The sequence below is a fragment of the Lunatimonas salinarum genome, assembly GCF_017811155.1.
Taxonomy (GTDB): domain Bacteria; phylum Bacteroidota; class Bacteroidia; order Cytophagales; family Cyclobacteriaceae; genus Lunatimonas; species Lunatimonas salinarum.
The window spans coordinates 57,672-115,342 of sequence record NZ_JACVCV010000014.1 but is presented as its reverse complement, the minus strand read 5'-3'; the positions used below and the strand labels follow the sequence as shown (position 1 = coordinate 115,342).

The following is a 57,671-nucleotide window of genomic DNA, read 5'->3' as shown; positions in this document are numbered from 1 at the left end:
TTACCAACACCTCTACTTGGTTTTCTGCCACAAAATATGGCTTTACATCTACCGTATTGAACAAAAGGAGATTATAGATTTTCTTTTGGTCAGCATTGACCATTGCGACAAACTCCTCCCATTCGTACGTGATGCCCTCAGTAATGTCCATCTCCCGAGATATGATGCTCTTCCGGGTCTTTTCGTTTCCCACAAAAAATATGGCATTTACTGTCACCTGTTTAGGCACATTCACATCAGTATCTGCAGGATCAATTACAATTTGAGCGAGCGTACCGAGAGGAAAAAGTGATATTAACCCCAACAGGCAACAGCATCTGACTAACGTATGGATGACATAAAACTTCAATTGGTTCCTTTTTTTATAGCCAAGCAAGAACTAAACCGTCAAATAAAGGATTTAGTATACAAACCGCCAAAAGTTGAAGGAAGTAATAAAGAAAATCGCCATTTTCCCCATATTGGTGTACCAACACCTCATTTCTCCATTATTCCCTCCTTCCTGTAGATTCACACCTACCTGCTCACACTACATGAAGGATGCTATTTCCAAATATGGGGTTCGGAAAGGGGGCTGGCTTGGGATCAAGCGTCTCTCCAAATGCCATCCTTGGGGCGGGCACGGGCACGATCCCGTACCTTAGTGCAAGTACTCCGATATTAACCGCTACAGGGTGCCGGATGTTTTCGCATGTGGAGGGGTGCCTTTTTTAATCGAATAAATGATTAATGCAATACCCGACAGCACCAGTGGAATACTCAATGCCTGCCCCATATTGAAGGTCAATTCTTCTTCAAAATCCACCTGAACTTCTTTCAGGAATTCCCAAATAAATCGCATCCCAAAGACCGATACCAAAAATATCCCGAGATACAATCCTTCCGGAATTCGAGCCTGGTATTTTCGCCAGCCAAAATACAGGGCAAGAAATATGATGAAATAGGATAACGATTCGTAGATCTGCGTGGGATATTTGGCCACCCCAAAGGTACGTACCGTCACCAAATAATGATCCCCCTGATCCGAAACAGAAAAATCCAACGGAGAAGTAGCATCTTCCGCCAAGTATTTCTGCGAGCTTTTAAAACGTGTAAGGGCGTATTTTACATCCCTGGCTATCGCCTCGCTAAGTTCCGCCTCGTCAAATCCTCCCTTGGCGATCCGGAGGTCGAAGTTTACGGGCACAATACCCGTCCCCTGAAGTTCACCAGTACGATCCAATGGCTTATAAGCCGTCACTTCTTCCAAAGGAAGTCTTAATGTTTCCAAAATCTCCTCTGCGTCCCGGGCATACACAAATCCACTATCCGTCCCTGTTGCCTTACCACCTATCTCGGAGTTCATCAGATTCCCAACTCGAATCATCGCCCCGGTCATTGCCACTACAATCACAATGCGATCCACCACCCACAGGTAACTCTGCCCGGGGGTCTTCCTGGCATATAGCCATAGTGCAAACAATATCCCCAAGGCAGCTCCGTGGCTGGCTAATCCCCCTTCCCATACCTTCAGGATGTCTATCGGATTACTCAGGTACTTATCCGGTTCGTAAAAGAAAACGTGCCCTAACCTCGCTCCAAGTATTGTAGCCAATACCATATAGATCGTCAATCGGTCCACGAGCTTTTCGTCGTGTCCCTCCTTTCGGTAGATGTACATCATTATCTGCTGGGAAATGATAAAACCCAACGCAAATAGGAGGCTGTACCATCTTAGACGTTCAAAACCAGCAAAAACTGCGGGATGGGGACTCCACACCACATACGATAATACCGAATCCATCATGATTATTAAATTTTGGCTAAAATAACATTAATATCAATCTAATCCGTCCAATTCCTTCAATTCCTCTTCGTAGCCACCGGAGAGAATCGGGAATCGATACCAAGTCTTGGGATCCACGTTAAATTCATCCAAGTGAAAGGACGGGGCTAGCCGCTCTCTCTTCCACTGATTTCTAGACCAAAGTCGAAAAAACTTGGAAACGTAGGATTTCAAAAGTCCCGGATCAAATCCCAGCTCTTCCTTCAAAATCAGGTAAACATCCGCGGGGCTTCGTCTATCCCGAATTGCCAGGCGTTCAATAGCCACAATAACCGAATACGGCATCAGGTCCTCCTCATCGGTTTGATTATTATCCAGCGGTCGGAGTTCGGCAGAAGGCTGTAGCGCATTGACTCCCTTTAGTCCTTTGTAACCAAGGGATTTTTCCGCCCATTGAAGCCATTGCAAGATAAAATACTTGTCCACAGCAGCTATGGGAGAAATGCTACCGCTGGTATCACCGTCCATAGTGGCATACCCTACATCTCCCTCGCTTCGGTTAGACGTCGTCAAAAGCAATGCATTATGAATATTCGCAAGCATCCAAATAATGGGAGACCGAGCCCTTGCTTGTATGTTTTGAAGTGCTAGATCATCTTTTTCCCAGGTAAGTTTACGCCCAAGCGCCTGCTCTATCTTTTGAGTGTAGGAAGCGACTTCACTTGAAATACTCCATTGGTAAAAAACGGCTCCAATACTTTCTGCCAGCATCCTGGCACTTTCCAATGTGGCTTCGGAGGAGTTTTCTGTTCCCTGATAGGCAACAGTTAATAGTTCCCCCACCACCTCCCTGATGGGCCTAGCCGAATTAACGGAGGCCCCAAGCCGCAACTTACCTGAAAATCGCTTCATACCCAGCTCCTCCACTCCTCTACGGACCATTTCGGCCACTAGCACCGCTATGGACGAAGAGTCTGCCCCCCCACTGAGGGAAAGTACAAAGCCCTTGCTACGGCTCTTTCGCAAATAATCGAACAAAGCAAGTGCCGATGCCTTGGTGAATTCCTCGTTCCTGTTATGTACAATATGTAGGCCGGTCGTGGGTTTTTCGCCCTTCACCACTCGATGAGTTAACAATTGGTAATCGGCAAAAGACAAAAGCTCGTTTTTTACCAATAATTTACCCGCTTGTGCCAATAATACTTCACCATCAAAAATCATTCTCCCGGACTCATTCCCTAGCAGGTTCGTGTAAAAATAGATAGCCTCCAACGTGCGTGAGCTCTCTTTCACCAGCACTTCGCGCAGCCTGCTTTTTCCCATGGCAAAATGGCTGGCACTCGGATTAAGAATGATATCTACTCCCCGCTCCCGCAACCTGTAGCCGGGACGAAGCTTCCCACGCCAAGCATCTTCGCATATTTCAAAACCAAACTTAAAGCCATCTACCGAAAACACCATATCTCCCAAAGGAACTTCTTTCCCAAAAAAATCAAAGGAAATGACTTGTCCTGCTTCCCATGGAGTAAACCACCTGTATTCGTAGTGAACCCCATCAATTGCCAAGAACTGCTTAGCAACAAATCCTTTCAGTTGCTGATCATCGACAACGGCTACGCAGTTATAAACCTGCTGCCCTACCCTAACGGGAAGGCCTACACAAACGACGATATCTTGGGTATGGGGTAATAATTTTTGTAGGCTATTCAGGGCCTTTTTGGGATACCAATAGCTTAAAAATAGGTCTTCGCTCCCATATCCTGTAATACTTAACTCTGGCAAACATAGCAAACGAACCTGCCGCGACTTGGCCTCCTGGATTGCGGAAACCAAGTTAGTAAAGTTCCCTTCCCAATTCAAGGGTGTTTGATTGACAGTCGCACCGCCGAGAATGATAGAAGCCATAGAGGATAGAATAGGTGTTTAGGATTGGTAGAAAGCGGCTATATGGGCATTTGGAGTCTTTCACAGGCAAGCCTTGCTGCTTCTTGCTCCGCCTTTTTCTTGGTCGGGCCCTTTCCCTCGGCAAATGGCTGCCCGTCCACATGCAATTCAACAATAAACTCCTTAAATCGTTGCGCGCCGGAAACAGATATTAGCTTAAAATCAACCTCTTTGTTATCTCGCTGAGACCATTCGATCACTTTACTCTTAAAATTGGTGGTGGTATTGATAATATTATCAATGTCAAAATAGGGTAAAATCAGCCTGCGACAGACAAACGTTCGGCAAAACCGGTACCCTCGATCCAGGTAAATCGCTCCTATTAAGGCTTCCAAGGTATCGCCGTACATCGACTTAAAACCAAAGGGGTTTTTTGATGCAGCACCGGCTTCTACGAGGGTTGGCAATCCTACTTTGATCCCTACTTGGTTGAGGGATTCCCTATTTACGATCCTGGACCGCGTTTCAGTCAGAAATCCCTCGTCCCGATAGGGGAATTTCATAAAGAGGTACTCTGCAACAATTGTACCGAGAACAGCATCTCCTAGGTATTCCAACCGCTCATTGGATACCTTGACTCCATTTTTGAGCTCCTCAGCAGCAGAAGCGTGCCTAAGTGCAAGCCTATACAGAGATAAGTTTAAAGGCTTGCTACCAACTATCATTTTGATAGCTGAAGCAAGCCTTTTATCTTGTTTACCATATCCAAGCTCGTGAATCCGCAGTAAACGTAAAATCCTCAAATTTACTCGGTTAATTTTCTAAATATGATCGAGCAGTTATGCCCTCCAAATCCAAATGTATTACTCAATGCAGCATTGATGGTACGCTCTTGGGCTTTATTAAAGGTTAGATTCAATTTAGTATCCACTTCCTCATCATCGGTAAAGTGATTGATAGTGGGGGGCACCAAACTGTTTTTCATAGCGAGTATACTTGCGATTGCCTCTATTGCCCCTGCTGCACCCAATAGGTGCCCAGTCATGGACTTGGTACTACTGATATTCAGCTTGTAAGCATTTTCGCCGAATACCTGCTGAATTGCTTTTACCTCACTCAGATCACCTAACGGTGTAGAGGTTCCATGTACATTTATATAGTCTATATCCTCAGGATTCATCCCTGCATCTTCCAATGCAAATTTCATCACATTGGCTGCACCACGTCCTTCTGGGTGGGGAGCTGTCATGTGATAAGCGTCTCCTGTCATGCCGCCACCTACAAGTTCAGCATATATTTTGGCCCCACGGGCTTTGGCATGTTCGTATTCCTCCAAAATGATAGCGCCGGCACCTTCGCCCAACACGAAACCATCCCTATCCTTGTCAAAAGGCCTTGAGGCTGTCTCCGGAGAATCGTTCCGCTGGGACAGAGCCTTCAACGCATTGAATCCACCCACTCCCGCTTCTGTAACGGCTGCTTCCGACCCCCCGGTAATGAAGATATCCGCCTTACCCAGACGAATGTAGTTAAAGGCATCGATAAGCGCATTGGTAGCAGATGCACAGGCAGATACGGTAGCGAAATTTGGTCCTTGGAATCCATATTTGATCGAAATAACGCCCGCCGCTATATCGGCGATCATCTTCGGTATGAAAAAAGGATTAAATCTTGGAGTTCCATCTCCTGTGGCAAAGGACGTAACTTCGTCTTGAAACGTCTTAAGTCCACCAATTCCAGAACCCCAAATCACTCCTGCCCTTACCAGGTTAACTTTCTCCAGATCTATTGCCGCATCTTGCATGGCTTCATCCACTGCAATCATCGCATACTGTGCGTAGGGGTCAATTTTTCTGGCTTCCTTTCGATCAAGGTAGTCTTCCACGTTGAGATTCTTCACCTCACAGGCAAACTGGGTCTTGAAAAGGGTGGCGTCAAACCTGGTAATAGGTGCAGCACCACTCACGCCTGACGCCAACCCCTTCCAAAACGCTGGAACGGTATTGCCGATAGGTGTGAGGGCACCTAAACCTGTTACAACTACTCTTCTTAAATTCATGGAATGATTTTAAGTATGGATTATTTTACGTTAGCCTCCAAATAGCTAACCGCCTGACCCACAGTACCGATTTGCTCAGCTTGGTCATCGGGAATAGAAATGTTGAACTCCTTCTCGAACTCCATAATAAGTTCTACCGTGTCCAGGGAATCTGCGCCCAGATCATTGGTGAAGCTAGCCTCAGGAGTAACTTCAGACTCTTCTACGCCCAATTTATCTACGATAATGGCTTTTACTTTTTGTGCAATTTCAGACATTTTGTGATCAGTTTAGTTAAAACACTCCGCAAAGAAAATTATTTAAAACCTTAATGTCAAAAAAAAAGGCTGACTAAATTTAAGAACTTCCCCGCAAAGATAGAAGTTGAGATAAAATTTCTAACTTTGTTCGTTTAAATTCTTCCTAAATGAAGAAAAGTAAACTCCTGATAGAATCGACCTACGATTTTGATCTTTTGGGCCTTGTAGCTCCCCTTAAGGACTATAAGATGGCTTGGATGATCAATAACTGTCTAGGTTTGGAGTTAAAAAAAGGTGCTGACTATACCATGGAATTTACCAATCAGCCCACATTAATTATTTCTCAGTACCTATTGGAAAAAGAATTCGGCTTTATCCAGTTGCTGCGAAATAAGTCTTACCCTTTGGCGGGACAGGCTCGATTTCTGGTGCCGGAGCTAAAAATCATAGATTACTTCCTGTTATTTCAGGATAAGACAGACGGGCTGGATCTTACTATGTATATTGAGCGGCTGTCAAAATTAAAAGGAATTCAAAACATCGTAAAACTGGATATATCCAAACTAAAATCAAGGGATAACCTACTAACTTATTAAACACTAAAAAAAGTCAAATGAGAGTACCTATCTACAACAAGACGAAAATTTTGGCCACGGTAGGGCCTGCCAGTAATAATGAAGAGGTCCTGACCGAGCTAGCTATGGCAGGGGCGGATGTGTTTCGGCTGAATTTTTCGCACGGCAACCACGAAGGGCATAAAAATGTAGTAGATATCATTCGGAAGATCAATCGCGATTACAACTTGAATATCGGGATTCTACAGGACCTCCAAGGCCCAAAAATCCGGGTTGGGGAAGTAGAAAACAACGGTGTTGTCATCAAGCCAGGTGATCAAATCACCATTACAAACGACCCGGTAATCGGAACATCCAGTCTCGTAAGTACCGTCTACCAAAACCTACCCAATGACGTAGTTCCAGGTGATCGAATACTTATCGATGACGGCAACCTCGAGCTGGTAGTCCTTAGCACTGACGGAAAAAACGTCGTCTGCACCGTGGTACATGGAGGAATTCTGAAATCCAGAAAAGGGATCAACCTGCCGAATACCAAAGTTAGCGCCCCCTCCCTTACAGAAAAAGATTTGGAAGACCTGGAATTTGGACTGGAAAACCAAGTGGACTGGATCGCCTTATCGTTCGTACGTTCCGCAGAGGACATCGCTGACCTGAGAGAACGAATCGAGCGCGCTGGAAAAAGTTGCAAAATCGTGGCCAAAATCGAAAAGCCAGAGGCACTCGAAAATATAGATGCCATTATAGAGGCTACTGACGCCATTATGGTGGCACGCGGAGATCTTGGCGTGGAAGTCCCTATGGAAGTCGTACCGCTATGGCAAAAAACCATGGTAGAAAAGTGTAAGCTAGCCAGTAAGCCGGTGATTATCGCAACGCAAATGATGGAAAGCATGATCGTAAACCCCCGTCCTACCCGGGCCGAAACGAACGATGTGGCCACCGCCGTAATGGACGGTGCAGATGCGGTGATGCTTTCAGCTGAAACCGCCTCCGGAAAATACCCCATAGCGGCCGTAAAAGCCATGACAAGCGTAATTGGCTACATCGAGGAAAACGGAGACATCTACCACAATCTCTACAAAATACCCGAAGATACCGATAGCTACCTAAGTAACAACTTACTCCTTATGGCTAGCCGTTTGTCCAGAAACGTAAAGGCAAAAGCTATCGTAGGAATCACTACGTCCGGGTTTACCGGATTTAGATTATCTTCTCATCGACCCTCAGCCAACATCTTTATATTTACCAGCAATAAGGCATTGATTACACAGCTCAGCTTAGTATGGGGGGTACGTGCCTTTTTCTTTGACAACCAAATTTCCACCGATGCAACCTTCCAGGATATCCAGGATATTCTGAAAGAAAACAACCATGTGGTCGAAGGCGATATCATCATCAATACAGCCAGCATGCCACTAAAGGAAAAGGGTAGGACCAACATGCTAAAAATCCACCAAGTAACTTGATGGCAGGGATAAAGCAGTACAATAAAAAGGCAGCTTGAAACAGGGCTGCCTTTTTTTATGGCTCAGATTCTGGCCCCATGGGCTGAACGATCACTACTTTTTCCCGATCTACCATAACCGATCCAGGAGCGGAACCCTTGACTTTTCTAACATACTTTACGGGCGTATAAATTACCGGGCAAAGACTGTCAGTGCGACTCTTGGAATAGTACGCAGCCAAAGCCGCAGCGCGCTCTATCACTGACTTGGGAAATACGGCACCCGCACGGTGCTTCACAATCACATGGGAACCGGAAACTCCCTTTGCGTGAAGCCATAGGTCATCCTTCCATGCATACCTTCGCAGCATCTCGTCATTAGCATTGGCAGACTTACCCACCAAAACATCAAAACCCTCCGAAGAAAACCGCTTAAATGGCACAGGTTCCTGTGATTGCTTCGATTCGGCCAGCATCCCTCTATCCTTCATAAAGGTACGCAGTGCCCGGTGGTGTTCCAATTGCGCAGCTTCTTCCATATCCTTGGCCAACTTCTCCATTAATGCCTCCTTTTCCAGCAAATTCGCTTCCAGTTGGCGTAGCTCAATTTTTCGATTCTTGGCCTTTCGATATAAATTTTCGGCCTGTCGCTGCGGCGTTACCCCCCTCTTCAGGCTTACACGGATAACCTTGTCTTGGTAAAAATCAAACAAATCAACCTGATCCGCACCCACCGGAATTTGGTGCAAATTAGCCATAATAATATCCGCTAGCTGCCCCGGTGAAGTCTCGGACGCTAACTCGGCCAGTTTACCGTAAGTCTTCCGAAGGTAATTTTCAGTCTTTTGCATGTGATCGCGCAGCCCTTTCAGTAACTGCCGCTTTTCAACCTCGAATCCCTGTCGTACAACTGCCATTTTAAAATAGGCATTGCACGCCTCCAATGGATCCGCTGATGCATATGCTGCTTTAGAACAGGGCAGCAAGGTGAGCACGTATTGGTCATCCCGCCGAACTATGGAAAAAACCGGTGCATCAAGCAAATCCATCAATTCCAGCATCAGTAGATAGCGTTGCTGTATATCGCTATTCAAATACCCTTTCTCCTTGAGCCATTCTCTGGGAACCTTCCCCAACGTAGGTAAAAACTGAGAAGCATTCCCCTGCAATTCCGCAAATCGTTCGCTAGTCAACTCGAGAGAATGATCCAGGGTACGTATATCCAGGGAGAAGTCGTCACGAAGTGCCTTTCTAAAAACCGTGGTCGGTAAAAACACCCCTAATGGACAATAAAGCACATTGCTCCTGCTTCCGTGCATTTTGAACACCAATTGACTTCCCGATGAAAATCGAATGGCAAAAGAGCGTTCAAATCCAAAAAGGTAAACCGAAGAGACCTCCTCTCCCAGCAACTCCGGGAATAAGGATACGTTATTGCGCTTACTTCGCTTGTATTCCTGTGGAAAATAAACACAGGTCGCCGCAGGAAGTAGGTGTGCCACCACATTGAAAGGTGCCATCCCCTCCGCTTCAAATATCAGTACGAGTTCATCCTTATTTTGACTGAAACATGCAGCGACGTGCAACCCCTTTAGCCGGGCTTCAATCGCCGGGCAGAGGTACTTAAAAAAGTGGTAATTAAGGTGCATGGTCAAAGATCGATTTGAAGTCCATCGTATGCGAGGGAGACATGGCTGGGAAGCATTTTTTCTACTTCCCCCACTGTACCCAACCTGTGACTGATATGAGTAAAGTAGGTACGTTCTGGCTTAATCACTTCAACCATCCGAAGTGCTTCCTCCAAATTAAAGTGAGAAATATGCGGAGGAATCTGCAATGCATTGAGAACCAACACCCGACAACCACGAATTTTGTCTATCTCTGAGGGCGCAATCTGATTGGCATCGGTGATATAGACAAAATCCTGAACCCTATACCCAAAAACAGGGATTCGGTGGTGCCTCACTTCTACCGGGATGAATTGCACACCTTGGACATCAAAAGGCTCGTTGGTAATTTCGTGAACGGCTACCCCAGGTACTCCGGGATATTTTTTTTCGGCAAAAACATACGAAAACTCCGCCTTTAACTGATTTATTACCTTTGCAGTCCCAAAGATTGGTATATCCCCTTGCTGCTTAAAATTAAACGGTCGGATGTCATCCATGCCTGCGGTATGATCCTTGTGTTCATGGGTGTAAATGACTGCGTCCAGTCTATGCACAGACTCCCGTAGCATTTGTGCTCGAAAATCCGGGCCTGTGTCTATCACGATACTTTGCCCCTTCACGTCCAAATGAATGGACGAACGCAGCCTCTTGTCTCTAAAGTCCAACGATCTACATACCCCACAGTCACAACCAATCACCGGAACCCCCTGCGAAGTCCCTGTTCCAAGAAAAGTTACTTTCAAAGCTTTAGTTCTGTTTGTTGTAATTCAGACAAGAATTCTTGGGCCTTTTTGTCTTCAAATGATTTTGGATTCAATTGCAACTCCTTAATAATATCCAGCAGTGCGTTTATCTTGCCTTCCAGTGTAAAGTACTTATTTACGATTACTACTTTGGTATTCTTTAAAATACAATACCCGGATTTGAAATTTCCCTTTTCGTATCTGAGGTGATAAGCAGATTGGGCAAAAAGGTTCTCAATCTTATCCAGGTAATTTTTGGTGTATTTTACAGCCATGCGTTATTTATAGGCGTATTTTCGCACAGTTGACAACAACAAGTCGTAGTCGAGCGGCTTCTGCACATAATCATCCATTCCAACTTGGATAAAGTCATCAAGTGTAAAATTTTTATAGTTGCCCGTGATGGCAATGATTGGTATTTTCGATTTCTTCTTATCAGGAAGCGCCCTAATTGCTTGTGTGCAGGTGATGCCATCCATAACCGGCATATTGATATCCATTAAAATAACATCAAAATCTTCATTCTGAAGCTTTTCCAACACCTGCTTCCCATTTTTCACGGAAGTGATGAGGTAATTGTCAAATGCCAACACATTCTTTGTCAAATTGATAATTACCGAACTATCCTCCGCCACCAACACTCTTTTGGATTCACTCATATTTATCGAATAATTTATTGTTAAACAACTTTTCCCGAAAACTCGCTAAACCCTTCTCCAACGAAGAGCAATACCTTTCAGCGCTTTCATAACGCGCACTCTTTACATCTGATTCAAAGTTGGTCGATATCTCAAAAATATCGTTGATACCCAAAGTCCCTGAATTTCCTTTTATAATGTGTAACTTTTCACCAATCTGATTAAAATTCTTTAAAATTAGCAATTTTTTTATTTCTTGGACTAAATTTTCTGCTTCTTCTAAGAAATCAACGTACACAGAACGAATATTTTCCAAAGAATTAAATTTCAGTAACTGCCTTATAACCGAATCGTCCAATCCTTCCGTCCTACGGATTTCCAATACCCCAACCGACTGAGGGCCTTCCTTTGCTTCTAGGTGAAAGCGGATCGTCTCAAGTAAATCTTTGGGTTTCACAGGCTTTGCTATAAAATCATCAAACCCTGTAGACAAAAAATATTCCCGGTCCGCCTGATTCGAATATGCCGAAACTGCAATTACTGGCTTTTGGGTAAGGTTGTCCTCACGAATTTGCCTTAATGCTGATATCCCATCCAACCGAGGCATCTGTATATCCATCAAGACCAAATCGTAATTTCCTGCCTTTAATTTTTCGATTGCTTCTAATCCGTCTGCGGCAGAATCAAATGCGTAGTTGTGCATAAGAATGTTTTCAAAAACTTTCCTATTCAACGCATTATCATCTACAATCAGGACTGTTTTATTTTTCATGTCTAAAATTTATTAATTTAGCCGCACTTCTCCTAATCATTCCTTCCTCTTGAAGCAGCAAACAAACACACTTTTGATCATTTCGGGTCCAACAGCAGTAGGCAAAACCGATTTATGCATAAATTTAGCGAAAAAATTTAATACATTTATCATATCCGCAGACAGTAGACAATTTTTTAAGGAAATGAATATAGGCACTGCAAAACCATCTCCTGAACTTCTTCAAAAAGCAACGCATTACTTCATTAACAGCCTTTCCATACATGATTCATACGACGTTCGTCAGTATGAAAACGAAGTGCTTGATTTACTGAACCTTAAATTCCCCGATTACAATCCCATCATTCTTTCGGGAGGATCGGGACTTTACATAGATGCCGTGGTAGTTGGATTGGACGACATGCCGCAGATCGACCCCAAATGGAGGATGGAGTTAGTGTTCCGGCTCGAAAAAAATGGCCTAAGGCCTTTACAGGAACAACTCCAATCGTTGGATCCAGTATATTACGCCACTGTTGACCTCCAAAATCCACAGCGGATTATTCGGGCATTGGAAGTTTGCCTCGGAACAGGTAAGCGTTACAGCAGCTTTCGTACAAAAAAAAAATCTAAGCGCCCGTTCAAAACCATCAAACTGGCGCTTGCCAGAGACCGGGAAGAATTATACCAGCGGATAAACCAACGAATGGATCAGATGATAGCCGAAGGGTTGTTTGAGGAGGCTGAAAAGCTATATCCGTTCCGAACATGCAATGCGCTTCAGACTGTCGGATATACTGAAATATTCGGATTTATGGATGGGCTATACGATCGGGAAGAGGCCGTCAGGCTCCTGAAGAGAAACTCCAGAAGGTATGCAAAACGACAATTAACCTGGCTGCGAAAGGATCCTGAATACCACTGGTTTCATCCTGATCAGGAGGAAAAAATTGTGGATTTTATATATCGTCAAATGGGCCTATGACCGAATAACTTAGCTACAAATTCATAAGGCTTCGTCCCAATAAGCTGCAGGTACTGATGGCGGGCGCGCTTTGCATCCTGCAATAGCTTACCTAATCGCTCCAGCCCTTCCGAAGAGACACTGGTACCCTTCTTCAGTTCTTGATACCGGTATTCCAATCCCTTTAGATCGGAAGGCAACGGCTGGGAAAACCTGTGGTCTAGCTGTGTCCGTAACTCGTCTAATAGCGCCAAATAGCGCTTCCTTTTTGCCCCCATATTGTAATTTACCAGCAAGGAGAACAGCAATACAAACCCTCCCAAAGTGATGAAAATTGGTACAAATCCCATGCGCTATTGTTTGTTAAATGCTCAATATTTCCTGCAACCTCAGGTAGTCACCTTTCAGCGGTTTTTCTTTGGTAATGCAGTCTGAAAATGGCGTATAGACTACCTGGTCATTGATAACTCCGGCCATGCAATTGGACTCTCCTTTCAACAACCCCTCTACCGCAGCCAATCCCATCCTGCTACCCAATAGTCGGTCTTTGGCAGTTGGGTTGCCACCACGCTGTATGTGGCCTAGCGTAGTCACTTTAAATTCCTTTTCATCATCATCGAATCTCGCCTTGACACGATCCATTATTTGAGCGGCGTCGCCACATGGAAGGCCCTCCGCCACAATAATGATACTGGAAGTTTTTGACTTACGCAATCCCTTTAGTGACTTAACCACATCTTCTATCGTCGTGTTTGTTTCAGGGACCATCACCAGTTCGGCACCACCTCCAATACCGCATTCGATCCCGATGTATCCGCTATCCCTGCCCATTACTTCAATAAAGAAAATGCGATCATGCGCCGCAGCTGTATCGCGAATCTTATCGATCGCCTCCATTGCCGTATTTACCGCCGTATCAAATCCAATCGTATAATCTGTTCCATAGATATCGTTATCTATCGTCCCTGGGCATCCGACGGTAGGGATTCCATATTCCTCAAAAAACAACTTGGCACCGGTAAAGGTACCGTCTCCACCTATAGCTACCAAGCCCTCTATACCATGCTTGGACAACTCTTCAAAAGCCTTCTTCCTGCCTTCTTGGGTTCGGAATCCCTCACTCCGCGCTGACTTGAGGATGGTACCACCCCGTTGAACGATATTGCTGACGGAGTGAGAAGCCATCTTTTTGATGTTTCCACCAATCATCCCGTCGTATCCATATAAGATCCCATATACGTCTAAGCCGTGGTATATTCCCGTCCTAACCACTGATCGTATACAGGCATTCATCCCTGGAGAATCGCCACCTGAGGTAAAAACTGCAATCTTCTTCATTGTATTGTAGGTTTGATGTTAAAATGGGGCCTTTTAGCCACTCCAACCGTCAAAAAAAGGATGATTGTAACCAATCATCCTTTTTGCTATCAAACGGCCTGCTGCTCTTTCGATTTGCGATTTCGCTCGTTTTCATCCAGGTAGATCTTCCGCATCCGGATGCTTTTTGGCGTAATCTCCAGGTACTCGTCCTTTTGGATATATTCCATCGCCTCCTCTAGGGAAAACTTCTTTGCAGGTGCGATCTTGGTATTCTCATCTGAACCCGAAGCCCTCATGTTTGTCAGCTTCTTGCCCTTTTGCACATTTACCACGATGTCATTATCGCGCGTATGCTCACCGATTACTTGTCCACCATAAAGCTCCTCTCCCGGATCGACAAAAAAGATCCCTCGATCCTGCAATTTGTCTATGGCATAAGCGGTACAAGGTCCTCCCTCCATGGAAATTAGTGAACCATTAATCCTGCCCGGTATTGCGCCTTTATAGGGTTCGTAGGCAGTGAAACGGTGATTCATGATCGCTTCTCCTTGGGTGGCTGTGAGCACATTGTTTCTCAAACCAATCAACCCCCTGGAAGGAATCTTAAATTCCAAATGCTGTAGGTCGCCCTTCGGCTCCATGACCAACAGCTCTCCTTTACGCTGGGTAGCCAACTCGATCACTTTTCCCGCGGTAGTCTCAGGTACGTCTACGGAAAGTGTTTCGATAGGTTCGTTTCTCACCCCATCAATCGTCTTAAAAATCACTTGCGGCTGGCCTACCTGTAGTTCGTATCCCTCACGCCGCATGGTTTCTATCAAGATCGACAAGTGAAGAATGCCTCGCCCGTAGACCAAAAACTTATCCTCGGAATCGGTGGTCTCAACCTTCAAGGCCAAATTCTTCTCTGTCTCTTTAAACAATCGATCCCTCAGGTGTCTGGAAGTCACAAATTTGCCTTCCTTGCCAAAAAAAGGCGAGTTATTGATCGTGAAAAGCATGTTCATGGTAGGCTCATCGATCGAAATACGAGGAAGTGGCTCGGGGTTTTCCAAATCGGCTAAGGTGTCTCCAATCTCAAAGTCTTCGATGCCGGTGACCGCACATATATCCCCTGCTAATACCTCAGAAACCTTTACCTTACCCAATCCTTCAAAAACGTGCAACTCCTTCACCTTTACCTTTTTCAGGCTTCCGTCAGATTTACAGAGTGTTAGTTGGGCATTTTCCTTGATGGATCCTCTTTTTACCCGGCCAATGGCGATTCTGCCTACAAAGTTGGAGAAATCCAGGGAAGTGATCTGCATCTGCAGGGTACCTTCCTCGATTTTTGGTTCTGGGATGCATTCCACGATGGCATCCAGTAAGGGGAGGATAGAATCGGTAGGATTTTGCCAATCCGGCCCCATCCAATTTTGCTTGGCGGAACCGTATAGCGTATGGAAATCCAGTTGTTCCTCGGTTGCATCCAGATTAAACATCAGGTCAAACACCGCCTCATGTACTTCATCCGGACGACAATTCTCTTTGTCAACCTTATTCACCACTACGATAGGAGTCAACCCAAGTGCCAGGGCTTTCCCTAAAACGAATCGTGTCTGCGGCATAGGGCCTTCGAATGCGTCAACAAGCAGAATTACCCCGTCTGCCATCTTCAATACACGTTCTACTTCGCCGCCAAAATCGGCGTGACCGGGCGTGTCGATAATATTGATTTTAACGTCTTTGTACCGAACGGATACATTCTTCGAAAGAATGGTGATACCCCTTTCTCTTTCCAAATCGTTGTTATCCAGTATCAGGTCATCAAATTGTTGGTTTTCCCGAAAGATTTTGGAAGCGTGGATGATTTTATCCACGAGTGTCGTTTTGCCGTGGTCTACGTGAGCGATGATCGCTATGTTACGGATACTCTGCATGTTGATTTTTAATTAAGGTGCAAAAGTAAGAATAAAATTCGGAAAAAAGCTTGAAGCATCAGTGGAATGAGATTTTTCTAACATAAAAATCCGCAATCAAAAATATTGTGCCAGCATCCGGAGAAAAGACGAGGCAAAACTAGGGTAACCGACATACCTCGCAGCAGAGACATCTTGCCGCTGAATGCAGCGGAAGGATATATGGGTGGATTTTCCTAATTTTGCACCATGCTTTCAATCAACAACCTTTCTTATTTCATAGGAGGCAGGGCTCTTTATGAAAACGCGTCATTACATATCAGACCAAAAGATAAAATTGCTTTGGTAGGCCAAAACGGCACCGGGAAATCTACCTTATTAAAGATCATCAACGGGGATTTGGCTCCCAGCAGCGGGGATGTGCAAAAATCCAACGACTGCACTATCGGCTTTTTGAACCAGGATTTACTCTCCTATCAATCGGAGGACAGCATACTCGATGTTGCCTTAGAGGCCTTCAAAGAAACCCTGGCTCTTCAGTCGGAAATAGACCGGGTATTGGTGCAGATGGAAACGGACCACTCCGATGCCATCATTCAAAAGTTGGCCAGTCTACAAGAGAGGTTTGAAGCAAACGAAGGGTACACCATCAAAGCCAAGGCGGAGGAGGTCTTGGAGGGTATAGGGTTTTCGACTGCCGATCTTTCCCGTCCATTGAAGACATTCTCAGGGGGGTGGCGTATGCGTGTTATGCTAGCTAAGCTGCTACTGGAAAAACCTTCCCTCCTGATGCTGGACGAACCCACCAACCACTTGGACTTACCATCCATTCAGTGGGTAGAAAACTACCTTAAAAACTACGAAGGAGCGGTAATCGTGGTTTCCCACGACCGAACCTTTTTGAACAACGCCACGGAAATCACAGTAGAGGTGTCCCGGGAAACGCTTACCAGCTACGCAGGAAACTACGACTTCTACAAAAAAGAAAAAGCCGGCCGCGAGGAAATCCAGCAAAATGCCTTTGAAAACCAGCAGCAGATGATCAAGCAAACGGAGAAGTTCATCGAACGATTCCGGGCCAAAGCAACCAAATCGAACCAAGTACAGTCTCGTATCAAGGCACTCGAACGAATGGAGCGAGTATCCGAGGTAGTGAGTGATGAGGTTTCGGTAAATTTCAAGTTCAAGTTCACCCAGCGCTCCGGTAGGGATGTGGTCGTTTTAGAAAATGTTTCGAAAGCTTATGGTCCTATCCAAATCCTCCAGAACACCAGCGCTAGAATCGAACGTGGCGATAAAATTGCCTTAATTGGCGCCAACGGCAAAGGTAAATCTACGCTGCTTCGCATCATTGATGGATCTGAAAAGATAGACGGAAAACGAGAAGAAGGCTATAACGTCATAAAATCCTTCTTTGCGCAGCATCAGCTGGAGGCACTGGATATCAACAACGAAATCCTCCAAGAACTGGCCCAGTCTGGCAGTAAAAAGTCGGAGACTGAACTTAGAAATGTGTTGGGCTGCTTTCTGTTCACCAACGATGACGTGTTTAAGAAAATCAAAGTATTGTCAGGAGGAGAAAAATCCCGTGTAGCTTTGGCCAAAACAATGATCTCCGAAGCAAATTTCCTGTTACTGGATGAACCGACTAACCATTTGGACATGCAGTCGGTGAACATCCTCATACAGGCGCTGCAACAATACGAAGGCACCTTTGTCACCGTATCACACGACCGCCACTTTATCAAAGGAGTAGCAAACAAAATATGGTACATCGAGGATCAACAAATCAAGGTCTACCCCGGAACCTACGATGAATACATCTATTGGTCTGAACAGCAAGTAGCCAAACCAATCGCCTCCTCCGAGCCAGACAAAAAAGAAAAAAAAGACAGTCCGCCAGCAAAGGCGCTGGATCAAGTTGCACAAAACCAACTTAAAAAAACACTCAAACAAAAGGAAAAAGAATTGGAATCGCTGGAAACGGACATCAGTGCTATCGAAAGCCAGAAAGCTGAATTGGAAGGACGGCTAGCTGATCCAGCACTGTACGATAAAGCAGAAGACCTGGAAAAACTAAACCAAGCCTATCAATCGTTACTATCCAAGGAATCCAGCCTCAATGAAGCCTGGGAAGAATTAGCCGGCGAGGTGGAAAAATTACAGGCAGAATTGGTTTAGGCAAAGTACCTTGTATAGTCCCATAACACAAAAAAAATCATGGCCCTACGCTATTTTCTACCTTTCATTTGCTTCCTGATGCAGACGAGTTTAATGGCGCAGAAGCCGATGGAAGACAAGGTTTTCGACGAAAACATCCAAACGGTCCGGCTTTTCCCGGCCTCGGCAGACCTATCCGGTCAAACAAACCCTCCGGTTATTTCCCTTCAAGCACCGGCACCTTTGGTGCTGACGTTTGACGATATCGCCTATGAAGCAGATTTATACTCGGCCAAAATTATTCATTGCAATGCTGACTGGACGCTTTCAAAACTTCGTGAAGCCGACTACCTTTCTCAGTACAATGAATTCAACATCAATGAATACGAATATGGCATCAATACCCGTATTCCCTACATCCATTATACGTTCACACTCCCCACTGTCACCAAATCCGGAAATTACATCATCAAAGTATATCGGGGAAGAAACGAAGCCAACACCGTATTTACGAAAAGATTTATGGTTTTTCAAAACCAAGTAAATATCGGGGCAAGTGTAGTCCCCCCCAGCAATACCTCAGACCGACAGTCTTCACAACAAATAGACGTGCTTATCAACTATAGTAACCGCGAACTACTGGATCCCATCAACAATAGCAAAATCGTCATTCGTCAAAACCAACGCTGGGACCAAGCAGTCTACGGGTTAAAGCCCACGTTTATACGGGAAGACCTGAGGCAGATAGATTACCGATTGTTTGACGGAAGCAACACCTTCCAGGCGGGAAACGAATTCCGGTTTATCGACCTACGATACGTTCGAACAAGAGGCCGTAACGTTGCTTCGGTCAAAATGGAGGAAGATGTGGTATTTGCAGAAGCAGGTATAGACGAAAGCCGGGATGGACAAGGGTATTTGGAATACCTGGATCTGAACGGTCAGTACGTAATCATGAATGTAGAACGGCAGAACCACAACCTGGAAAGTGAATACATATTGGTTACTTTTAATCTAAAGTCACCTGAACTCCCTGAGTCCCCCTACATATTGGGTGCGCTGACCCAATGGGGAACAGTGCCCGATGCAAAAATGAGCTACAACCCTCAAAAAGAATGCTACCAATCCACTTTGTTTCTCAAGCAAGGTTGGTACGACTACCAATTTGGACTAAAATCCGAAGATGGATGGCAAACTGCCCCGTTTGAAGGCTCCCATTTTCAAACAGAAAATCAATACGAAATTTACTTTTACTACCGGGAGATGGGTTCGAGGTACGATGAACTCATCGGTTATTCGTTGATCAATCCCAATAAAAGACGGTTTTAAATAAAAAAAGAGAGAAGGTCTTCTTCTCTCTTTTTTTATGATTACTACTCCTCGTTGGAGTCAGGCAGATCCCCATCTTCTCGTTTTGGGAGATTTTCATTGATATGCTGCCGGTATGGAACAAAGCCTTCACGCTTGAATTTGTACGATTCGGTACGTTGACTCGGAACGTTATTCGCCAAATCAAGCATGCCAAAGCCCTTATGTGTAAACGCTCCCAAGCCACATTTAAACACAAAGTCCTGGACTTCTTCTGCTGCGTAAAGTGTAAATGGAAGCGTATAGCCCCTTACCTCATACTTAACATCCATGTCATAAACCGAATAGATACGCGCAAATTTCTTTTGTTGCTCTCTGAGCTTGTTCACGTAATTCATGTCCGGGACGACCTGAAATTTATAGAAAGACTCCATTTGCTCTTGGGTATACCAGCCGGACTTTTCCATCCGAGTGAGCGTAGATTCATACAGCAAATCCGAGAACTCGTCAGTATCCGGGTTGATGAAGCGCTTCCCTGACTCGTCGTCAAAGGTGGGCATCAACAGAACCAAGGGAGAGATACAAACAAACTTGTTGGCGGTTTCCAGCACAGGTTCGGTCTCCTTTTCGGTATACTCAGGTGACAGGATTAGGTTTCCCAACTCAATCTTCGGCGTCTTGAATACTTGCTCCAATAAGTAGTCCAGAAACTCTTGGTCAGGTGCTGAAAGCACCAAAGTTACCAGGCTAGAGTAGTAATGCAAGCCGCTTCTACTCACTTTGGTTTGACCTTTCAGACCAGAGAAGTTGAAGTAATTGTAGTTGAAAAACAATTCATTCCCTCCTTTGACGATTAGTCCTTTCAGGAATTGCGCCAGTATATACTGGTGATGGAAGGGCAAGTATGCACCTTTGTTTTTTAATGAAAATATTAATCTGATTCTCACGACGGTAAAAATGAAAAGTTAAACAATGATTTTGCACATTTTCATAAACGGATAACTAATTTTTGGGTGAATAAGTTGCAACAAACTTAACAATAAAATTTCAATATTTTTAGACGTTAAACCGAAAATGCATAATATCACCGTCTTTGACCACGTATTCCTTCCCTTCAATAGCGATTTTTCCGTTTTCTCTGCATGCTGCCTCTGTTTTGTATTGCTCATAGTCAGGTAACTTAATTACCTCTGCTTTGATAAAGCCCTTTTCGAAATCACTATGAATCACGCCTGCAGCTGCCGGTGCTTTCCATCCTTTTTTGATGGTCCAGGCCCTGACCTCTTGAACACCGGCGGTAAAATAGGTGATCAGGTTCAATAATTTATAGGCAGCAGCGATCAGTCGGTTTAGGCCACTTTCCTCCAACCCATACTCGGCCAAGAACATTTGCTTTTCTTCCTCCTCGTCAAACTCAGCAATCTGGGCCTCCAATGCCGCACACAGCACGACAACATCAGCCCCTTCGGACTTGGCAACTTCCGCAAGCTTTTCCACGTGGCTATTTCCTGAATTGATTTCCTGTTCAGAAACATTGGCCACATAAAGCACAGGTTTGATTGTCAGAAGATGGAGATCGTACACTGCCTCCAAATCTTCTTCTTCCACCTCCACTGCCCGGGCATTCTTACCGGCAAGTAAGCCTTCTTTGAATGTCAATAAGGTATTGAGGATCTTTTTCGCCTTTGCGTCTCCGGACTTAGCGATCTTCTCGTTTTTTTGAATCTTTTTCTCGATAGACTCTAAATCTTTTAGCTGCAGCTCTGTATCGATCACTTCCTTGTCAAACAGCGGGTCTACACTTCCTGCAACATGTACGATGTTGTCGTCATCGAAGCAACGAATTACGTGGATGATCGCATCCACCTCCCGAATATTGGCGAGAAATTTATTGCCTAATCCTTCACCTTTACTCGCCCCCTTTACCAAACCGGCAATATCTACAAATTCGATAACCGTTGGGAGTACACGCTGCGGATTCACAAGGGCCTCCAGCACCTGTAATCGACGATCAGGTACGGTGACCACACCTACGTTGGGTTCAATCGTACAAAACGGAAAATTGGCTGCCTCAGCCTTCGCACTCGACAATGCATTGAATAGGGTTGATTTTCCTACATTAGGCAACCCGACGATCCCACATTTTAATCCCATGAATCAATTAAATATTATCTATTTTGAATATTCGGTAATCTTTATACCCTTTGTAAAACTCCTTAAAAGAAACCCTGAAAATGGTATATACAGGGATAGCAAAGACCATTCCCATGACACCGGCAACTTTTGCCCCGGCAAAGATAACAACAAAAATTTCAAGAGGGTGGGCTTTTACCGATTTAGAAAAGATCATCGGCTGCAAAAGAATGTTGTCACAAAGTTGAACCACAGCGAAAACACTAAGCACCTTGGCAAGGAAGAGGTAGACCTCCGTGGCCATTGCAAAATCTCCTGTGGAAAGCCCAACTAAAATACCAAAGGATGCACCGAGTATGGGACCCGCATAGGGGATCAAATTGGCCACCGCTGCAAATACAGCAATGCTCATCGCATACTCCACATCCATAAGAAGCAACCCAATGGCCGCGATGGAAAATATCGCCGTCATCTGTACCAACAGCCCAATAAGGTAATTGGACAACAACCGCTCCACTTTGTGAAAAGTCGAAACAGCAAGTTCAAAATAGGCATTGGGAACAAAATCAATGATATTCCTTCGCAACAGACCGTTTTCCAAAAGCAGGAAAAACGTGATAAACGAAATAGCCAAAACGCCGATCAGCAGCGTGCTTGTGGCTGAAATAAACTGATTGACAAAGCCCTGAATATCCAAACCTCCGAGGCTGCTCAGCAAATTCTCCCTGATCAGTGCCAGCAAAAACCCCGGCTCGTTCATCACCAAATTGTATCGAATCAAGATGTTCTCCACGTAGGCTGCAGGTTGCTGAATCTGCTCATATAAATAGGTGATATCCAATTCGTTTAACAGGATAAACTGAGTCCTGAAAAGCGGTATAAACAAGAAAACCAAAAACGAAATTAACGCGATTACCGCAGCAAAGGAAATAAATATGGCCAATGCGCGAGGCACCGGCTGCCCCATAAGATAGAGACTGTTTATGCGATTGGTCATCGGGCGTAGTATCGCTGCAAAAACCATCGAAAAAACAAAATAGAGACTGATATTCGAAAAATACCAGCCAAGTACCAAGATCAACAACAGACCAAAAAAAGATTTTACGACTACCCTGTTCATAACTCCAAAAATACAAAAATGCACTCGGAATATGCCACCACCCAAGCAATGTAATTGTAAGTGCCTTAAACTATCGGGAGTCCATCTACCAAAAAAGGTGATCCCTCATTCACCTTTTACGCAATGAGGAGATCAGAACTTTTGGGGATCAATCCCACTTCAAATCATCCTTGAACGAATCCGAATCATCGTCTGAGGAATCTGACCCAAGATCAAACTGGGTGAAGTCTACCTCAGGCATAAGGTCGTTTTTTACATGATCCACCGTCCGTTGCAGTGCTTCGAGAAACTTGTTGAAATCTTCCTTATAAAGAAAGATTTTGTGTTTTTCATAAAAAAAACTCTCCTCCCGCATCTTACGCTTACTCTCTGTAATGGTGAGATAATAGTCGTTAGAACGAGTTGATTTCACGTCAAAAAAGTAAGTCCTTTTACCTGCCTTTACCTTTTTCGAGAAGATCTCGTCTCTGTCGTAATCCTTGTTGTCTTCCACTTTCCTACTTTTTTTTATCAAAAATAAATTCAGCAGCAAGATAAACCAAAACAAAGGTTAAATTCAAATTAAACAGCAATTTTTTTTTGATCAAAATGTGACAACCAACAAAATTCTAACTAGAAAACACAATTTTTTAGGTCTGTACGTACTTTACCGACCAAAAGCAGCCCCCTACTCACCGTGCATATAAATCTTTTTTGCCAGCAGATCTTCCTCCGACTCTCGGTGGTCAGGATCGTCTACGCAGCAATCTACGGGGCAAACGGCAGCGCATTGAGGCTCCTCATGAAACCCTGTACACTCAGTGCACTTTGCCGTTACAATATAGTAAAACTCATCTGATACCGGATCTTGCTTTTCCGTCGCATCGATCACAGAACCATCCTCCAAGGTAACCTCTTTCAAATTGGTCCCGCCAGCCCATGTCCACTCAATGCCCCCTTCGTAAATCGCCGTATTGGGGCACTCCGGTTCGCATGCACCACAGTTGATGCATTCATCTGTTATCATTATAGCCATCTCAATTCATCTTTTAAGTTGTTTGCAAAACTACTAACCATAATACAATTCAACAAACATTTTGGTTTTGGAAAAGCCTAAAATATTCACCTACATTAGTTGTTGTACGAAATAAAAAAGGATTGACTGACTCAATAAGGATTTTTGACGGGGATTAAATACCTTTGCCCCAAACGCTATAACGTATAGTAGGATTTATCTCCACTCAATTAAACCATCTGCTAACTTCTTCCCATGAGCTTTACGTTGGAACACCGGATTCAGGCATTTGCTACGCTGGGAAACCTGCTCGATAACATTCCTTCCGAGGAACTGGACTCGCTTTTCAGCCAAGTGACCGGCAACAACCCTTGGTTTACACCCCATCAGACCAAATTAGCGCTGAACGGAATCCGCCTTTTTTTGCATTCGGAAAAGCTAACGGAATGGGCTGCAACCTACCCTATAATGCTTCCCAAGCATCCGAAGTCCATCGGATTGGTAATGGCAGGGAACATACCGGGAGTCGGTTTTCACGACCTCCTTTGTGTATTGGTTTCTGGACATGTAGCCCACATCAAATGTAGTTCGACGGATAGCGTTTTGATACCCTGGCTGATAGCAAAGTTACTGACCGTAGAACCAAGGTTTTCCAATCAAATCCAATGGGCTGAGCGATTGAAGGGGATGGACGCCTACATCGCTACCGGCAGCAATAACTCTGCACGTTATTTTCAGTACTATTTTGGGCAGTATCCGCATATTATCCGAAAAAACCGCAGTTCTGTTGCCGTTCTAAATGGAAAAGAGAGCGCTGAAGATTTCAAAAAGCTGACCAACGACGTGCTCCAGTATTTCGGGCTAGGGTGCAGAAATGTTTCCAAGATCTTTGTCAGAGACTATCAGCAGGTATTGGATTTTTTAAATGCCTCGGAAAGCATGAAACAAGTAATGGACCACCACAAATACGCCAACAATTACGATTACAATAAATCAATATACCTTGTCAACAAGGAACCACACCTAGACAACGGGGTTCTACTGATGCGGGAGTCGGATGACTGGGTATCCCCTATTTCCGTGGTAAATTACAGCTATTATGATGACCTAGTAAGTCTGAAACAGGTGTTGAAATCAGCCGCTGACCGCATTCAGTGTGTTGTCAGCAAAAATGGATGGCTTCAAGGCTCAGTGGATTTCGGGATGGCACAGTGTCCCGGGCTATCCGACTATGCAGACAACGTAGACACACTTAAATTCCTCCTTTCTCTGAACTGATTGCCTATCAGCGAGCGTGCCGTTTTTTCCACGGCCTTTGACTTGGCTTTATTCGTTATAAATAACCTAAAGGGAGTGTTCAAACAGATTTTTTTGGCTGATTTTTATATCTTTGCGGGAAATTGAGTTTTCAAGTCAACATAACTACAATACATTTCCAATGGTATTCGATATAGAAATGATCAAGGCTGTGTATGCTGGATTTCCGGCAAAAATAGAAGCAGCCCGAAAGGCAGTGGGTAAACCGCTTACACTGACCGAAAAAATCCTTTATGCGCACTTGTCTCAAGGAGATGCAGACCAAGCCTATTCGCGAGGCAAGGACTACGTGGATTTCCAGCCTGACCGGGTAGCTATGCAAGATGCCACCGCCCAGATGGCGCTGTTGCAGTTTATGCAGGCGGGGAGATCCCAAGTAGCTGTTCCATCTACCGTGCATTGCGATCACCTGATCCAAGCAGAAATAGGCGCTAGTACCGATTTGGAAAAAGCAAAAAATAAAAATAAAGAAGTTTATGATTTCCTAGCTTCCGTCTCAAACAAGTATGGACTGGGATTTTGGAAACCTGGAGCTGGAATCATCCACCAGGTAGTCTTGGAAAATTATGCATTCCCTGGAGGCATGATGATCGGTACCGATTCCCACACACCAAATGCCGGGGGACTGGGTATGGTTGCCATTGGTGTAGGAGGTGCGGATGCTTGCGACGTAATGGCAGGACTGCCTTGGGAACTTAAGTTTCCTAAATTGATCGGAGTGAAGCTAACGGGAAAACTTTCGGGCTGGACCTCTGCAAAGGACGTAATCCTAAAGGTGGCCGGTATTTTGACCGTGAAAGGTGGAACAGGCAGTATTGTGGAGTATTTTGGCGAGGGGGCTAGATCCCTGTCGGCTACCGGAAAAGGCACCATCTGCAATATGGGAGCTGAAATCGGAGCGACGACCTCTATTTTTGGGTACGACGAAAAGTCGGAAGCTTATTTGCGTGGTACAGGTAGAGCCGAGGTAGCGGATTTGGCCAACGGAATCAAAGCCCATTTAACAGGCGATACAGAGGTATATGAGCATCCTGAAACGTATTTTGACCAGGTCATTGAGATCAACCTTTCAGAACTGGAGCCTCACATTAACGGCCCATTCACGCCAGACCTAGCGTGGCCTCTTTCAAAATTCAGCGAAGCCGTAAAAGAAAACGGCTGGCCGCAAAAATTGGAAGTGGGATTGATTGGATCCTGTACCAATTCATCGTATGAGGACATTTCCCGTGCAGCGTCGCTTGCACAACAAGCGGTAGATAAAAAATTGAAAGCCAAGTCTGAATACACCATTACACCTGGCTCTGAGCAGGTTCGGTTTACGGTAGAACGAGACGGCTTTCTAGGTATATTTGAGAACATGGGGGGTGTCGTATTAGCAAACGCCTGCGGCCCATGTATCGGCCAATGGGCGAGACACGGTGCTGAAAAGCAGGAAAAAAACTCTATCATCACGTCATTTAACCGGAATTTTGCCAAAAGGGCGGACGGCAACCCGAACACCCACTCTTTTGTGGCTTCCCCGGAAATCGTGACTGCCATGGCAATCGCGGGAGACCTAACGTTTAACCCCATGAAAGATACGTTGGTAAATGAAGAAGGGCAAAATGTGATGCTTGACGAGCCAATGGGTCTGGAGCTACCTACCAAAGGGTTTGCCGTGGAAGATGCCGGATACCAAGCTCCTGCAGAAGACGGTTCCAAAGTTGAAGTTCTAGTGGACCCTAATTCAGACAGACTACAGCTATTAGCGCCATTTGCGGCTTGGGAAGGTACGGATCTTAAAGGTTTGAAACTTTTGATCAAAGCTCAGGGAAAATGTACCACAGACCACATTTCAATGGCCGGTCCTTGGTTGAGGTACAGGGGTCACCTAGATAATATCTCCAACAACATGCTAATCGGCGCAGTGAACGCATTTAATGGTGAAACCAACAAAGTGAAAAACCAGCTCAACGGGGAGTATGGTGAAGTACCTGCTGTTCAGCGCCAATACAAACTCCACCACGTGGGATCCATTGTAGTTGGCGATGAAAACTATGGGGAAGGTTCTTCCAGAGAGCACGCAGCGATGGAGCCACGTTTCTTGGGCGTTCGCGCCATCCTGGTAAAGTCGTTTGCCCGTATTCACGAGACCAACTTAAAGAAGCAAGGCATGCTTGCGTTGACCTTTGACAATCCAGCTGATTACGACCTTATCCAGGAGGACGATCAGATCGATATTGTTGGACTGGAGACCTTTGCACCCGGAACGCCATTGACGGTGGTGCTAAACCATGCAGACGGCTCCAAGCACCAAATCAGCGTAAATCACACCTACAATGAAGGACAGATCGGCTGGTTCAAGGCAGGGTCAGCACTTAATTTGATCAAAGCAGGAATTTGATACCCTGGAGTTAAATCCATTCGAAAGCCAGGTTCATTGGGAACCTGGCTTTTATTATTATCATAGCTCCCTCGTAGTCCAATACCGTTGTTTTTAGTACTACCTGCACGTAAATACCTTAATCCTATTACCATGAAGATTACCACAGGCATCCCAAAATGCCTTCTATTGTTAATTTTTACCCTAATTGTTTCCGCCTTCAACGGGGCTTTTGCTCAAAAAGTAGAGTCAGACGAACGAGCACTTATTAACACCAATGAAGGCCTGGGATTCCAGAAAGATTCCCTCTTTCTGCTGAACCTTCGATTCCGTATTCAGAACAGAGCCGGATACAACAATATCCGAGGGGACAATTTCTCCGTGGACATGTATGACATGAAGGTAAGGCGGCTGAGGCTGCGACTGGATGGGTATGTGCTAAATCCAAAAATCCAATATTATATTCAAATGGCCTTTTCCAGATCAGATATGGACCTGGAGTCCGGTAGCACTGCACAAGCACTGCGAGACGCCATCGTATATTATACGTTCTCTGATCGGTTTTACGTGGGCTTTGGCCAATCCAAACTTCCCGGAAACCGGCAACGGGTAGTAAGCTCTGGAAACCTGCAGTTTGCCGATCGATCAATCGCCAACGCATTTTTCAACATCGATAGAGACTTTGGAATCTTCGGATATTATACACAACCCCTAATGGAGGAGTCCCTACTGATGATTAAGGGAGCAATCAGTACCGGACAGGGGAGAAATGCATTTAACAACAACGATGGATTTGCCTACACCGGCAGGTTGGAGTTTCTTCCCTTTGGAAAATTCCTGAATAACGGTGATTATTCAGAGGGAGACATACAGTTTGAACAAAAACCTAAACTATCGATAGCGGCCACAGTCAGCAGAAACCACAAAGCCATTAGAGCCGGAGGGCAAACGGGCTTGGTACTTTACGAAGACCGAAACCTGAACAGTCTTATTATTGACGGTGTGTTCAAATATGCTGGATGGGCGATCTCCTCGGAATACATGAAACGAAGCACGGCCAACCCCATCACCGAAAATGCGGAGGGGTTGACCCGACACGTTTACGTTGGCTATGGAATAAATAATCAAGTGAGCAAGATGGTCTCCCGTAAGAGTGAACTGGCAATAAGATATGCTTTCATCACAACGGAGGAACAACTGCAGTCCCTAGAGGCCGATATCGACGAGCTGTTGCTCGGGTTCACCCGATACCTAAACGGCCATCGGATCAAGGTGCAAGCAAACTTTGGCTACCGATGGGTTGAAAGAACCTCCTCCATTGAGGGTCTGTCATCCGGCGTTACAGGAACCTTTCAAGTCGAATTCGGCATTTAGACTCAAGGGATCCACTTGATGTGTTTAAAGTTAGGTTTGCGCTTTTCCAAAAATGCATTCCTTCCTTCTTTTGCCTCTTCGGTCATGTACGCCAATCGGGTAGCTTCCCCTGCGAAGACTTGTTGACCCACCAGTCCATCGTCGGTCAGGTTAAAAGCGAATTTTAGCATCTTAATGGACGTTGGAGACTTGGCAAGTATCTCTTGCGCCCACTCGTAAGCGGTGTCCTCCAATTCGGCGTGAGGGACTACTGCATTGACCATGCCCATATCATAGGCTTCTTGCGCACTGTAGTTTCTGCCAAGAAAAAAGATCTCTCGTGCTCGCTTTTGGCCCACCATCTTGGCCAAGTAAGCCGAACCATATCCGCCATCAAAGCTCGTCACGTCTGCGTCGGTTTGCTTAAAAATCGCATGTTCCTTGCTTGCGATCGTCAGGTCACAGACCACGTGGAGGCTATGCCCTCCTCCCACAGCCCATCCCGGAACCACTGCGATGACCACCTTTGGCATAAAACGGATGAGACGCTGTACCTCTAGGATGTTTAATCGATGCATGCCATCCTCTCCCACATACCCCTGATGCCCTCGCGCACGTTGATCCCCTCCGCTGCAAAACGCATACACGCCGTCCTTGGGTGACGGCCCTTCTGCTGAAAGCAGCACCACCCCAATTGATGTGTCTTCCCGGGCATCCAGAAAAGCATCGTATAATTCGCTGGTAGTCCTTGGTCGGAATGCATTTCGTACTTCTGGACGATTAAACGCAATCCGGGCAACCCCGTTGCTTTTCTTATACGTGATATCTTCAAACTCCTTTACCGTCTTCCAATGGATCATGATCGTAATTTTTATGTGCAAGATAATAGCCTTGCATGAATTTTTTGCGAATTTTGACTAGTGATTCGCTCAGGAGGTGATTTCAGCTGAATTTGACAACGCTTTTATAATCCATAATCCCTAATAAGATTGAGCTCCTACCGCAGTACAATAAGAGAACTGGTTATTACCCCTTCCAATTTACTCACCTTCGATGAAATAAGGCGTGGAGATTGGAAAGTAGACGATCAAGCCTGGGAATCTGCGCTACGCTTTTGCCAACAATGGCTGAATGGACAGGAGTATTTTACCCTGAATACTTCCGGATCTACCGGCCCTCCGAAAGAAATCCGGGTACACCGGGAACTGATGCGCAAAAGCGCAGCTGCGACTAAAAAGCAACTGGGCCTCCGATTAGGCTGTGTGCTACTGTGTAATCTAAACACGGATATGATAGCCGGCAAAATGATGCTAGTACGGGCTATGGAATGGAAGGGCCTTCTTCTTCTAAGCACTCCCAGTTCGGTCATTAGCAGCCCTATCAGCGATATGGACATCGACTTCGGTGCCGTGGTACCCATGCAGCTGCAGGCAAGCTTGGAAAATGCGGACGGATTTAAGATGCTAAATCGAATAGCCAACCTACTCGTTGGCGGCGCCCCGACGCCTCCGACATTGCGGCAAAAAACAAAGTCACTAAAAGGGCGGGTTTATCAGACCTTTGGAATGACGGAAACGGTGTCTCACATTGCTTTGGCTGACCTCAAAGCACCCGGGCCACTCCTTTATAAGGCCCTACCGGGAGTCAAGCTATCCCTTTCTGAATCCGGTACTTTGGTCATAAAAGCCCCAATGGCGATTGCCAAAACAATCTATACCAAGGATGTGGTAACCTTTGTAGGCGACAATACCTTTGAATGGCAGGGGCGTGCAGATTTCGTCGTTAACTCGGGGGGAGTCAAGCTCTATCCGGAGGTGATTGAGGCGGAAATAGAGCCCTACTGGCGGAAATATTTTCCACATAATCGGTACTTTATCTGGAAGGTAGCTGACAGTTTACTCGGCGAAGCCTTGTTATTGGTCACGGAAGGGGTGACAACCAAAAATCCAGATTTGAATGATTTTTTAATCACCATCAACCTTCATCTTCCCAAATACCACATCCCTAAGCAGATTTTCACCGTTGACACCTTCAAGATGACCTCATCATCCAAAATCAACAAACCGGAAACCCTGAAACCTTTCCTCAAATGAATCAGTTAGTCTTTTTGATCCTGTATTTCTGCATGAGTACACCTATCAACAGTCATTTCAATGTAACTTTCACCCATCTGCCGCACAACGAAGGCACCGTACATGTGCTTCTTTTCAATCAGCCGGATGGTTTTCCAAATACTCCATCCAAAGCCTATCGCAGCTTCAAAGTCCCCATAAGTAACGGCAAAGCAGATTTGTCCATCAAAGGTCTACCGGTAGGTATCTACGCTATTTCTACTTTTCATGACCACGATGGTGATGGGCTTTTTAGAACCGGACCCTTTGGAATCCCAAAAGACCCTTATGGCTTTTCAAACGATGTCCGAGGTGTTTTCGGCCCTCCTGCCTTTGAAAAAGCCGCTTTTACCCTGAAGGAAGCACCAAGAAAAATGTCCATCCGAATGAGACTATAAATGTTTAATAGGCCACATCCCGAAACCAGCCGGTAATACTGGCACGTTCCCTGACGGTAGGCAATACTTCATGCGGGATTTCCCCGCTCAGGAATACCACCAATCTCCCACTCTCCGGCAGAATGTCGGTGTAGGACTCCTCTCCGTCCGTTGCGGGTAGATAAATCCGCAGGGCACCTCCATCGTCTTCCTTCCAGTCATCGTTAAGGTATAAAATCACCGTTACAACCCGGTATTTAACTGCCTGAAACTGATCTAAATGACGAAGATAGAATGATCCGGGAGGATAAATGGCAAAGTGGCATTCAAACGAACGAAGCCCCAAAAAGCACCGCTGATTGATCGTATGCCTCAGTTCGTCCATAAGCTTCCAATAAGCGGCCTGTGTCTGCGATAGGTCGGATTCATCCATCCAGAAAACCTTGTCGCTTCGTATTTCCGGCCGAATGGCAAATGAATCCCCCTTGCCAATTCCTGCATGACGGAATTCTCCATGGGATAGGAGTTGTCGTTTTTCCTGGGATAAGGCTACTCTTAACGGTTCTGGGACATAATGATCTACCACTACCCATCCCCGCTCATATAGTGATTGGGCAATAAAGCTATTCTGTTCACCCATGATTTGACCGTCCTCTTGCATACGAAATCCCTAAACTAGGCTACAAATATAACGACACTAAATTTCCTTTTACGCAACATTTTTAGTGGCAATGGGCTAATTTTGTCCCTTCGGAAAAAAACTATCTGGCATGCACCTAAAATCGGAGGATATCATACGACTGGAACTGGACTACAGCACGGGCGACATTCCGCCTCCCTTCAACCATGTTTATAAGCTAAAGCTCAGCTTCGATCGGAATTTCGTCAACACTCAGTTTGACTTGACTTATCTCCACAGAGAAGAGCTTTCCGAAGCGGAAATCACCAACGAAGGATTTACACTGGAAGATGATTTCAAATTCGTTGGCGAGATCCCGAAGATTTGGGAAGCTCCTTTCAAGAAACTATACTCCCAAAGTAAATGGTCTAACCAAAAGCAATTGGGCGATAATGGAGGCATCCGGCTACTTGCCAAGGATCTACACGGTAAACTTGTAAGAAGTATTCCTTCCAACCAAAATGAGTGGCAGTACCTTGCCCAAGAATTTGTCCAAGCCATCTATGAAGTCAGCAAACGGGAAAGTCCTCTTCAGATTCGCTTCAAATCCATTACCACCGATCATGTGTGGCTTTACGATATGACGGTTAAATTTGCTACCCGAAAAATAGACTTATCCCTAAACGGCTCGCCGCTGAGCTTGGGATGGGAAGAAGCAAAGGATTTACTTGCCAATATCTATCTCCCGGACTATGATTATGAAATTGCCAAAGCATCTGAACCTACCAAGCGGGGAAACTACATCGATGTGGGCGATGGCCTATGGCATGATTTCAGCAAGGGTGTGCACAACTTGGACGATGCTTTTGATGCCAAAGGGCAGATTCAGAAACACTTTGAAAATATGAATAAGCCGGCGACTTAAAGAGATGCTTGCGGCGAAAAAGACCACAAAAATAGAAAACAACAGGCATTGACGTGAGCCGATTGAAAAGTGATGGACTTGGATTTATCCGCTCAGGGAATGGAAACAACCAACGGGCCAAAATCGCAGAAGCCTGACTTCCATTCGTACCAGTCCGCCCAAGAAGCAAAGAATAAATTTTGCCGATGATTCACGACTACCGGACGATTGCAAGCTTCGACCTGCTGCACCAACGGCAGTACGGAGCGCTTTTATTTGGTCTTAGTCACCTCCGCTTTCAAATCTCGGATCATCTCCGCAATTTCCTCAAGCGTAATGGAGGGATTCTGTCCATGAGGTCTTGGAAAGTCAGTACTGATGAAAGCCTTCGCCTCCCATATCTCCAACAGCTCGGAGGGGTCAAGTTCGAATGGCTTGTAGATTTCATTATCTGAAACCAAAAAAAACTTCCCTCTCTCGTCCAGGTAATTGAATACCCGCTTATAAACCACCCCCTCGCTTTTGGTTACCAACACATAAGTTCGGGCACTTTTCACCTCCCGAAGTGACTCGACGTAAGCCCCAATGACAATCGTACCGGGATGAACGGGAAGCATACTGTCCCCACTAATTTCGAAAGCCCGGTAAGTTCTATCTTTGGGCAGATTGGGTAGGTGAAACTGGGGTAAATTACCCACATATTCCGTGTCAGAATAGCCATTTAGGTATCCGGCGGCGGCCCTTTGACTGACCATGCAAATCCCTTCTCGCTCATCCCTATCAATTGTAATTGCGAGGATTTTAAGATTCATATCGGCTGCCACCCGCCTACCTTTCTTTGAAAGATCGACTGTAAGCAGCTCATCGACTGTTACACCAAAAACCTCTGCAAGTATCATCAACCCGCCTAGCTTTGGTTCCGACCTACCATCCTCGTAAGCCGAAATCATTGTCCGCTTTATGCCCAGGCGATTTGACAATACCTCTTGAGTCATTGCCGCCTGCTGTCGGAGAAACCTGATATTTGTAGCCAGATACATTTCCACTCCCTTCTCAGGCAGAATACATAAAAAAGTTATGATCTTCCTTCCAATACTCTTTGAATGAGAATTTCATCAGATCAAGGTTAGATGACTGCCGCATCAAGATACGGCATCTCAGTTCATGGAAGATTTCTTCATCGGTACAGTTCCCTTCGATCAATAAATAGCCATACTTGGGCATTAGGCCGCCCTCCACGGTAAATTTGACTTGAAGATTGCCGGAAGGTAATTTTTTGGTTGTGTAACTGATCTGCATGACAAAATGACATTGCGTTAAAATGAAACCATTGTTTATATAATCAACAAACCAAAGATACAAATGTTTGTTTTATAAACAAATCAAAAACTGAAATAGTAGGTTAATTTGAAATCTACTTTTCGTTTATTAATCAAAATTTTTCAGATTATCTGATCAAAATTAAACCCAATAATTCAACTATAAACTCTTTTTTATATTTCAAGGTTATTTTTTCAACTCAAATGATGGAATTAATTTTTTTTAATTGGAATTTGCGCTAAATTTATCACTCATTAGATCACTACTAACAACAGAGAAATCATGAAAAACATCAACAGAAGAAACTGGCTTAAAACAAGCGTGCTGGGATTAGGGTCTATCTCCCTAGCTTCCAGTGAGCTATTTGCAAAAAGTAACGGCTCAACAGCAGCGAAGTGGAGCAGTGAGAGTTTGGTTAAAGAGGTTATTCTCCCGCCTTTAAATGAGGTTAAAATGAGGGCACGGCTTTCTGCAAACGAGAATCCATTTGGACCTTCTGCTAAGGTTCAAAAGGCCATTGCAGAATCCATATCTGTGGGCAACCGGTACGGCCATGCAGACGCAGCTTATTTGATCAGCATGATTGCAGAAAAAGAAGGTGTGAAACCTGAAAACATCATGTTAGGCCCAGGCTCCACGGACCTACTGGAGAAGACAGCGATCGTATTATGCAAAGATGGCGGCAATGTAGTTTCCGCGGATCCCACCTACATGTCATTGGTCAATACCGCTGAAAAGATTGGTGGCAGCTGGAAAGCTGTTCCTCTGAAAAGCGACTATTCCCATGATCTCCCAGGAATGAGCGCTGCGGTAGACGGAAAGACCAAGTTGATCTATGTTTGTAACCCAAACAATCCAATGGGGGCGATCACAGGAAGTTCTTCTTTGAAAGAGTTTTGTAAATCAGCTTCGAAAAAGGCACCTATTTTCGTTGACGAAGCCTATTTGGAGTTTATGGACAAGCCAGAAGACAATACGATGGCAGGCTTGGTAGCGGAAGGATATGATGTAATGGTAGCAAGGACATTTTCCAAGATTCATGGTATGGCAGGACTACGGGTAGGCTACTTGGTAGCAACCGAAGAACGCATCAAATCAATCACTTCTTTGGTACGAGGAACCATGGGGCTATGCGTAACTTCATTGAAGGGGGCTATTGCAAGCATGCAGGATGAGCAATTCCTGACCAATTGCCGCAAATGGAACAAGGAATCCAAAGAATTCACCCTAGACAAAGTGGTTTCTATGGGCTTTTCTCCGATCCCTTCCCATACAAGCTTTATGATCTTTCCAATTGAGCACGAGGGCAAAGCTTTCGCTAAAAAAATGCTGGATCAAGGTGTGGGTATCCGGGTATATTCCATGTATGATTCCTCCTGGTGCAGGGTAAGTATGGGCACCATGGATGAGATGAAGCTATTTGTAGATGCACTAAAAGTTTCCACTACCTAACAGCCACAAAACCTACGACAATAAACCCAAATAACCCCCATATTAATATGCATTGACCACTAATAATCAAATACATTTATGAATATAGCAGTCCAAAAGACGCTTTCCCTACTAATCTTGTTAGTAATAGGATTCTTGCTAAGAGGGAAGCTTGGAGATTCTGCGCAACAAAAGGGGTTAAAAACGCTGATACTTACTGTAGCATTACCGGCAATCATCTTCGTGGCGTTGTTGAAGGCAGAGGTGCAGCCGGACTTGCTGATGCTGCCAATCCTAGCGATCGCTTTTAACGTAGTCTTGTATTTTATTTTGAAATATACACTGCCGTTTTTTGGGATTGAAAAGGACAGCAGCACGTATCGGACTTACCTTTTGCTGTTTCCGTCGCTGGCCCCTGGTTTGTCTTGTTTTCCTTTTCTCATCGAATATCTGGGAGACGATGCGTTGGCATGGGGTGCCCTTGCAGACATCGGAAACAAAATCTTCGTGCTGATTATTGCCTATTTGATTGCGATGAGATGGTACTTTAAGATTAACCAAGATTTAAAAACCGGAAATGGAGACAAGATAAAGTCTCTGTTGCTGAGCTTGATCAATGAACCGATAAATATCGTAATTATTCTTGCTCTGGTGTTATTAAGTTTGGACATCCATCTCGTTGACCTTCCAACGTCCATATCAACGGCAATTGGCACACTTAGCAACTTGATGACGCCTCTGGTACTGATTTACATCGGTGTTGCAGTTATCTTCAATTGGAAACAGATTCGAAAAATTGCCGGATTGTTACTGGTAAGATCAGGATTAACCTTTGTACTCAGCGGGGCTGTCCTATTATTTGCTCCTCAACTATCCTTTGCGGCGATTATGGTGCTGGTGGTATTCCCCCAGAGTGCCATCAGCTTTTGGCCCTTTGCCCATATGGCTTCTATTACAGCACTTGAGCAAAAACGTGAAAATAAGCGAAATAAAACATTCGACATGGAACTGGCTGTGAACATACTCGCTGTTTCCCTACCGTTTTCTACAGTGGTTATGTTGACGGTTTTTTCATTCGGTGAGTTGTTTGCGTCATCGTCCACCTTACTCGCAGTAGGTTTTGGATTGATAGCCTTGGGAATCATCAAACCGGTGCTCTCTTGGTTTAATCTTATCGAATACAAACCCTCCTTCGAAAAAGAAGGACACTAACCCGACAACCGCAAAAATTAAAAACCACCACTAACCACCTTAATCAGGTTAAAAAGCAGGGCTAATAAGTCCTGCTTTTTTTTAGTCTATATCCCTTGAAAAATAATTCCTATCCGCCAATGGATTATTTCTTTCGCAACTATCCTTTTATTTGATGCCGCTCCAAATAAGCTCATTTCCTATAATCAAAAAAAACCGCCGACACGCTGGATCAAATCCAACCTGGCGGCGGGCGATGGAAAAAAAGAATTAGAAAAGAATTGAAAATAAAAATTACTATGGATTGTAGTTTACGCCTTGTTCAACTTCTGAGAAGCTACCTTCTTAAACGCGTCCACAAACATACCAAGGTCGTCCAAGGTACCCATGCTAACCCTACAATAAGTCTGCTTGTCTATCAAGGCCGTTTTAATGGACACTTGATTCGCCATCATCTTTTTACGGAAATCTTCTCCATCCATGGGAATTGGAAAGAGAATAAAATTGGTATGGGAAGGAATGTAATCATACCCCAACTTCTTAAGTTCACTGTACACATAATCCTTACCCTCGTCGTTCTTTTTGACGGAATATTTCAAGAACTCAGCATCTGTAAGGCTGGCAGCCGCAGCAGCCATTGAAGGTCCAGACAACGAGTTTCTTGGCCCCTCAGCAGTAAGCGCCTTGATCACATCTGGCTGGGCAATGCAATAACCCACACGCAGCCCAGCAAAGGCATGCACCTTGGAAAAGGTCTTTGCTACAATGATATTCTTACCTTTCCGTACGCATTCTACAGTAGTACTACCTGCCGGATCCTTCATGTAATCGATATAGGCCTCGTCAACAAATACAGGCACTTTATCCGATACGAGGTCACAGAAAGATCGGATTTCAGTACCTGTCATGATCTTACCGGTAGGATTGTTGGGATTCACCATGTAAAGCAGGGATATATCCTTGGTAACCTTGCTTTCCATAGCTCCCAGATTGTGGTCCAACTCTTTGGTCAACGGCACTTTCACCCAGTCTGCACCAAGCGATTCGGCGGATCGTACCAATGAGAAATAGGTCGGGTCAGCGGAGAGCACTTTGGAGCTTTTGCCTCCATATACCCTTGCAGTTGCATGAAGCAACTCACTGGAACCCGCACCGAGTAAAATGTAGCTTTTATCCACCCCTTCCACTTCGGCAATGGTGTCCAAGAGCGTTTCCCGATAGGCCCTTGGGTAAAGGAACGAATCTTCTATGGCTGCCTTCAGCGCCTTCTTTGCAGATGCCGCCGGACCAAAAGGGTTTTCGTTAGAAGATAAACGGGCATAATAATCGGAGGGACGTTTTTTCTTTAGCTCTTCAAATTGAAACGCATCAGGGGAGGCGTTCACATAGCCACCGGCAAAGAGTCCGGCAGTAGCTGTCATACTGGCCTTCAGCCAGCTTCTTCGATTTACATTTTTCATAATGAATGTTAGGGTTAAAGTGAATGGATTAAATGAAATATTTTAAACGAAAACACCTTTAGGGAATAACCACCTTCTGTCCAAAAAACTGGCATAAGAATAGGTGATAAATTCCCTAAAGGCTGTCTCCAGCAACTATGAGTTGTTACCTTACACTCACATTGTGGTAGGTTCTGAATGCAATGTCCTTATGAACGCCCGCAAATTCCAAGCGAACCGAGTTGCCGGAAGCTGGAGCGGATAGCCCCAAACTGGACCAAGGCTGTTCGAAGACCAACCTCCCGGTATTGTCCGTGGTGGCTGATCCGATCTCTTGGGTATGATTAATGAACACCCTTACTTGTAACCCGGAAACCGGAATAGAGTCTATGCCCACGGTGTTATCAAGAATACCAGTCTTGTCAAGTTCATAAAACCGACCACTGACCGAAACGGGCGCACTTGCCTCAAAAGAAGACCCCTGTAGCACCACCAATACGGGCGATGCGACGTTTGGCGTAACCAATTCATCTGTCTCCACACAGGAAACTCCAAAAAACAAGGCTATAAGCGCTGTGTACAATCGAATATGTTTTAACTGTAATTTCATATCTCTTTATTTTTTGCAACCAGACAGAAACGCTGCTTAATTGCTGGTGGATAAATTTTCTGGACTAAATGGTTGATACAATTCGTGAAAACTACACGGGCAAGCTTGAGGCTACTCCGCCCACCAAAGCCTCGTTCTCATATTATCTTCTCCATTTAGCATCTGTACGCCTGAAGCTACGTTGTCACTATTCAACGAATATTCCGAAAGCGGATACTCCAATCGAGTCGGCAGCACACCATCATTTGTAAAGATGGAACTGGGATGTGGTGCGGGCATTACCGGAAATCCAGTTCTTCTGTACTCAGTCCAAGCTTCAATTCCTTGACCGAATAAGGCAATCCACTTTTGCGTCATAATGGTTTCCTTATCGATGGTACCTAAACGGGTCATGTAATCACTCGGCATGGTCAGCCCATTTTGATCAAAAGAGGCGGCAATAGCCTGGCTTAAGTAACTCTCAGCACTTCCTTGAATGTCCCCGTCAAAAGCCGCCTCCGCCAATACAAAAAGCAACTCTGAATAGGTCATCAATATACTGGGAGCTTCGGGATCAAGGAACCGATCTCCAATAGTAGAAGCGACAAACGTCGCAGCCGCCTCATCTGTCAATCCGTTAGGCAAGCCTGCATATTCGCCAGCTGGAGTTGGCTTTGCATAGGCTGCAATACGTGGATCATCCAATTCAAGCAGCTTATCTATCAACGTAGAGCTTATATTCCAGTCAGAGCGAGTTGAAAAGACATCAAACATTTTGTTTCTGCTGCCAATAACGTTGGCATGGTTCAAAGCGGCATATTCGGAATTGCTGGAGAATATGGGATATACACTTGGATTACCCAAAATTTCCTGCATTACCGCCCGCGATTCGGCCGGCTTTTTGGCTGCCTGTCTGTTTGCAATTTTTAATCTCAAGGAATTGGCAAACTTCTTCCACCGTAGCACATCTCCACCATAAAGAATGTCGCCCTCAACCCTTGGTCCGCCAACGGTCAATTTATCATTCGCCAACTTCAGGTCAGCAAGCAAGCTTGCATACACATCCTCCATGGAATCGTATTTGGGCGAATAAATTGCCTCCTCAGAAGTACCTTTCAGCGCATCTGAATAGGGTATGGGACCAAACACATCGGTAAGGTAGGAGTAGGTAAAGGATTTCATGACCAGTGCAATACCTTCATAGTTTACGTTAGGATATCGTCCGTCAGGTGCGGCAAGCCGAAGCATACTTTCGAAGTTAACCAACGAGTTCCGATACACATTGTCCCAAGTTCCGGATGCGATGGTAACAGGCACTTCATAGTTATCTCCCTCAGAGTTGATATAGATGTTTCTCGCTATATGCTGTATCCAACACATGGCGGCATCTATGTTCAATCGCTCATAACGTGTACTGTGACCCCAGTACCTGTCTGCCGATACCTGAATGGCGTTTGGCAAAAGCAGGCTGGGATTTACCAATTCCGGTTCGTTGGGGTTGGTATTTATTTCCTCAAATTCACCGGTGCAGGCTCCGACAAACAAGCCGGAGACCAAGAAAAGTGTATAGAGAATGATTTTATGGATTTTCATATGCTTTTCAGTCTACGTGTTAAAATAATTAGAAGGTCACATTTAGGTTGAAGCCGATGTTGCGAGTAGACGGCTGCTCACCGGAGGCAAACCCTTGGGCATTGCCACCTTTCATATCTACTTCAGGATCCATGTGAGGGTGGTTTCTGTGCAACATGGCCAAATTCCTTCCAACTACCGATAATCTGACCCCCTGAATAAACGTCTTGCTTAACAACGATTGGGGAAAGGTGTAGCCGAAGGTAACTTCGCGCAATTTCACGAAAGACCCGTCGAAGATCCCCGCCTCATGGTAATTTCGGGGATTGGTTGCGTTCCAGAAGGTAGCGGCCTGAATGACCACATCATTTGGCACATAAGAGGGATTCTCTGCGGTACCGACATTCTTCACGCCCTGTCCGATCACACCCTCTTCCCTACCAATCGCAGTTTCTGCAAACTGACCCGTTTTTCTGGCGAGACCGGTACCTACATCGAAGATGTCCCCTCCCATTCGGATGTCAATCAAGGTACCCAACGAAAAATTTCGATATCTGAAGTCGTTGGCTATACCACCCATCCAGTCAGGTTGAATGTTGCCCAATCTGAATGTACCAGGCTCTAACTGAGGAAGTCCATTATTGTAAACAATCTCTCCTTCCGGGGATCGCAAGTACCTACGACCATAGAATGTGCCATAGGGCTCTCCAATTCTGGCCTCAGAAGTCACACTGTTTTGCGTGCCCAAAATGTAGTTTTCCAATCCTTCAGCCAGTTCCACCACCAAGTTTCGGTTTCTGGAGAAATTGACGGATAGATCCCAGTTAAATCCCCCTTTGTTCTGCAGAATGCCCGCGGTAAGCATCGCCTCAACGCCTTGGTTGGTTACCTCTCCAGCATTCAAGGTACGGAACTGATACCCTGAGGCATTGGAGATGGCTACCGCAAGGATTTGATTCGTAGTAGATTGATGATAGTAGGTCAAATCCAAACCGATGCGCCCATTTAAGAATCTCAGATCCAATCCAACTTCTCTACCAGTTGTAATCTCTGGCTTTAGATCCCTGTTGGCAATAGTCGGAGCTTCAGAATAAGTAGGGGTCGTGCCAGCCCAAAGCCCTTGGGCTAAAAACGTCTGCCGCAATTGGTAGGGATCGGCATCGTTACCCACTTGCGCTAAGGATGCCCTGACTTTGGCAAATGACAAAACGTTGCTCTGTATGTCAAACAAATCGGTGATCACCGCACTCAATGCCATGGATGGGTAGAAGAATGAGTTGGCATTGATAGGCAGTGTACTTGACCAATCGTTACGACCCGTGATATCTAAGAAAAGCGAGTTATTATATCCAAATTGCGCGGCTCCAAACAAGCTGTTTACAGTTTGCCGTCTGATTTCACTGGAAGGCACGACAGGACTGGCGTAATTTCCCAAATTATACAGTCCATCAATTGTCAATTCCCGTACGTTTACTGCATTGCTTGCGAAGTCATTGGTACGATTGATTCCCCCAGCCTGAACATTTACAGAAAATCTAGACGCAATTGTTTTGTTGTAGTTTAAAATAAAATCGCTGTTTGTTTCCTGACTGGTGATATTGGTCTGTGTGTAAGCTCCAAGGATACGAACATTATTTTTTGTCCGCTCTACACTTGTGATATCTGTGCGGTTATCTGACCAGTAGTCCGTTCCCGACCGGATCATGAGGCTTAAATCATCTGTAAACTTATAGGTCGCCGCAATATTACCCACAAGTCTGTCTTTTTTATTCGCATTGGTGTACCGATCCTGTAGAAAGTACGGGTTTGCAAAGTATTCGTGCTGCCAGTTGGCATAAGGGTAATCATCACCCGGCCTGAATGTGGCACGCTGTATATCGTAATACTGCTCCCAGTTCTTTAGCTTGTCATATTCCGTATGACGGTGCGCCCAAATAAAATCTGAACTGGCTGTAAATCTTCTGTTGTCGGACCCTGACTTTACGTATTCTGCACTGACGGTTACATTCAACTTCGATGTGAGGTTATATCCTGCGTTTATCTTGAAGTTATTTCGGTAATAACCATTGTTGTACATGATACTTTGCTGATCGAGCCTGCCTAACGAAAGCCTAAAGTTTCCGTTTTCATTTGAACCAGACACCGCTATGTTATTCTGGACTGCTCTACCTGTCTCCCAAAACTGCTCCCAGTTGTTTGGCTGCGGCAATAAAGGAACCCTGTCCGGAGCAGAATACCAAAGCGGAACTAAACTGCCGTCCATCGGCGCTCCCCAGCTTTCATCTACACCAGCAGTACCTCGGATTCCGTCCGCGTCAAAACCATTTCGGCCATCCACGTACCAGGTACGGTAACCTGCCCCACCACCATATATATTCTGGAAGTTGGGCTTGACCATCGGCCTGTCAAACGTGACGTTGGAGTTGAATTCGACTCCGATCCCCTTGGTGCCGGATCCATCTTTGGTGGTAACCATGATCACCCCATTCGCTGCCCTAGAACCATACAAAGCAGCGGCAGTGGCGCCCTTCAAAACGTTTATCTCTTTGATGTTATCGGGATTAATCTCAGATAAACCACCACCATATCGCCTGGTATCTGTTTGCTCCAAAGGAACACCGTCAACTACCACAAGGGGCTGATTATTTCCGGATACGGAGGAGGATCCCCGAATTACCACATGCGATCCGGATCCAGGCATGGAGTTGCTGTTTATCTGCACGCCCGCTACACGACCGGCAAGATTGTTGACCACGTTCGGCTGCCGGGCTTCAGCTAGCTTACTACCATCTACGGACTGAGTCGTATAACCCAGCGCCTTTTTCTCCCGTTCCATACCAAACGCCGTTACCACAACTTCGGAAAGCGCCTGCGTATCCGGTACTAATGATACAGTGATTGCGCTGCGGTTACCAACAGCCACTTCTTGCTTGTTATACCCGATAAATGAAATTTCGAGGGTATTCTCCCCCTCTAAAAGCGAGAGTGAAAACTCACCATCCAAATCTGTAGCCGCACCTTTTGCGGTACCTTTCACCAGCACACTGGCGCCCGGGATGGGATCATTGTTTTCATCCAATACTTTCCCCGAGACCGAACGCCCCTGTGCAAGCAGCGGATTGTCAAAGGTTGACACCGCGATAATCAATCCAACGAGAAAGAGCCCTTTCATAAAAGAAGCCTTTCCACTCCACAGTGTAAATGTTTTGATCATGTTGTTAATGGTTAAAGTGAACTATATTTTATCCCGATTCCGGGATGGTTGTGCAAACACAATGAGGTTATTTGGGCAAGTTTAAAAAGATTAGTCAGGGTTTATTTCAGGTAGGTCAGCCATCTTTTTGGAGTTGGCCACCTCCTTAATTCGAGATAAATATAGAACAGGAAAAAGTTAAAACACAACAGACCAAAAATTATTTTTTCACAAATCAAATAACTAAGCATTACGGAAATTATCATTTATTATATTTTTTTATTTGTTTTTTATTATTTTTTCATTTTTTTAAATTTATTTTAATTTTTTTTATTTTATATAATTAATTTTTTTTTGATGAATAAATTACTACCTAAAAATTCATTTTTCAAAAAAATGGGACTTAAAAGAACCTATTTTTGAGTATTACACCATTTTTTTCAAACATGATAGCTATTTTTAAACCCTACTATTTAGCATTTTTTAAATTTTTCCACCTTAATAGGCTTATTTTTAAACTTATTTAATAGTTATAAACTATGTTTAGAATTTTAATTTACATTGAATTACATTTAACATATTTTATTCTGTATTAATATGAATTCAACAAATTGATTAGTCATCAAAAATCAATCTGCAAAGGAAGTAAAATCACCGTTACCACAACAACCTATCTATTTGAATAGCTGAAAGATAGCGTCTTGCTAAAACCAAAGCCCATAAAGCCTTTCGCTTTTTGCAAAATGAAACTTAAAGAAACCCATCGCCCCTGAACCCTAGTAAACCAAAGAAGCTACCTGGTTACCCAGATAGCTTCGACATCTTCGATGAAACGGTCGTAACCCCGACTAACGGAACTTACCTTTTAGCAAGGCCAATTTCGCAGCCAAATCTCCTTCAGGCTCCCTTTCTCGCTGCCGATCCGTAGAAGAAGATCTACCCGTTCCCTTCCTAGCTACTGCCTTCTCCGCAAAAGGATCCGATTTCATACTCAAACCAATCCGCTTCCTCGACAGGTCTACCTCCATTACAGTTACCTCTACTTTTTGGTTTACGCTCACCACATCTGTAGGATCGTTTATAAACCGATCTGCCAAATGACTCAAATGAACCAGTCCGTCCTGATGCACCCCAATATCCACAAAAGCACCAAACTTGGTTATGTTTGTCACAATACCGGGCAATTTCATTCCAACCTTAAGATCTGCCATCGAATTCACTCCTTCTTGAAAAGCAAACAGCTCGAAAGTTTCCCGGGGATCCCTCCCATGCTTTGACAATTCCTCTAAAATATCCTTTAAAGTGGGAAGTCCTACCTCCTCGCTTACGTATTTCTGAAGTGAGATCCGCTCGCCGAGGGATCTGTCTTGCAAGAGCTGCTCGACTTGGCAACCTAAATCCTTGGCCATTTGATTTACCAGTTCATACCGCTCTGGATGTACCGCACTGGAGTCTAGGGGATTCACCCCGTTTCGAATACGCAGAAAGCCCGCTGCCTGTTCGTACGCCTTTTCTCCTAAACGTGGCACTTGTTTGATTTCCTCCCTACTTTTAAACGGTCCCTTTTCATTCCGGTACTGCACGATGTTCTGTGCCAAGGCAGGACCTAGGCCTGATACATAGGTAAGTAATTGCTTTGATGCTGTGTTCACCTCCACTCCTACTCCATTTACACAGCTCATCACGGTATCATCCAGGGAATTTTTCAAGGCCGTTTGATCTACGTCGTGCTGGTATTGCCCAACACCAATGGACTTAGGGTCTATTTTCACTAGCTCTGCAAGCGGATCCATTAGTCTCCTACCGATGGAAACTGCCCCCCTGACCGTGAGGTCAAAATCCGGAAACTCTTCCCGAGCTGCCTCAGAAGCAGAGTATATCGAAGCCCCACTTTCGTTTACCATCACGACGATTACCCCCTCAGGGAGCCCTATTGACTTAACAAAGGCCTCTGTCTCTCTGCCCGCCGTTCCATTTCCAATCGCTACGGCATTGACCTGGTGTTTTTTCACCCACTGTAGAATAACTGATGCCGCATGTGACACCTTTCGCTGCGGCTCATTGGGAAAAATAGTCTCATATTCCAAAAACTGGCCTTGCGGACCTAGGCATACCATCTTACAACCAGTTCGAAAACCCGGATCTATCGCAATCACCGCCTTTTCTCCAAGGGGTGCAGCGAGTAGCAACTGTCGGAGGTTTTCGGCAAATACCTTGATTGCCTCCTCATCTGCCTTCTTTTTAGAATACAGCCTGACCTCCGTTTCCATCGAAGGCTTCAACAATCGCTTATAGCTGTCCTTTACTGCTAACTTTACTTGATTCGAAGAAGGATTATCTCCTTTTATTACCTGCCTTTCGATCAGGTTCAGCGCATCGGCCTCATCCGGACAAGTATCCAGCATGAGAAAAAGCTCCTTTTCGCCGCGGCGCATCGCCAACACCCGGTGCGAAGGTGCCGTCTTGATCGGCTCAGTCCACTCGAAATAGTCACGGTATTTTGCCGCTTCTTCTTCCTTGCCCGGAATCACCCTACATACAAAATTACCCTCTTCAATAAATAACTCGCGTACCTTCTTCCGCACGGTAGCATCCTCATTGATCCATTCGGCTAAAATATCCCGTGCTCCCTGTAGTGCGTCATCAATGGTAAGTACCTCCTTTTCCGCATCCAAAAAGGTGGCTGCAAAACCGGTTACATCAAAACCCACCTCCTGTTCGTAAAGCTTTGCTGCCAAGGGCTCCAATCCCTTTTCCTTGGCAATTGTCCCCTTGGTACGCCGCTTCGGCTTATAGGGCAGATAGATGTCTTCCAATACCGCCATGGTTTCCGCCGCTGCAATCTTATTTGCCAGCTCGTCCGTTAGCTTTCCCTGCTCCTTGATGGATTTCAACACTGCCTCCTTACGCTTTTCCAAATCCCTCAACTGCTGTATCCGATCGCGTATACCGGCAACCTGCACTTCATCCAGACTCCCGGTAACCTCCTTGCGGTACCGTGATATAAAGGGCACCGTCGCACCCTCATCCAACAGCGCAACGGTATTATCCACCTGCTTTAACTGAATCCCTAATTCCTCGGCAATCTTTAAGTAATGATCCAAATTCACCATCTGATAATAGCTGTCTTTCGGTAATAATTTTACATTTAACCCGCAAGTTAAGCCTTAATCGGATGCTTTACCCCAAAAAGTTTGAAAAACACCGTGAGGATTTACCACAACAATGTTGTAAATTTGAAACAGCCTTAACGGTAAAAAAACCTCATGATAATGGATAATCCTGATCGACAAGAGAAAATGTATAACCTCATCAACCTGGAAGAAATAAGTGGTGGAAGCAATGAGTTTATAGAACAAATGATCATCCTTTTTCTCGAACAAGCTGACAAGACAATCAAAGGTATGGAAGAAGCCTTGGCTTCCGGCGATATTGCTGAAATTCGAAACCTGGCACATCAGCTTAAGCCCAGTGTGGATAACATCCGGGTAGAGGCCCTTGGAAAGTCAATCCGAATCGTAGAAGACTTGGCAGAAAACCAACCGAATTCAAAAGATCTACCGCAATTCGTATCCATTTCCATGGAGCAACTACGGGAACTGGTTCAACAGTTAAAACGAGATTTTAGTAATTTAGGGTAGGTTCTCCAAATCCGGGTAAAAATACTGCTTTCTTCGCCTTTCCTGTTCCGCTTCCTCCACCATTCCAAGCGCCTCCAATAACACCACACGATACCCGTGCGCTTCCCTTGCAACGGGAGAGTCGGGAAATGACTTAACAGACAGAGTTAGTAACCTGAGCGCATTTTCGAACTCAGTCTCTAGGTGGTTATCCACAATTCGCTTCCCCTCCGCGAAATTCCCCATCCAATTCATCGCTTCGGGAGACATCCTTTCAGCTTCCTGAAATACGGGAAAAGGTGATAGCTTCAAAGGCTGCAGCTTCTCCTTTATTTCCAATGGCTTTTTTATTGAAAAAAAGGCGGAAATCGCTTTCAAATAGGCATTTGCTTCCTTCTTGTTGTAGGCGCTTCGTTTTAATCTGTCCTCTTCCGGCGCATGTGAGAAAAAGGAGGCCTCTGCGATCACGGCCGGAATACCATATGTCCCCCTTAAAACTCCGGCCCCGGAGTTGGGGAAAATACCAAAATCGGAAACGACGCTTAGGTGCGTTTCTTCTGTAAACAGCGCCCCTTTAAAGGATTCACCTAGTAATTTAGCAAGAACCACACTCGCAACGTTTTCCTCTGCACTACCATGGAAGTAAATGATAGGGAAATTTACAGACCGGTCGGCCGTTGCATTGTGATGGATGGATAGAAACATATCCGCTTGATTGGCCATTGCAAGTGCCGCCCTGTCCGCCAGACTGACCAATACATCTTCTGTACGAGTCATCAGTACCTTCGCTCCATTTCTCTCCAACATGCGCTGCAAGATGCGGGCTACACGTAGGTTAATCCATTCTTCCCGCTCTCCAGTAGGTCCCACCCGATACTGATCGGTATCGGCCGTTCCACCATGTCCTGGGTCTAGACAGATTACCTTCCCCGACAGTACCTTCCTTCCTTTGCGATCCTGACCATGAACCATGTTCACCGAGCTGACAAACAAAAGGACAGCGAACAGAAAAAGAAGGGGAATAGACGTTAGTTTCATGGTTCGATGATTGGTATATAGTGGTCAAAAGAAGCTAGGATCTACCAAACCGGAAGCTATTACATCCTAGATAGGTATTCCACGGTTTTCGGCTGAAAGAGGATCTCAGTTTAAAGAGCCATCTTATTCGATGGCTCTCTAAACTGAGATTGAAAGGTTTATGCACTAATTTAGCGGAAGAACTTCTACCAGTTGATCCGCCTCTGGCTGAACCACTTCTATTTTAGGCGCTACTTGATTCTCAGATATGCCAAGTGGGCTCTCCACTGGAATAAACGGTGCAATGACAATGGACACAATAGAGGTCAGCTTGATCAAAATATTCATAGACGGCCCGGAAGTGTCTTTGAAAGGATCCCCTACGGTATCTCCGGTAACAGAGGATTTATGAGGCTCAGACCCTTTGTAGTACATCTGCCCGTTGATTTCTACACCCTTCTCAAACGACTTCTTTGCATTATCCCAAGCGCCACCGGCGTTATTTTGGAAAATACCCATCAAAACACCTGAAACGGTCACTCCTGCCAACATCCCCCCAAGCACTTCATGTCCAAATAAAAATCCTACCACAATGGGCGAAACCAGCGCAATTGCCCCAGGAGCCACCATCTCTCGGATCGAAGCTTTGGTCGATATTTCCACGCACTTTTCGTAGTCGGGTTTATTTTTATACTCCATGATACCCGGGATCTCCTTGAACTGCCGTCTCACCTCGTTTACCATGTCCATTGCAGCCCTTCCCACGGCAGCAATCGCCAAAGAAGAAAAGATAAAGGGGATCATGGCTCCCACAAACAAACCGGACAATACATCTGCTTTATAAATATCAATGGAACTTATACCGGATATTCCCACATAAGCGGCAAATAAAGCCAGGGCAGTCAATGCAGCCGATGCAATCGCAAACCCTTTCCCCGTGGCAGCCGTGGTATTACCTACTGCATCCAAAATATCCGTCCGCTCCCTCACTTCCTTGGGCAAACCGGACATCTCCGCAATCCCCCCAGCGTTGTCTGCAATCGGGCCAAATGCGTCAATAGCCAACTGCATGGCTGTGGTAGCCATCATTCCGGCCGCCGCAATGGCAACACCGTATAACCCTGCGGCCAGATAGGAGGAAAAAATACCTCCTGCGAGCACCAGAATCGGCAATACCGTCGACTGCATCCCAATGGCCAAGCCGCCAATGATATTGGTCGCATGGCCCGTGGAAGATTGCTTGATAATGGAGTTTACCGGGCCACGGCCCATTGCTGTATAATATTCCGTGATGATGCTCATCAGCGCTCCGACGATCAATCCAATAAATACCGCCACGAAAACCCCCATTTTGGTGAATGCTACCGACGCATCTCTTTTCATTACCAAATCCCCTTCGGGCAGCATGAAGTCAATTAAAAAGTAAGAAGCCGCTACCGTAAGAAGTATGGAAATCCAGTTTCCTTTATTTAAGGCATTTTGCACGCTTCCATTGTCATCGTTGATTTTCACAAACAAGGTCCCTACAATGGAAAAGATCAATCCCAGCCCGGCAATAACCAATGGCAATAAAATGGGCGCAATACCACCCAAGTTATCATTAGATATAATTTCCCGGCCCAACACCATGGAAGCTAAGATAGTCGCCACATAAGAACCGAACAAGTCAGCGCCCATGCCTGCCACATCACCCACGTTATCGCCCACGTTATCTGCGATAGTGGCCGGATTTCGGACATCATCTTCCGGTATGCCAGCTTCAACCTTCCCTACCAGATCCGCCCCCACGTCTGCTGCTTTGGTATAGATACCGCCTCCTACACGCGCAAAAAGCGCTATCGACTCCGCACCCAAAGAAAACCCTGCCAATACTTCCAGGGCTGTCTCCATCTCATGGCCGTTCACATCACCACCCTGAGATATCACAAACATGTAATAAAAAACGATAAAGAGAGATCCCATACCAAGAACAGCTAGCCCGGCAACACCCAACCCCATCACCGTGCCTCCGGTAAAAGATACTTCAAGCGCCTTTTTTAAACTGGTTTTGGCTGCCTGAGTAGTCCTAACATTCGCCTTGGTAGCAATCTTCATCCCCAAATAACCGGCAAAGGCGGATGCAACCGCACCTATCAAAAAAGCTATTGCAATCACTGGACTAGAATTCTCCAACAGGGTACCGGACCATCCCAAAACCAAAGCCGCAATGACCACAAAATAAATCATTACCTTCCACTCAGCTTTCAAAAATGACATGGCACCCTTGGCAATGAACCCAGCCAACTCTACCATATTCTCCTCTCCCGAAGGCTGCTTGGTAACCCAAGCCGACTTTACCGCCATTACCAAAAGGCCAATGATTCCCAATAAAGGCACCAAATAAAGAAATACCTGCTCCATATTGTCGATTAAAGAAAGTTTTAAATTTTAAACATCCGACAAATATATTATTATTAGCAACCATAGCAATAAAGAAATGATATAATTGGCCCGGTGAAACCTAAAAGTAACGGTAAGTGCAACGAGCCTCCTTAAAAATCAGGCATTTACTCTTTAAATGCCGTTAGCATAGGACAAGGAGGTTATTTTAAAAAAACACCCCCTCGTCATCGTTTTTATAAAACCTCTCATTGAAAAAAAATTGCACCACCCAAAAGACTCTAGACAAAAGGCTTTAAAACCCCACGTCTATTCGTTTTACCTGCACAAAAAAAAGCCCTACCTGTCCGTAGAGCGGGTAGAGCTTTTTTCTTCTGAGGCAATCAAAAATTAGGAAATGTACGTAATCGAAAGGGTGATAGGAACAGCCTTCAATGCTTTACTGATCGGGCAGCCTTCCTTGGCTATCTCTGCCAGCTCCCTGAACTGAGCCTCATCCATTCCTGGTACTTTGCCCTTAAGATCCAAAGTGATGGAAGTGATGGCAAATCCACCTTCCTCCTGTTTATCCAATGATACGGTGGCTACTGCACTCAATTCCTCTGCAGCGAAACCCTTTCCTGCAATCTGAAAGCTCAATGCCATGCAAAAACAACCTGCATGAGCAGCGGCAATCAACTCCTCCGGATTGGTGCCAGCCTTGCCATCTTCGTTTTCAAACCTTGTCTTAAACGAGTACGGTGTCGCGTCAAAAAATCCACTGGGAGCACTGAGGGTTCCACTGCCTTCTAATCCGGTACCTTTCCAAACAGCTGTTGCTTTTCTTTTCATGTGTGACAATTTTATGATTAGGTTCTAATGGTATAACTAGAGATTATAAATTTAGTGATTATCCCCTAGAATACCCAAATATCTTAACAAGAAGGGTAGATAAAATCAGCAAACCGACAGATTGCCATCAAAAGACCTTGAATCCCAACATGACTTCCAACTCCACTTCTTCACCCACCATTGATTCGATTTCCGATTTCACCGCTTGAATCTGTGCGCTGCTAAGGCTGTGTTCCGATACCAGTTTGACTGCTAACCTCAGTGGTTTTACCTGACGAACGCTGATATCCCGAAGCACAACGCCGTTTACGCTATGCCCGTTTAGCTTGGAGATCACGTCCTTTTCCCGCACCATGTCTATAAACCCAAAAAAAAGCGGAAGACTGATCAAAACAACTACTAACAATGAATAAACCAATCCTTTGGTAGCCAACCGAAAAGGACTAAAACCTAAGAGCAAAAAGGTAAACGCAGCAGAGAGCAAAATACCCGCCAAATTAGTCGTAAGTAGTAAAAGTGCCCCAGAAAAGATGTTCCAATCCGCCCAACCGAGGCCAATACCGGATACAGCGAGAGGAGGCACCAATGCGACAGCAATCGCCACGCCTGCCAATGTCTTGGCCACCTCTTCTTTGGCATGGGCGTAAGCACCGGCTACGCCTGAAGCCACCGCTACCCCCAAATCCAACAAATTTGGCCTGACCCGTGCAAGAATCTCCTCATTGGGGATGCTCAACGGCGTAAGCCAAGTGATAAACACTGCACAAAGATAAGCCAAAACCAACCCCAGGCCAATCGCCTTGGAACTGTCCCACATCAATCGCTTATCCTGCCTCAAAACCCCCATGGACATCGAGATAATCGGCGCCATCAGCGGCGCCAGGATCATAGCTCCGATAATCACGGGTGAAGAATTACCAAACAAACCCAAGGTGGCAATACAGGTCGACAATAACATCAAAACCAAATAGCTGCTACTCGCCCGGGAGTTTTGCCGTAATGTTGAAAAAAGGTCCTTAAACTCCTCCTTGGAAGCGTGATGGATAAACGGAAGAGGTCGATTAACCAATGCATCTCGAGATTCCCCTCTCGGTAACACCTCCACTTTGAAAACATCCTCCTTCTTGGGCGTTGGCTCCATTTTCAAATACCTGCCTGGTACGAGACGGATTGCCTCTGGAACGACCTCCAGTTCAATTTCTTTGGCGCTCATCAATAAACCATCACAAGTGAAATTAATTGAGTTGTCACTCTTTACACGGAGATGACCTGTCTTAATGTGGGCGGCAAACGGCGGAAGGCGACGACTGCCAGAACGGAAAATGCTATAAAACCCGAACCAAATCAGCCCCGTTACGCTCCTCGGTGCCAAGGCTATCAAATGCATGCGGCCATCATTGATAAATGCATCCTCCAATACCATTCTGCTCAACCGGCTACTTTGTCCGTGCTGCACCACTACCATGCCCAGACAAGCCGTGTTGATGGGGTTTTTTTCCGGAAATTCAAAAGTAAACAAACTGGACTCTAACCTCTTGAAAAGTCGAAAAAAACTCGACAGCTGACTCATGGAACGGGACCAAAAGCCTTCCTTTACCGAACCGGAAAGCAGGCTTAAGGATTCACCAATCACCAGTGTATTAAAAACCGGTCTTCCGTTTGCCATCAAAATATCGATGAATTTCCCTTCCGAGGCTTCCAGCATATCTTCCACGGTAACTGAAAGCCTCCCCTCGATGCCAAATCCAGCTTTTGCCTGTGCCATCCGTGGATGGGGAAGCAGCCCCACCGTCCAGTTTTCCGAAATGGCCAATGGAAAGAATTCCCGCAGTTGGTCATCTCCCAAGTACGTCAACAAAAAGTCTTCCCTTCCCAGCTCGACCGTCAACTCAGTTTGAAAAGGGAGCTTAAGCTTGAGGTTCTCCTTTAATATGGGCAGGATTTCTTCCTCAACCGTTTCGGTCTCTCGCTCGTCGTATAGTAATACTATGCTCTTCATCCGGCTATCGTTGTTTTCAGGATTCCCCCAATAAGACCTTTAGCACGTTGATTGCGGCATCACTAACCTGCGTACCTGGACCAAAAACAGCCTTCACACCCTTGCTTAAAAGAAACGCGCTATCCTTTGGCGGGATGACCCCTCCTGCCACCACCGCAATATCCGACCTCCCGATTCGCTCCAGCTCAACAAGTAACTCAGGAATAAGTGTCCTGTGCCCCCCTGCTTGCGAAGACACTCCGACCACATGTACGTCATTCTCCGCTGCCTGCCTAGCTACCTCTTCCGGAGTCTGGAAAAGTGGCCCCACATCCACATCAAATCCTAAATCGGAGAAGCCACTCGCAATGATTTTTGCGCCTCTGTCGTGTCCATCCTGTCCGATCTTTGCGACCAGCAAACGCGGCCTTCGGCCCGCTAGCTTCGCAAAAAAATCCGCTTTTTCCTTTGCCGCCCGTACGGACGGAGAGGTCCCTGCCTCCGAAACATACGCACCAGACACGGTTCGGCTAATGGCTTGATATCTTCCAAAACTTTCTTCCATTGCATTCGAAATTTCCCCCAAGGTAGCTCGTACTCTTGCCGCCTCTACGGCCAATTCCAGCAGGTTTCCTTCCCCGGAATCCGCGGCTTCCTTTAACCGGGTTAGCGATGCCGCCACTTTTGCATCGTCTCTACCTTTACGAACGTCACGTAGTCGCTCCACCTGAGCGGCAAGAACCGCTTCATTATCCACCTCAAGAATGTCCATATCTTCCTCTTCCCCTGAAATGTACCTGTTTACTCCTACTATGACGTCCACACCCTCGTCTATTCGAGCCTGCTTGCGGGCTGCTGCCTCCTCTATTCGCATCTTTGGTATGCCTTGCCCGATGGCCTTCGCCATCCCTCCCAGCTGCTCGATTTCACGCATATGCTCCTCAGCCCTAATCAGCAGATTATCGGTAAGGTACTCCAAATAATTAGATCCCCCAAAGGGGTCAATGGCATCTGTCAATCCTGTCTCCTGCTGAAGATATAGCTGAGTATCCCGGGCAATCTTCGCCGAAAACGGTGTCGGAAGCGCAATGGCTTCGTCATAAGAGTTCGTATGCAATGACTGGGTATGTCCGATTGCTGCAGCCAATCCCTCCAATGTGGTTCTGCAAATATTGTTATAGGGATCTTGTTTGGTCAACGACCATCCCGATGTCTGACAATGGGCACGAAGCATCAACGACTTGGGGTTTTTTGCACCCATCTCCTGCATCATTCGCGCCCAAAGCACCCTTCCGGCCCGTAGCTTGGCAATCTCCATAAACTGGTTCATCCCTATTGCCCAGAAGAAAGAAAGCCTAGGTGCAAAATCATCAATAGCTAGACCCGCATCAATACCCCTTTTTACATAATCCAACCCATCTGCCAGCGTATACGCCAATTCCAGATCTGCCGGAGCACCCGCCTCGTGCATGTGGTAGCCTGATATAGAGATCGAATTAAACCTGGGCATATGCTGGGCGGTATATTTAAAAATATCCGACACAATCCGCATAGAAGGTTCCGGAGGGTAGATGTAGGTATTCCGAACCATGAATTCCTTTAAAATATCGTTCTGTATTGTTCCGGTGAGCCGATCCGGTGCAACCCCTTTTTCCTCCCCTGCTACGATAAAAAACGCCATGATCGGAATAACCGCACCATTCATCGTCATAGAAACCGACATCTTCTCTAGTGGAATTCCCTCAAAAAGCTGCTTCATATCCTCCACGGTATCAACCGCCACCCCGGCCTTGCCCACGTCCCCTTTGACGCGCGGATGATCCGAATCATACCCCCGATGGGTAGGAAGATCAAATGCTATCGACAGGCCTCGCTGACCCGCCGCAAGATTCTGCCGGTAAAACCGATTAGATTCCTCCGCAGTAGAAAACCCGGCATACTGACGGACGGTCCACGGCCTGGACAAATACATCGATGCATACGGCCCCCGCAAGAAAGGAGGTGCTCCGGCAATGGAATTCAAAGGAAATGTAGGACTGAGCGATGACCGGCTCGGAAATGGCTTTCTCAAAAATCCCTCTGGAAAATAGGAGGGCGCCGGCACATAGTCAGCAGAAACCAAGCCACTTTCGGAGAGAGACCATTCCTTCCATTGGAATCCAGGTAACTTGCTCCGAATTCCCATCGTCAGGGCGGCTAGAAGCGCCCAAGTCAGATTTTCGATAAAATAGGCCCCTCCGATCGGATCTACCACCTGCGCCAAGTAAGACTCCTCCCCCAGAATACGCCCAACCTGAAGGCTTACCCTGGCTGCAGGACCGGACTTTTCCTCAGACTTATTCTCGTAGGGACAAATCAACAGTCCATCTGCTCCGCCCAACACCGCAGCAACAGACTGCGTGCTGTGACGAATCAATAACTGATAACCGTCTGCTCCTCGCGGGGCACTTACCGCCATCACATAGCAAGCAGCAGGAAGGGTCTCTACTCCCAAATGGAGGTTTAACTGATGCACCACCACCTTGATGGCACGGATGATGGCTAGTTGAGTCAAAAACGTTTCGCCGACCGTAACTTCAACCATAAATGCGGAGACCCATTCTTTGGCAGGTAGGGCTACCCTTTTCCCGAGCAGCAAAAATAAGTCTACTAACTCATCCAAGGTCTTCGTGGGGCCGGCGTCAGTTGGGAGGCTGACTCCCAAAACCCGAAAGTCCGCTAGACCTAACAAATACCGAAAAGCGGCATTTTCATCCACTAAACCCTCACTAAGTTGCGCTATCTGCGAGCTATTCCAAACAATTCCCCCATGAATCTCCTCCCTCGAAACCCTCCGGGACTGAAGCCAATTAGACATCGTCTCGATGAACTCTAAGGGATCTCCAACAACCCTTATCCAAACTCCTACGTGACGTAGCTGGACTCCCTCAAATATTGCCCCAAAATTTGATTTCGATGACAACGAAATCAAGAATGCATCCACTCCTTCGTTCAATGACAGCAGTATGGCAGAATTTAGTTTGCGGTCGTCCGTTCCAAGTACCTCTACGATATTTTCCCAAGCCCGACCATTCGCTTTAAACTTCCTGATCCGGTTTTCATAGGGCTTTAAAAAAGGGATGGTATCGTCTTCGGTATATACCGCATCTACGACGAGTCCTTTTTCGACTTCCACGTTCACCTGGGACAGGTCTAGCCCTTCCCGTTGCATAAGCGCTAACCATTGCTTTTTGGTTTGGGGGAGAAATCGATCATCCAACAGGTTCATAGTGTAGGCCAAGATTAAAAACTACGATTCATACCGGGGGTTACCTAGCCAAATGTACTCCTTTTGCGGGCCAATTCCGACAATAACCGGGCAAATTTCGCAATCGCCTGAGCAGGGCCATTTACATGCCTAGATCAAAAAGAAGAACTGGCGATCGAAAAAAAGTGAATTTCCATTGGGCCAAGTTGTGCACCATTCATGGTTAATTTCACAGGAATAAAAATTGCAGAAATTAAAAAACCCCAAATACACCAAATCAACCGAGAAAGTAAAAAAGTCAAGTCAAAAATGATTTTTTATTTTATTTTCTTTTTAACAAATTTGTCTCCCTTCGTCAATACGTACGGGGCGAATGAATCTTAATAATGCGATTTTAGTAGTAAAATGGGTGCAGAAGCAAGCGCTATATGGATGGAGTGCCTGCGTGTGATTGAAAAACACGTAAATGAGCAAAGCTTTTCTACTTGGTTTACCCCCATAAACCCGGTAAGAATGGAGGGTTCTACCCTGACTATCCAAGTGCCCAGCCAGTTTTTTTACGAATGGATTGAAGAACATTACGTGGATGTGCTGAAACTGGCCATCAAGACCGTCATGGGGCCTAACGGCCAATTGGAATACGCGGTAGTCGTAGACCGTGGAAACTCCCAAAATCAGCCCTATGTAGTCAGTTTCCCTCAAGGAAATAAATCAGGTAAAAAAATCAAAGAAAAGCAGGCGGTAGCTGCGGGTGAGTCCAATGACCAAAGCCCTTTTGACCTACCCTCGCTGAATGCTGAAACCACACTTCAATCGAACCTGATTGAAACGTACACTTTTAGCAATTTTATCGAAGGCGACTGCAACCGCTTGGCAAGATCGGCCGGATTTGCCGTAGCCAACAAACCCGGCATTACCTCGTTCAACCCTCTGCTGATATATGGAGGAGTGGGACTGGGTAAGACGCATTTGGTACAAGCCATCGGAAACGAGATAAAAAACAATTTGGAAGATAAGTTCGTGCTTTACGTCTCATCGGAAAAGTTTGTAAATCAATTTTTAGATGCCATCAAGGATGGGAATGTGAAGCCGTTCACTAATTTCTACATGCAGGTAGATGTTTTGATCATCGATGATATTCAATTTTTCGCTG

The 57,671-nt window shown here is 45.5% G+C and carries 49 protein-coding genes and 1 pseudogene (2 of these 50 cut by a window edge); 16 read left to right on the top strand and 34 right to left on the bottom strand.

The window, feature by feature from the left end; translation table 11 throughout:
- Positions 1 to 217, bottom strand: partial view of a BamA/TamA family outer membrane protein gene (locus IAQ59_RS16605; protein ID WP_342450718.1) — the 5' portion only. Its footprint begins 1,109 nt before the window's first position; 217 of the gene's 1,326 nt are visible here — the first part of the coding sequence; the start codon lies at positions 215 to 217; its stop codon lies beyond the left edge, outside the window.
- Between the two features lie 205 nt (positions 218 to 422).
- On the opposite strand from IAQ59_RS16605, the gene yidD reads away from it, so the two are divergent.
- Entirely contained in the window at positions 423 to 644 is a 222-nt protein-coding gene (yidD, locus tag IAQ59_RS16600; RefSeq protein WP_245189662.1) for a membrane protein insertion efficiency factor YidD, read from the top strand.
- 23 nt (positions 645 to 667) lie between these two features.
- Here the strand turns inward: yidD and IAQ59_RS16595 are convergent, their stop codons facing one another.
- From IAQ59_RS16595 to IAQ59_RS16575, 5 genes are all read right to left on the bottom strand, one after another.
- Positions 668 to 1,786: a prolipoprotein diacylglyceryl transferase gene (locus tag IAQ59_RS16595; RefSeq protein WP_209331962.1), complete on the bottom strand. Its 1,119-nt coding sequence runs from the start codon at positions 1,784 to 1,786 to the stop codon at positions 668 to 670.
- Between the two features lie 33 nt (positions 1,787 to 1,819).
- Positions 1,820 to 3,670 (bottom strand): NAD(+) synthase, encoded by a 1,851-nt coding sequence (gene nadE / locus IAQ59_RS16590; RefSeq protein ID WP_209331961.1) that lies wholly within the window; start codon positions 3,668 to 3,670, stop codon positions 1,820 to 1,822.
- Between the two features lie 38 nt (positions 3,671 to 3,708).
- Positions 3,709 to 4,374 carry a ribonuclease III gene (gene rnc / locus IAQ59_RS16585; protein ID WP_245189661.1) on the bottom strand — a complete coding sequence of 222 codons (666 nt, stop codon included), beginning with the start codon at positions 4,372 to 4,374 and terminating at the stop codon, positions 3,709 to 3,711.
- Positions 4,375 to 4,454: 80 nt separating this feature from the next.
- Complete coding sequence (gene fabF / locus IAQ59_RS16580) at positions 4,455 to 5,708, bottom strand: beta-ketoacyl-ACP synthase II (protein WP_209331959.1); 1,254 nt, start codon at positions 5,706 to 5,708, stop codon at positions 4,455 to 4,457.
- Between the two features lie 20 nt (positions 5,709 to 5,728).
- Positions 5,729 to 5,965 carry an acyl carrier protein gene (locus IAQ59_RS16575; RefSeq protein WP_010855324.1) on the bottom strand — a complete coding sequence of 79 codons (237 nt, stop codon included), beginning with the start codon at positions 5,963 to 5,965 and terminating at the stop codon, positions 5,729 to 5,731.
- Positions 5,966 to 6,114: 149 nt separating this feature from the next.
- On the opposite strand from IAQ59_RS16575, the gene IAQ59_RS16570 reads away from it, so the two are divergent.
- Together IAQ59_RS16570 and pyk are read left to right on the top strand one after the other, a co-directional pair.
- A complete protein-coding gene (locus IAQ59_RS16570; protein WP_209331958.1) occupies positions 6,115 to 6,543 on the top strand; it encodes an IPExxxVDY family protein in 429 nt (142 codons plus the stop codon).
- A gap of 17 nt (positions 6,544 to 6,560) precedes the next feature.
- Complete coding sequence (pyk, locus tag IAQ59_RS16565) at positions 6,561 to 7,991, top strand: pyruvate kinase (RefSeq protein WP_209331957.1); 1,431 nt, start codon at positions 6,561 to 6,563, stop codon at positions 7,989 to 7,991.
- Positions 7,992 to 8,046: 55 nt separating this feature from the next.
- On the opposite strand, the gene IAQ59_RS16560 is transcribed toward pyk, so the two are convergent.
- From IAQ59_RS16560 to IAQ59_RS16540, 5 genes are read right to left on the bottom strand one after another with little or no spacing between them, the layout of a single operon-like run.
- The gene (locus tag IAQ59_RS16560; RefSeq protein ID WP_209331956.1) at positions 8,047 to 9,618 is read right to left on the bottom strand and encodes an NFACT RNA binding domain-containing protein; all 1,572 of its coding nucleotides are present in this window, start codon (positions 9,616 to 9,618) and stop codon (positions 8,047 to 8,049) included.
- A gap of 2 nt (positions 9,619 to 9,620) precedes the next feature.
- A complete protein-coding gene (locus IAQ59_RS16555) occupies positions 9,621 to 10,382 on the bottom strand; it encodes an MBL fold metallo-hydrolase (protein WP_209331955.1) in 762 nt (253 codons plus the stop codon).
- Entirely contained in the window at positions 10,379 to 10,657 is a 279-nt protein-coding gene (locus IAQ59_RS16550) for a hypothetical protein (RefSeq protein WP_209331954.1), read from the bottom strand. Before IAQ59_RS16550 ends, IAQ59_RS16555 begins: the two co-directional genes overlap by 4 nt.
- Before the next feature lie 3 nt (positions 10,658 to 10,660).
- On the bottom strand, positions 10,661 to 11,041 hold the full coding sequence (locus IAQ59_RS16545) for a response regulator (protein WP_209331953.1): 381 nt from the start codon (positions 11,039 to 11,041) through the stop codon (positions 10,661 to 10,663).
- Positions 11,034 to 11,792 (bottom strand): Hpt domain-containing response regulator, encoded by a 759-nt coding sequence (locus IAQ59_RS16540; protein WP_209331952.1) that lies wholly within the window; start codon positions 11,790 to 11,792, stop codon positions 11,034 to 11,036. Before IAQ59_RS16540 ends, IAQ59_RS16545 begins: the two co-directional genes overlap by 8 nt.
- A gap of 49 nt (positions 11,793 to 11,841) precedes the next feature.
- Between IAQ59_RS16540 and miaA the strand changes: the two genes are divergently transcribed.
- Positions 11,842 to 12,756, top strand: coding sequence for a tRNA (adenosine(37)-N6)-dimethylallyltransferase MiaA (gene miaA, locus IAQ59_RS16535; protein WP_209331951.1), 915 nt, complete (start codon positions 11,842 to 11,844; stop codon positions 12,754 to 12,756).
- Here miaA and IAQ59_RS16530 read toward each other — a convergent pair.
- From IAQ59_RS16530 to typA, 3 genes are all read right to left on the bottom strand, one after another.
- On the bottom strand, positions 12,741 to 13,085 hold the full coding sequence (locus IAQ59_RS16530; protein ID WP_209331950.1) for a hypothetical protein: 345 nt from the start codon (positions 13,083 to 13,085) through the stop codon (positions 12,741 to 12,743). The two genes, miaA and IAQ59_RS16530, sit on opposite strands and share 16 nt — an antisense overlap.
- A 13-nt stretch (positions 13,086 to 13,098) precedes the next feature.
- Positions 13,099 to 14,073, bottom strand: a complete 975-nt coding sequence (gene pfkA, locus IAQ59_RS16525) for a 6-phosphofructokinase (RefSeq protein WP_209331949.1) — start codon at positions 14,071 to 14,073, stop codon at positions 13,099 to 13,101.
- A gap of 89 nt (positions 14,074 to 14,162) precedes the next feature.
- Complete coding sequence (typA, locus tag IAQ59_RS16520) at positions 14,163 to 15,974, bottom strand: translational GTPase TypA (protein ID WP_209331948.1); 1,812 nt, start codon at positions 15,972 to 15,974, stop codon at positions 14,163 to 14,165.
- 228 nt (positions 15,975 to 16,202) lie between these two features.
- Here typA and abc-f point away from each other — a divergent pair, with 228 nt between their 5' ends.
- Positions 16,203 to 18,134 (top strand): ribosomal protection-like ABC-F family protein, encoded by a 1,932-nt coding sequence (gene abc-f / locus IAQ59_RS16515; protein WP_209331947.1) that lies wholly within the window; start codon positions 16,203 to 16,205, stop codon positions 18,132 to 18,134.
- Positions 18,135 to 18,212: 78 nt separating this feature from the next.
- On the top strand, positions 18,213 to 19,442 hold the full coding sequence (locus tag IAQ59_RS16510; protein ID WP_245189660.1) for a type IX secretion system plug protein: 1,230 nt from the start codon (positions 18,213 to 18,215) through the stop codon (positions 19,440 to 19,442).
- A 44-nt stretch (positions 19,443 to 19,486) separates the two neighbouring features.
- Here IAQ59_RS16510 and cas6 read toward each other — a convergent pair whose 3' ends face one another.
- The 5 genes from cas6 to IAQ59_RS16485 all read right to left on the bottom strand — a co-directional run bounded on the left by cas6 (position 19,487) and on the right by IAQ59_RS16485 (position 23,689).
- Positions 19,487 to 20,368: a CRISPR-associated endoribonuclease Cas6 gene (cas6, locus tag IAQ59_RS16505; RefSeq protein ID WP_209331945.1), complete on the bottom strand. Its 882-nt coding sequence runs from the start codon at positions 20,366 to 20,368 to the stop codon at positions 19,487 to 19,489.
- A 109-nt stretch (positions 20,369 to 20,477) separates the two neighbouring features.
- On the bottom strand, positions 20,478 to 21,575 hold the full coding sequence (gene ychF, locus IAQ59_RS16500; protein WP_209331944.1) for a redox-regulated ATPase YchF: 1,098 nt from the start codon (positions 21,573 to 21,575) through the stop codon (positions 20,478 to 20,480).
- Between the two features lie 7 nt (positions 21,576 to 21,582).
- Positions 21,583 to 22,674 (bottom strand): AI-2E family transporter, encoded by a 1,092-nt coding sequence (locus tag IAQ59_RS16495; protein WP_209331943.1) that lies wholly within the window; start codon positions 22,672 to 22,674, stop codon positions 21,583 to 21,585.
- 148 nt (positions 22,675 to 22,822) lie between these two features.
- Complete coding sequence (locus IAQ59_RS16490; RefSeq protein ID WP_209331942.1) at positions 22,823 to 23,167, bottom strand: DUF3276 family protein; 345 nt, start codon at positions 23,165 to 23,167, stop codon at positions 22,823 to 22,825.
- Positions 23,168 to 23,341: 174 nt separating this feature from the next.
- The gene (locus IAQ59_RS16485; RefSeq protein ID WP_209331941.1) at positions 23,342 to 23,689 is read right to left on the bottom strand and encodes a 4Fe-4S binding protein; all 348 of its coding nucleotides are present in this window, start codon (positions 23,687 to 23,689) and stop codon (positions 23,342 to 23,344) included.
- A gap of 234 nt (positions 23,690 to 23,923) precedes the next feature.
- Here IAQ59_RS16485 and IAQ59_RS16480 point away from each other — a divergent pair, with 234 nt between their 5' ends.
- The 3 genes from IAQ59_RS16480 (at position 23,924) to IAQ59_RS16470 (ending at position 28,721) form a co-directional block, all read left to right on the top strand.
- On the top strand, positions 23,924 to 24,946 hold the full coding sequence (locus IAQ59_RS16480) for an acyl-CoA reductase (RefSeq protein WP_209331940.1): 1,023 nt from the start codon (positions 23,924 to 23,926) through the stop codon (positions 24,944 to 24,946).
- A gap of 160 nt (positions 24,947 to 25,106) precedes the next feature.
- Complete coding sequence (locus IAQ59_RS16475) at positions 25,107 to 27,368, top strand: aconitate hydratase (protein ID WP_209331939.1); 2,262 nt, start codon at positions 25,107 to 25,109, stop codon at positions 27,366 to 27,368.
- Between the two features lie 132 nt (positions 27,369 to 27,500).
- Positions 27,501 to 28,721, top strand: coding sequence for a porin (locus tag IAQ59_RS16470; RefSeq protein WP_209331938.1), 1,221 nt, complete (start codon positions 27,501 to 27,503; stop codon positions 28,719 to 28,721).
- 2 nt (positions 28,722 to 28,723) lie between these two features.
- On the opposite strand, the gene IAQ59_RS16465 is transcribed toward IAQ59_RS16470, so the two are convergent.
- Positions 28,724 to 29,560, bottom strand: coding sequence for a 1,4-dihydroxy-2-naphthoyl-CoA synthase (locus IAQ59_RS16465; protein WP_209331937.1), 837 nt, complete (start codon positions 29,558 to 29,560; stop codon positions 28,724 to 28,726).
- Between the two features lie 129 nt (positions 29,561 to 29,689).
- Between IAQ59_RS16465 and IAQ59_RS16460 the strand changes: the two genes are divergently transcribed.
- Positions 29,690 to 30,793: an AMP-binding protein gene (locus IAQ59_RS16460; RefSeq protein ID WP_209331936.1), complete on the top strand. Its 1,104-nt coding sequence runs from the start codon at positions 29,690 to 29,692 to the stop codon at positions 30,791 to 30,793.
- A complete protein-coding gene (locus IAQ59_RS16455; protein ID WP_209331935.1) occupies positions 30,790 to 31,209 on the top strand; it encodes a DUF2141 domain-containing protein in 420 nt (139 codons plus the stop codon). Before IAQ59_RS16460 ends, IAQ59_RS16455 begins: the two co-directional genes overlap by 4 nt.
- A 4-nt stretch (positions 31,210 to 31,213) precedes the next feature.
- On the opposite strand, the gene IAQ59_RS16450 is transcribed toward IAQ59_RS16455, so the two are convergent.
- Positions 31,214 to 31,828 (bottom strand): 2OG-Fe(II) oxygenase, encoded by a 615-nt coding sequence (locus tag IAQ59_RS16450; RefSeq protein ID WP_209331934.1) that lies wholly within the window; start codon positions 31,826 to 31,828, stop codon positions 31,214 to 31,216.
- A 130-nt stretch (positions 31,829 to 31,958) separates the two neighbouring features.
- Between IAQ59_RS16450 and IAQ59_RS16445 the strand changes: the two genes are divergently transcribed.
- Complete coding sequence (locus IAQ59_RS16445) at positions 31,959 to 32,732, top strand: hypothetical protein (protein WP_209331933.1); 774 nt, start codon at positions 31,959 to 31,961, stop codon at positions 32,730 to 32,732.
- Between the two features lie 251 nt (positions 32,733 to 32,983).
- Here IAQ59_RS16445 and IAQ59_RS16440 read toward each other — a convergent pair whose 3' ends face one another.
- Together IAQ59_RS16440 and IAQ59_RS16435 are read right to left on the bottom strand one after the other, a co-directional pair.
- On the bottom strand, positions 32,984 to 33,751 hold the full coding sequence (locus tag IAQ59_RS16440; RefSeq protein WP_209331932.1) for an XRE family transcriptional regulator: 768 nt from the start codon (positions 33,749 to 33,751) through the stop codon (positions 32,984 to 32,986).
- Between the two features lie 13 nt (positions 33,752 to 33,764).
- Positions 33,765 to 34,010 (bottom strand): hypothetical protein, encoded by a 246-nt coding sequence (locus IAQ59_RS16435; RefSeq protein WP_209331931.1) that lies wholly within the window; start codon positions 34,008 to 34,010, stop codon positions 33,765 to 33,767.
- 303 nt (positions 34,011 to 34,313) lie between these two features.
- On the opposite strand from IAQ59_RS16435, the gene IAQ59_RS16430 reads away from it, so the two are divergent.
- Both IAQ59_RS16430 and IAQ59_RS16425 read left to right on the top strand, forming a co-directional pair.
- Positions 34,314 to 35,483 (top strand): pyridoxal phosphate-dependent aminotransferase, encoded by a 1,170-nt coding sequence (locus IAQ59_RS16430; RefSeq protein ID WP_245189658.1) that lies wholly within the window; start codon positions 34,314 to 34,316, stop codon positions 35,481 to 35,483.
- A gap of 78 nt (positions 35,484 to 35,561) precedes the next feature.
- The gene (locus IAQ59_RS16425) at positions 35,562 to 36,674 is read left to right on the top strand and encodes an AEC family transporter (RefSeq protein ID WP_209331930.1); all 1,113 of its coding nucleotides are present in this window, start codon (positions 35,562 to 35,564) and stop codon (positions 36,672 to 36,674) included.
- A 290-nt stretch (positions 36,675 to 36,964) separates the two neighbouring features.
- On the opposite strand, the gene IAQ59_RS16420 is transcribed toward IAQ59_RS16425, so the two are convergent.
- The 5 genes from IAQ59_RS16420 to IAQ59_RS16400 all read right to left on the bottom strand — a co-directional run bounded on the left by IAQ59_RS16420 (position 36,965) and on the right by IAQ59_RS16400 (position 46,559).
- A complete protein-coding gene (locus IAQ59_RS16420; protein WP_209331929.1) occupies positions 36,965 to 38,113 on the bottom strand; it encodes a pyridoxal phosphate-dependent aminotransferase in 1,149 nt (382 codons plus the stop codon).
- A 145-nt stretch (positions 38,114 to 38,258) separates the two neighbouring features.
- Positions 38,259 to 38,702 (bottom strand): hypothetical protein, encoded by a 444-nt coding sequence (locus IAQ59_RS16415; protein ID WP_209331928.1) that lies wholly within the window; start codon positions 38,700 to 38,702, stop codon positions 38,259 to 38,261.
- 111 nt (positions 38,703 to 38,813) lie between these two features.
- The gene (locus IAQ59_RS16410) at positions 38,814 to 40,274 is read right to left on the bottom strand and encodes a SusD/RagB family nutrient-binding outer membrane lipoprotein (protein WP_209331927.1); all 1,461 of its coding nucleotides are present in this window, start codon (positions 40,272 to 40,274) and stop codon (positions 38,814 to 38,816) included.
- Between the two features lie 28 nt (positions 40,275 to 40,302).
- A complete protein-coding gene (locus IAQ59_RS16405) occupies positions 40,303 to 43,467 on the bottom strand; it encodes a SusC/RagA family TonB-linked outer membrane protein (RefSeq protein ID WP_209331926.1) in 3,165 nt (1,054 codons plus the stop codon).
- Positions 43,468 to 44,294: 827 nt separating this feature from the next.
- Positions 44,295 to 46,559 carry a Tex family protein gene (locus IAQ59_RS16400; protein WP_245189657.1) on the bottom strand — a complete coding sequence of 755 codons (2,265 nt, stop codon included), beginning with the start codon at positions 46,557 to 46,559 and terminating at the stop codon, positions 44,295 to 44,297.
- 159 nt (positions 46,560 to 46,718) lie between these two features.
- Between IAQ59_RS16400 and IAQ59_RS16395 the strand changes: the two genes are divergently transcribed.
- Complete coding sequence (locus IAQ59_RS16395) at positions 46,719 to 47,087, top strand: Hpt domain-containing protein (protein ID WP_209331925.1); 369 nt, start codon at positions 46,719 to 46,721, stop codon at positions 47,085 to 47,087.
- On the opposite strand, the gene IAQ59_RS16390 is transcribed toward IAQ59_RS16395, so the two are convergent.
- The 6 genes and pseudogenes from IAQ59_RS16390 to IAQ59_RS22790 form a co-directional block, all read right to left on the bottom strand.
- The gene (locus IAQ59_RS16390) at positions 47,079 to 48,104 is read right to left on the bottom strand and encodes an N-acetylmuramoyl-L-alanine amidase (RefSeq protein ID WP_245189656.1); all 1,026 of its coding nucleotides are present in this window, start codon (positions 48,102 to 48,104) and stop codon (positions 47,079 to 47,081) included. The genes IAQ59_RS16395 and IAQ59_RS16390 overlap by 9 nt on opposite strands.
- A gap of 165 nt (positions 48,105 to 48,269) precedes the next feature.
- Positions 48,270 to 50,483, bottom strand: coding sequence for a sodium-translocating pyrophosphatase (locus tag IAQ59_RS16385; RefSeq protein WP_209331924.1), 2,214 nt, complete (start codon positions 50,481 to 50,483; stop codon positions 48,270 to 48,272).
- Between the two features lie 369 nt (positions 50,484 to 50,852).
- The gene (locus IAQ59_RS16380; protein ID WP_209331923.1) at positions 50,853 to 51,293 is read right to left on the bottom strand and encodes an OsmC family protein; all 441 of its coding nucleotides are present in this window, start codon (positions 51,291 to 51,293) and stop codon (positions 50,853 to 50,855) included.
- Between the two features lie 127 nt (positions 51,294 to 51,420).
- Positions 51,421 to 53,292 (bottom strand): DUF389 domain-containing protein, encoded by a 1,872-nt coding sequence (locus IAQ59_RS16375; protein WP_209331922.1) that lies wholly within the window; start codon positions 53,290 to 53,292, stop codon positions 51,421 to 51,423.
- 16 nt (positions 53,293 to 53,308) lie between these two features.
- Entirely contained in the window at positions 53,309 to 55,456 is a 2,148-nt protein-coding gene (gene scpA, locus IAQ59_RS22410) for a methylmalonyl-CoA mutase (protein ID WP_425342618.1), read from the bottom strand.
- 21 nt (positions 55,457 to 55,477) lie between these two features.
- Positions 55,478 to 55,729: pseudogene (locus IAQ59_RS22790) on the bottom strand (methylmalonyl-CoA mutase family protein); the annotation flags it as partial.
- 1,194 nt (positions 55,730 to 56,923) lie between these two features.
- Between IAQ59_RS22790 and dnaA the strand changes: the two are divergent.
- Positions 56,924 to 57,671, top strand: the 5' portion of a protein-coding gene (dnaA, locus tag IAQ59_RS16365) for a chromosomal replication initiator protein DnaA (RefSeq protein ID WP_209331920.1). 689 nt of this gene lie beyond the right edge of the window; 748 of the gene's 1,437 nt are visible here — the first part of the coding sequence; the start codon lies at positions 56,924 to 56,926; its stop codon lies beyond the right edge, outside the window.

What these genes read in the sequence shown, in the direction of transcription:
- IAQ59_RS16435 (WP_209331931.1), bottom strand. Translation starts at nt 34,010, where the DNA reads ATGCAGATCAGTTACACAACCAAAAAATTACCTTCCGGCAATCTTCAA.
- IAQ59_RS16475 (WP_209331939.1), top strand. Translation starts at nt 25,107, where the DNA reads ATGGTATTCGATATAGAAATGATCAAGGCTGTGTATGCTGGATTTCCG.
- IAQ59_RS16450 (WP_209331934.1), bottom strand. Translation starts at nt 31,828, where the DNA reads ATGGGTGAACAGAATAGCTTTATTGCCCAATCACTATATGAGCGGGGA.
- IAQ59_RS16420 (WP_209331929.1), bottom strand. Translation starts at nt 38,113, where the DNA reads ATGAAAAATGTAAATCGAAGAAGCTGGCTGAAGGCCAGTATGACAGCT.
- rnc (WP_245189661.1), bottom strand. Translation starts at nt 4,374, where the DNA reads ATGATAGTTGGTAGCAAGCCTTTAAACTTATCTCTGTATAGGCTTGCA.
- IAQ59_RS16540 (WP_209331952.1), bottom strand. Translation starts at nt 11,792, where the DNA reads ATGAAAAATAAAACAGTCCTGATTGTAGATGATAATGCGTTGAATAGG.
- IAQ59_RS16545 (WP_209331953.1), bottom strand. Translation starts at nt 11,041, where the DNA reads ATGAGTGAATCCAAAAGAGTGTTGGTGGCGGAGGATAGTTCGGTAATT.
- IAQ59_RS16390 (WP_245189656.1), bottom strand. Translation starts at nt 48,104, where the DNA reads ATGAAACTAACGTCTATTCCCCTTCTTTTTCTGTTCGCTGTCCTTTTG.
- IAQ59_RS16405 (WP_209331926.1), bottom strand. Translation starts at nt 43,467, where the DNA reads ATGATCAAAACATTTACACTGTGGAGTGGAAAGGCTTCTTTTATGAAA.
- scpA (WP_425342618.1), bottom strand. Translation starts at nt 55,456, where the DNA reads ATGGGAATTCGGAGCAAGTTACCTGGATTCCAATGGAAGGAATGGTCT.
- IAQ59_RS16380 (WP_209331923.1), bottom strand. Translation starts at nt 51,293, where the DNA reads ATGAAAAGAAAAGCAACAGCTGTTTGGAAAGGTACCGGATTAGAAGGC.
- IAQ59_RS16395 (WP_209331925.1), top strand. Translation starts at nt 46,719, where the DNA reads ATGGATAATCCTGATCGACAAGAGAAAATGTATAACCTCATCAACCTG.
- pyk (WP_209331957.1), top strand. Translation starts at nt 6,561, where the DNA reads ATGAGAGTACCTATCTACAACAAGACGAAAATTTTGGCCACGGTAGGG.
- IAQ59_RS16400 (WP_245189657.1), bottom strand. Translation starts at nt 46,559, where the DNA reads ATGGTGAATTTGGATCATTACTTAAAGATTGCCGAGGAATTAGGGATT.
- IAQ59_RS16560 (WP_209331956.1), bottom strand. Translation starts at nt 9,618, where the DNA reads ATGCACCTTAATTACCACTTTTTTAAGTACCTCTGCCCGGCGATTGAA.
- IAQ59_RS16415 (WP_209331928.1), bottom strand. Translation starts at nt 38,702, where the DNA reads ATGAAATTACAGTTAAAACATATTCGATTGTACACAGCGCTTATAGCC.
- IAQ59_RS16495 (WP_209331943.1), bottom strand. Translation starts at nt 22,674, where the DNA reads ATGAACAGGGTAGTCGTAAAATCTTTTTTTGGTCTGTTGTTGATCTTG.
- IAQ59_RS16510 (WP_245189660.1), top strand. Translation starts at nt 18,213, where the DNA reads ATGCAGACGAGTTTAATGGCGCAGAAGCCGATGGAAGACAAGGTTTTC.
- IAQ59_RS16465 (WP_209331937.1), bottom strand. Translation starts at nt 29,560, where the DNA reads ATGATCCATTGGAAGACGGTAAAGGAGTTTGAAGATATCACGTATAAG.
- IAQ59_RS16470 (WP_209331938.1), top strand. Translation starts at nt 27,501, where the DNA reads ATGAAGATTACCACAGGCATCCCAAAATGCCTTCTATTGTTAATTTTT.
- IAQ59_RS16445 (WP_209331933.1), top strand. Translation starts at nt 31,959, where the DNA reads ATGCACCTAAAATCGGAGGATATCATACGACTGGAACTGGACTACAGC.
- nadE (WP_209331961.1), bottom strand. Translation starts at nt 3,670, where the DNA reads ATGGCTTCTATCATTCTCGGCGGTGCGACTGTCAATCAAACACCCTTG.
- IAQ59_RS16575 (WP_010855324.1), bottom strand. Translation starts at nt 5,965, where the DNA reads ATGTCTGAAATTGCACAAAAAGTAAAAGCCATTATCGTAGATAAATTG.
- pfkA (WP_209331949.1), bottom strand. Translation starts at nt 14,073, where the DNA reads ATGAAGAAGATTGCAGTTTTTACCTCAGGTGGCGATTCTCCAGGGATG.
- IAQ59_RS16550 (WP_209331954.1), bottom strand. Translation starts at nt 10,657, where the DNA reads ATGGCTGTAAAATACACCAAAAATTACCTGGATAAGATTGAGAACCTT.
- IAQ59_RS16530 (WP_209331950.1), bottom strand. Translation starts at nt 13,085, where the DNA reads ATGGGATTTGTACCAATTTTCATCACTTTGGGAGGGTTTGTATTGCTG.
- IAQ59_RS16410 (WP_209331927.1), bottom strand. Translation starts at nt 40,274, where the DNA reads ATGAAAATCCATAAAATCATTCTCTATACACTTTTCTTGGTCTCCGGC.
- abc-f (WP_209331947.1), top strand. Translation starts at nt 16,203, where the DNA reads ATGCTTTCAATCAACAACCTTTCTTATTTCATAGGAGGCAGGGCTCTT.
- fabF (WP_209331959.1), bottom strand. Translation starts at nt 5,708, where the DNA reads ATGAATTTAAGAAGAGTAGTTGTAACAGGTTTAGGTGCCCTCACACCT.
- IAQ59_RS16485 (WP_209331941.1), bottom strand. Translation starts at nt 23,689, where the DNA reads ATGGCTATAATGATAACAGATGAATGCATCAACTGTGGTGCATGCGAA.
- IAQ59_RS16425 (WP_209331930.1), top strand. Translation starts at nt 35,562, where the DNA reads ATGAATATAGCAGTCCAAAAGACGCTTTCCCTACTAATCTTGTTAGTA.
- IAQ59_RS16385 (WP_209331924.1), bottom strand. Translation starts at nt 50,483, where the DNA reads ATGGAGCAGGTATTTCTTTATTTGGTGCCTTTATTGGGAATCATTGGC.
- ychF (WP_209331944.1), bottom strand. Translation starts at nt 21,575, where the DNA reads ATGGGATTAAAATGTGGGATCGTCGGGTTGCCTAATGTAGGAAAATCA.
- typA (WP_209331948.1), bottom strand. Translation starts at nt 15,974, where the DNA reads ATGCAGAGTATCCGTAACATAGCGATCATCGCTCACGTAGACCACGGC.
- IAQ59_RS16595 (WP_209331962.1), bottom strand. Translation starts at nt 1,786, where the DNA reads ATGATGGATTCGGTATTATCGTATGTGGTGTGGAGTCCCCATCCCGCA.
- IAQ59_RS16375 (WP_209331922.1), bottom strand. Translation starts at nt 53,292, where the DNA reads ATGAAGAGCATAGTATTACTATACGACGAGCGAGAGACCGAAACGGTT.
- IAQ59_RS16440 (WP_209331932.1), bottom strand. Translation starts at nt 33,751, where the DNA reads ATGTATCTGGCTACAAATATCAGGTTTCTCCGACAGCAGGCGGCAATG.
- IAQ59_RS16455 (WP_209331935.1), top strand. Translation starts at nt 30,790, where the DNA reads ATGAATCAGTTAGTCTTTTTGATCCTGTATTTCTGCATGAGTACACCT.
- IAQ59_RS16570 (WP_209331958.1), top strand. Translation starts at nt 6,115, where the DNA reads ATGAAGAAAAGTAAACTCCTGATAGAATCGACCTACGATTTTGATCTT.
- IAQ59_RS16430 (WP_245189658.1), top strand. Translation starts at nt 34,314, where the DNA reads ATGAAAAACATCAACAGAAGAAACTGGCTTAAAACAAGCGTGCTGGGA.
- IAQ59_RS16480 (WP_209331940.1), top strand. Translation starts at nt 23,924, where the DNA reads ATGAGCTTTACGTTGGAACACCGGATTCAGGCATTTGCTACGCTGGGA.